Annotated in this window: 60 protein-coding genes and 1 tRNA gene (1 of these 61 cut by a window edge); 31 read left to right on the top strand and 30 right to left on the bottom strand. The window is 65.6% G+C overall.

Translation table 11 applies throughout. The annotated features are described in order from the left end of the window. The 5 genes in view from egtD to gluQRS are tightly spaced (at most 9 nt apart) and all read right to left on the bottom strand, a layout consistent with a single transcriptional unit that may run on beyond the window. A protein-coding gene (gene egtD, locus MF607_RS07045) for an L-histidine N(alpha)-methyltransferase (protein WP_242116880.1) crosses the window boundary here: on the bottom strand, positions 1-455 show its start. The gene continues 520 nt to the left of window position 1, outside the view; 455 of the gene's 975 nt are visible here — the first part of the coding sequence; the start codon lies at positions 453-455; its stop codon lies off the left edge, out of view. Further along, positions 455-1,711 carry an ergothioneine biosynthesis protein EgtB gene (egtB, locus tag MF607_RS07040; RefSeq protein WP_242116875.1) on the bottom strand — a complete coding sequence of 419 codons (1,257 nt, stop codon included), beginning with the start codon at positions 1,709-1,711 and terminating at the stop codon, positions 455-457. The genes egtD and egtB overlap by 1 nt, the downstream gene beginning before the upstream one ends. Positions 1,712-1,720: 9 nt before the next feature. Then, positions 1,721-2,284 carry a cob(I)yrinic acid a,c-diamide adenosyltransferase gene (locus MF607_RS07035; RefSeq protein ID WP_242116873.1) on the bottom strand — a complete coding sequence of 188 codons (564 nt, stop codon included), beginning with the start codon at positions 2,282-2,284 and terminating at the stop codon, positions 1,721-1,723. 4 nt (positions 2,285-2,288) lie between these two features. Further along, positions 2,289-2,516, bottom strand: coding sequence for a twin transmembrane helix small protein (locus tag MF607_RS07030; protein WP_242116870.1), 228 nt, complete (start codon positions 2,514-2,516; stop codon positions 2,289-2,291). A gap of 9 nt (positions 2,517-2,525) precedes the next feature. Beyond that, positions 2,526-3,425: a tRNA glutamyl-Q(34) synthetase GluQRS gene (gene gluQRS / locus MF607_RS07025; RefSeq protein ID WP_242116868.1), complete on the bottom strand. Its 900-nt coding sequence runs from the start codon at positions 3,423-3,425 to the stop codon at positions 2,526-2,528. A 56-nt stretch (positions 3,426-3,481) separates the two neighbouring features. On the opposite strand from gluQRS, the gene MF607_RS07020 reads away from it, so the two are divergent. Together MF607_RS07020 and MF607_RS07015 are read left to right on the top strand one after the other, a co-directional pair. Continuing rightward, positions 3,482-4,048 carry an HNH endonuclease gene (locus MF607_RS07020; protein WP_242116865.1) on the top strand — a complete coding sequence of 189 codons (567 nt, stop codon included), beginning with the start codon at positions 3,482-3,484 and terminating at the stop codon, positions 4,046-4,048. A gap of 10 nt (positions 4,049-4,058) precedes the next feature. Continuing rightward, the gene (locus MF607_RS07015) at positions 4,059-4,862 is read left to right on the top strand and encodes a class I SAM-dependent methyltransferase (RefSeq protein ID WP_242116863.1); all 804 of its coding nucleotides are present in this window, start codon (positions 4,059-4,061) and stop codon (positions 4,860-4,862) included. 2 nt (positions 4,863-4,864) lie between these two features. Here MF607_RS07015 and MF607_RS07010 read toward each other — a convergent pair whose 3' ends face one another. Further along, positions 4,865-5,227, bottom strand: coding sequence for a DUF4440 domain-containing protein (locus MF607_RS07010; RefSeq protein ID WP_242116861.1), 363 nt, complete (start codon positions 5,225-5,227; stop codon positions 4,865-4,867). A 291-nt stretch (positions 5,228-5,518) separates the two neighbouring features. Here MF607_RS07010 and MF607_RS07005 point away from each other — a divergent pair, with 291 nt between their 5' ends. The 3 genes from MF607_RS07005 (at position 5,519) to MF607_RS06995 (ending at position 9,916) form a co-directional block, all read left to right on the top strand. Next, positions 5,519-7,531, top strand: a complete 2,013-nt coding sequence (locus tag MF607_RS07005; protein ID WP_242117248.1) for a transglycosylase domain-containing protein — start codon at positions 5,519-5,521, stop codon at positions 7,529-7,531. Between the two features lie 475 nt (positions 7,532-8,006). After that, positions 8,007-9,008: a threonine aldolase family protein gene (locus tag MF607_RS07000; protein ID WP_242116859.1), complete on the top strand. Its 1,002-nt coding sequence runs from the start codon at positions 8,007-8,009 to the stop codon at positions 9,006-9,008. Continuing rightward, positions 9,005-9,916: a DMT family transporter gene (locus MF607_RS06995; RefSeq protein ID WP_242116856.1), complete on the top strand. Its 912-nt coding sequence runs from the start codon at positions 9,005-9,007 to the stop codon at positions 9,914-9,916. The genes MF607_RS07000 and MF607_RS06995 overlap by 4 nt, the downstream gene beginning before the upstream one ends. Here MF607_RS06995 and MF607_RS06990 read toward each other — a convergent pair. The 3 genes from MF607_RS06990 to MF607_RS06980 form a co-directional block, all read right to left on the bottom strand. Beyond that, the gene (locus MF607_RS06990) at positions 9,826-10,656 is read right to left on the bottom strand and encodes a Rossmann-fold NAD(P)-binding domain-containing protein (protein WP_242116855.1); all 831 of its coding nucleotides are present in this window, start codon (positions 10,654-10,656) and stop codon (positions 9,826-9,828) included. The two genes, MF607_RS06995 and MF607_RS06990, sit on opposite strands and share 91 nt — an antisense overlap. Further along, complete coding sequence (locus tag MF607_RS06985) at positions 10,653-12,266, bottom strand: M28 family metallopeptidase (protein ID WP_242116854.1); 1,614 nt, start codon at positions 12,264-12,266, stop codon at positions 10,653-10,655. Before MF607_RS06985 ends, MF607_RS06990 begins: the two co-directional genes overlap by 4 nt. A gap of 141 nt (positions 12,267-12,407) precedes the next feature. Further along, a complete protein-coding gene (locus tag MF607_RS06980) occupies positions 12,408-14,078 on the bottom strand; it encodes a M20/M25/M40 family metallo-hydrolase (RefSeq protein WP_242116853.1) in 1,671 nt (556 codons plus the stop codon). Positions 14,079-14,175: 97 nt separating this feature from the next. Here MF607_RS06980 and pepN point away from each other — a divergent pair, with 97 nt between their 5' ends. The 3 genes from pepN (at position 14,176) to wecC (ending at position 19,234) form a co-directional block, all read left to right on the top strand. Continuing rightward, positions 14,176-16,764 (top strand): aminopeptidase N, encoded by a 2,589-nt coding sequence (gene pepN / locus MF607_RS06975; protein WP_242117246.1) that lies wholly within the window; start codon positions 14,176-14,178, stop codon positions 16,762-16,764. Positions 16,765-16,863: 99 nt separating this feature from the next. Beyond that, the gene (gene wecB, locus MF607_RS06970; protein WP_277925778.1) at positions 16,864-17,988 is read left to right on the top strand and encodes a non-hydrolyzing UDP-N-acetylglucosamine 2-epimerase; all 1,125 of its coding nucleotides are present in this window, start codon (positions 16,864-16,866) and stop codon (positions 17,986-17,988) included. Beyond that, positions 17,981-19,234 (top strand): UDP-N-acetyl-D-mannosamine dehydrogenase, encoded by a 1,254-nt coding sequence (gene wecC / locus MF607_RS06965; protein WP_242116852.1) that lies wholly within the window; start codon positions 17,981-17,983, stop codon positions 19,232-19,234. The genes wecB and wecC overlap by 8 nt, the downstream gene beginning before the upstream one ends. A 222-nt stretch (positions 19,235-19,456) precedes the next feature. Here wecC and MF607_RS06960 read toward each other — a convergent pair whose 3' ends face one another. Genes MF607_RS06960 through MF607_RS06945 form a run of 4 tightly spaced genes read right to left on the bottom strand, consistent with a single transcriptional unit; the run spans position 19,457 to position 21,987 of the window. Next, the gene (locus tag MF607_RS06960; RefSeq protein WP_242116851.1) at positions 19,457-20,455 is read right to left on the bottom strand and encodes a nucleotidyltransferase domain-containing protein; all 999 of its coding nucleotides are present in this window, start codon (positions 20,453-20,455) and stop codon (positions 19,457-19,459) included. Beyond that, entirely contained in the window at positions 20,452-21,315 is an 864-nt protein-coding gene (locus tag MF607_RS06955; protein WP_242116850.1) for an HprK-related kinase A, read from the bottom strand. Before MF607_RS06955 ends, MF607_RS06960 begins: the two co-directional genes overlap by 4 nt. Next, positions 21,305-21,580 (bottom strand): HPr-rel-A system PqqD family peptide chaperone, encoded by a 276-nt coding sequence (locus MF607_RS06950; RefSeq protein ID WP_242116849.1) that lies wholly within the window; start codon positions 21,578-21,580, stop codon positions 21,305-21,307. Before MF607_RS06950 ends, MF607_RS06955 begins: the two co-directional genes overlap by 11 nt. Before the next feature lie 5 nt (positions 21,581-21,585). After that, positions 21,586-21,987 (bottom strand): hypothetical protein, encoded by a 402-nt coding sequence (locus tag MF607_RS06945; protein WP_242116848.1) that lies wholly within the window; start codon positions 21,985-21,987, stop codon positions 21,586-21,588. An 85-nt stretch (positions 21,988-22,072) separates the two neighbouring features. On the opposite strand from MF607_RS06945, the gene MF607_RS06940 reads away from it, so the two are divergent. The 10 genes from MF607_RS06940 to MF607_RS06895 all read left to right on the top strand — a co-directional run bounded on the left by MF607_RS06940 (position 22,073) and on the right by MF607_RS06895 (position 31,657). After that, positions 22,073-23,275 carry an ATP-binding protein gene (locus MF607_RS06940; protein WP_242116847.1) on the top strand — a complete coding sequence of 401 codons (1,203 nt, stop codon included), beginning with the start codon at positions 22,073-22,075 and terminating at the stop codon, positions 23,273-23,275. A gap of 67 nt (positions 23,276-23,342) precedes the next feature. Further along, complete coding sequence (locus MF607_RS06935; protein WP_242116846.1) at positions 23,343-24,374, top strand: substrate-binding domain-containing protein; 1,032 nt, start codon at positions 23,343-23,345, stop codon at positions 24,372-24,374. Further along, on the top strand, positions 24,374-25,756 hold the full coding sequence (gene pstC, locus MF607_RS06930; RefSeq protein WP_242116845.1) for a phosphate ABC transporter permease subunit PstC: 1,383 nt from the start codon (positions 24,374-24,376) through the stop codon (positions 25,754-25,756). Before MF607_RS06935 ends, pstC begins: the two co-directional genes overlap by 1 nt. Before the next feature lie 82 nt (positions 25,757-25,838). After that, positions 25,839-27,050 carry a phosphate ABC transporter permease PstA gene (gene pstA / locus MF607_RS06925; protein ID WP_242117241.1) on the top strand — a complete coding sequence of 404 codons (1,212 nt, stop codon included), beginning with the start codon at positions 25,839-25,841 and terminating at the stop codon, positions 27,048-27,050. Then, a complete protein-coding gene (gene pstB / locus MF607_RS06920) occupies positions 27,050-27,832 on the top strand; it encodes a phosphate ABC transporter ATP-binding protein PstB (protein ID WP_242116844.1) in 783 nt (260 codons plus the stop codon). The genes pstA and pstB overlap by 1 nt, the downstream gene beginning before the upstream one ends. A 10-nt stretch (positions 27,833-27,842) precedes the next feature. Beyond that, positions 27,843-28,544, top strand: coding sequence for a phosphate signaling complex protein PhoU (gene phoU, locus MF607_RS06915; protein ID WP_242116843.1), 702 nt, complete (start codon positions 27,843-27,845; stop codon positions 28,542-28,544). Between the two features lie 2 nt (positions 28,545-28,546). Further along, positions 28,547-29,239, top strand: coding sequence for a phosphate regulon transcriptional regulator PhoB (gene phoB, locus MF607_RS06910; RefSeq protein WP_242116842.1), 693 nt, complete (start codon positions 28,547-28,549; stop codon positions 29,237-29,239). 78 nt (positions 29,240-29,317) lie between these two features. After that, positions 29,318-29,728, top strand: a complete 411-nt coding sequence (locus MF607_RS06905) for a Fe-S oxidoreductase (RefSeq protein ID WP_242116841.1) — start codon at positions 29,318-29,320, stop codon at positions 29,726-29,728. Between the two features lie 173 nt (positions 29,729-29,901). Further along, complete coding sequence (locus tag MF607_RS06900; protein WP_242116840.1) at positions 29,902-30,555, top strand: glutathione S-transferase family protein; 654 nt, start codon at positions 29,902-29,904, stop codon at positions 30,553-30,555. Positions 30,556-30,631: 76 nt separating this feature from the next. Beyond that, positions 30,632-31,657 carry a hypothetical protein gene (locus MF607_RS06895; RefSeq protein WP_242116839.1) on the top strand — a complete coding sequence of 342 codons (1,026 nt, stop codon included), beginning with the start codon at positions 30,632-30,634 and terminating at the stop codon, positions 31,655-31,657. Between the two features lie 50 nt (positions 31,658-31,707). On the opposite strand, the gene MF607_RS06890 is transcribed toward MF607_RS06895, so the two are convergent. Beyond that, positions 31,708-32,049 (bottom strand): DUF2794 domain-containing protein, encoded by a 342-nt coding sequence (locus MF607_RS06890; RefSeq protein ID WP_242116838.1) that lies wholly within the window; start codon positions 32,047-32,049, stop codon positions 31,708-31,710. Next, positions 32,049-32,732 (bottom strand): serine O-acetyltransferase EpsC, encoded by a 684-nt coding sequence (epsC, locus tag MF607_RS06885; protein WP_242116837.1) that lies wholly within the window; start codon positions 32,730-32,732, stop codon positions 32,049-32,051. Before epsC ends, MF607_RS06890 begins: the two co-directional genes overlap by 1 nt. Before the next feature lie 151 nt (positions 32,733-32,883). Here epsC and MF607_RS06880 point away from each other — a divergent pair, with 151 nt between their 5' ends. After that, positions 32,884-33,645: a sulfite exporter TauE/SafE family protein gene (locus MF607_RS06880; RefSeq protein WP_242116836.1), complete on the top strand. Its 762-nt coding sequence runs from the start codon at positions 32,884-32,886 to the stop codon at positions 33,643-33,645. 183 nt (positions 33,646-33,828) lie between these two features. Here MF607_RS06880 and ahpD read toward each other — a convergent pair whose 3' ends face one another. Both ahpD and MF607_RS06870 read right to left on the bottom strand, forming a co-directional pair. Beyond that, on the bottom strand, positions 33,829-34,350 hold the full coding sequence (gene ahpD, locus MF607_RS06875) for an alkylhydroperoxidase, AhpD family (protein WP_055786307.1): 522 nt from the start codon (positions 34,348-34,350) through the stop codon (positions 33,829-33,831). A gap of 131 nt (positions 34,351-34,481) precedes the next feature. Further along, positions 34,482-35,024, bottom strand: coding sequence for a peroxiredoxin (locus tag MF607_RS06870; protein WP_056453534.1), 543 nt, complete (start codon positions 35,022-35,024; stop codon positions 34,482-34,484). Positions 35,025-35,153: 129 nt separating this feature from the next. Between MF607_RS06870 and MF607_RS06865 the strand changes: the two genes are divergently transcribed. Together MF607_RS06865 and MF607_RS06860 are read left to right on the top strand one after the other, a co-directional pair. Beyond that, complete coding sequence (locus MF607_RS06865) at positions 35,154-36,053, top strand: hydrogen peroxide-inducible genes activator (RefSeq protein ID WP_242116835.1); 900 nt, start codon at positions 35,154-35,156, stop codon at positions 36,051-36,053. A gap of 104 nt (positions 36,054-36,157) precedes the next feature. Then, entirely contained in the window at positions 36,158-36,838 is a 681-nt protein-coding gene (locus MF607_RS06860) for a fasciclin domain-containing protein (RefSeq protein WP_242116834.1), read from the top strand. 229 nt (positions 36,839-37,067) lie between these two features. On the opposite strand, the gene MF607_RS06855 is transcribed toward MF607_RS06860, so the two are convergent. The 3 genes from MF607_RS06855 to pgsA are packed head-to-tail and all read right to left on the bottom strand — an operon-like array spanning position 37,068 to position 38,325. Then, positions 37,068-37,505 carry a molybdenum cofactor biosynthesis protein MoaE gene (locus MF607_RS06855; RefSeq protein ID WP_242116833.1) on the bottom strand — a complete coding sequence of 146 codons (438 nt, stop codon included), beginning with the start codon at positions 37,503-37,505 and terminating at the stop codon, positions 37,068-37,070. Continuing rightward, positions 37,502-37,759 carry a molybdopterin converting factor subunit 1 gene (gene moaD / locus MF607_RS06850; RefSeq protein ID WP_242116832.1) on the bottom strand — a complete coding sequence of 86 codons (258 nt, stop codon included), beginning with the start codon at positions 37,757-37,759 and terminating at the stop codon, positions 37,502-37,504. Before moaD ends, MF607_RS06855 begins: the two co-directional genes overlap by 4 nt. Next, positions 37,759-38,325, bottom strand: a complete 567-nt coding sequence (gene pgsA / locus MF607_RS06845; protein WP_242116831.1) for a CDP-diacylglycerol--glycerol-3-phosphate 3-phosphatidyltransferase — start codon at positions 38,323-38,325, stop codon at positions 37,759-37,761. The genes moaD and pgsA overlap by 1 nt, the downstream gene beginning before the upstream one ends. A gap of 121 nt (positions 38,326-38,446) precedes the next feature. On the opposite strand from pgsA, the gene MF607_RS06840 reads away from it, so the two are divergent. Further along, positions 38,447-39,751, top strand: a complete 1,305-nt coding sequence (locus MF607_RS06840; protein WP_242116830.1) for an MFS transporter — start codon at positions 38,447-38,449, stop codon at positions 39,749-39,751. A 9-nt stretch (positions 39,752-39,760) separates the two neighbouring features. Here MF607_RS06840 and MF607_RS06835 read toward each other — a convergent pair whose 3' ends face one another. From MF607_RS06835 to MF607_RS06820, 4 genes are all read right to left on the bottom strand, one after another. Then, entirely contained in the window at positions 39,761-39,919 is a 159-nt protein-coding gene (locus MF607_RS06835) for a hypothetical protein (RefSeq protein ID WP_242116829.1), read from the bottom strand. Between the two features lie 327 nt (positions 39,920-40,246). Further along, complete coding sequence (locus tag MF607_RS06830) at positions 40,247-40,990, bottom strand: Crp/Fnr family transcriptional regulator (protein ID WP_242116828.1); 744 nt, start codon at positions 40,988-40,990, stop codon at positions 40,247-40,249. A gap of 179 nt (positions 40,991-41,169) precedes the next feature. Next, positions 41,170-41,245: transfer RNA gene (locus MF607_RS06825), tRNA-Ala, on the bottom strand. A gap of 121 nt (positions 41,246-41,366) precedes the next feature. Next, positions 41,367-41,684 (bottom strand): FYDLN acid domain-containing protein, encoded by a 318-nt coding sequence (locus tag MF607_RS06820; RefSeq protein ID WP_242116827.1) that lies wholly within the window; start codon positions 41,682-41,684, stop codon positions 41,367-41,369. Between the two features lie 98 nt (positions 41,685-41,782). On the opposite strand from MF607_RS06820, the gene aroA reads away from it, so the two are divergent. Beyond that, a complete protein-coding gene (gene aroA, locus MF607_RS06815; protein WP_242116826.1) occupies positions 41,783-43,114 on the top strand; it encodes a 3-phosphoshikimate 1-carboxyvinyltransferase in 1,332 nt (443 codons plus the stop codon). Further along, the gene (locus MF607_RS06810; protein WP_242116825.1) at positions 43,111-43,734 is read left to right on the top strand and encodes a (d)CMP kinase; all 624 of its coding nucleotides are present in this window, start codon (positions 43,111-43,113) and stop codon (positions 43,732-43,734) included. The genes aroA and MF607_RS06810 overlap by 4 nt, the downstream gene beginning before the upstream one ends. 394 nt (positions 43,735-44,128) lie before the next feature. On the opposite strand, the gene MF607_RS06805 is transcribed toward MF607_RS06810, so the two are convergent. Both MF607_RS06805 and MF607_RS06800 read right to left on the bottom strand, forming a co-directional pair. After that, the gene (locus MF607_RS06805; RefSeq protein ID WP_242116824.1) at positions 44,129-45,082 is read right to left on the bottom strand and encodes a glycoside hydrolase family 130 protein; all 954 of its coding nucleotides are present in this window, start codon (positions 45,080-45,082) and stop codon (positions 44,129-44,131) included. After that, the gene (locus MF607_RS06800; RefSeq protein ID WP_242116823.1) at positions 45,079-45,828 is read right to left on the bottom strand and encodes an SDR family NAD(P)-dependent oxidoreductase; all 750 of its coding nucleotides are present in this window, start codon (positions 45,826-45,828) and stop codon (positions 45,079-45,081) included. The genes MF607_RS06805 and MF607_RS06800 overlap by 4 nt, the downstream gene beginning before the upstream one ends. A gap of 230 nt (positions 45,829-46,058) precedes the next feature. On the opposite strand from MF607_RS06800, the gene nadC reads away from it, so the two are divergent. From nadC to MF607_RS06785, 3 genes are read left to right on the top strand one after another with little or no spacing between them, the layout of a single operon-like run. Then, the gene (gene nadC / locus MF607_RS06795; RefSeq protein ID WP_242116822.1) at positions 46,059-46,901 is read left to right on the top strand and encodes a carboxylating nicotinate-nucleotide diphosphorylase; all 843 of its coding nucleotides are present in this window, start codon (positions 46,059-46,061) and stop codon (positions 46,899-46,901) included. A 30-nt stretch (positions 46,902-46,931) separates the two neighbouring features. Then, the gene (locus MF607_RS06790) at positions 46,932-47,366 is read left to right on the top strand and encodes a hypothetical protein (protein ID WP_242116821.1); all 435 of its coding nucleotides are present in this window, start codon (positions 46,932-46,934) and stop codon (positions 47,364-47,366) included. Continuing rightward, positions 47,363-48,073 (top strand): ribonuclease T2 family protein, encoded by a 711-nt coding sequence (locus MF607_RS06785; RefSeq protein WP_242116820.1) that lies wholly within the window; start codon positions 47,363-47,365, stop codon positions 48,071-48,073. Before MF607_RS06790 ends, MF607_RS06785 begins: the two co-directional genes overlap by 4 nt. A 9-nt stretch (positions 48,074-48,082) precedes the next feature. Here the strand turns inward: MF607_RS06785 and MF607_RS06780 are convergent, their stop codons facing one another. After that, positions 48,083-48,508 (bottom strand): DUF4112 domain-containing protein, encoded by a 426-nt coding sequence (locus MF607_RS06780; protein WP_242116819.1) that lies wholly within the window; start codon positions 48,506-48,508, stop codon positions 48,083-48,085. Between the two features lie 5 nt (positions 48,509-48,513). Beyond that, a complete protein-coding gene (locus tag MF607_RS06775; protein ID WP_242116818.1) occupies positions 48,514-49,905 on the bottom strand; it encodes an ABC transporter substrate-binding protein in 1,392 nt (463 codons plus the stop codon). A gap of 657 nt (positions 49,906-50,562) precedes the next feature. Here MF607_RS06775 and MF607_RS06770 point away from each other — a divergent pair. The 3 genes from MF607_RS06770 (at position 50,563) to MF607_RS06760 (ending at position 53,221) form a co-directional block, all read left to right on the top strand. Beyond that, positions 50,563-51,489, top strand: a complete 927-nt coding sequence (locus tag MF607_RS06770) for a retron St85 family effector protein (RefSeq protein WP_242116817.1) — start codon at positions 50,563-50,565, stop codon at positions 51,487-51,489. Further along, positions 51,486-52,433, top strand: a complete 948-nt coding sequence (locus MF607_RS06765; RefSeq protein ID WP_242116816.1) for a retron St85 family RNA-directed DNA polymerase — start codon at positions 51,486-51,488, stop codon at positions 52,431-52,433. Before MF607_RS06770 ends, MF607_RS06765 begins: the two co-directional genes overlap by 4 nt. Positions 52,434-52,639: 206 nt before the next feature. Then, complete coding sequence (locus tag MF607_RS06760) at positions 52,640-53,221, top strand: recombinase family protein (protein WP_242116815.1); 582 nt, start codon at positions 52,640-52,642, stop codon at positions 53,219-53,221. A gap of 102 nt (positions 53,222-53,323) precedes the next feature. On the opposite strand, the gene MF607_RS06755 is transcribed toward MF607_RS06760, so the two are convergent. After that, positions 53,324-54,382, bottom strand: a complete 1,059-nt coding sequence (locus tag MF607_RS06755; protein ID WP_242116814.1) for a hypothetical protein — start codon at positions 54,380-54,382, stop codon at positions 53,324-53,326. Between the two features lie 39 nt (positions 54,383-54,421). Between MF607_RS06755 and MF607_RS22900 the strand changes: the two genes are divergently transcribed. Then, complete coding sequence (locus MF607_RS22900; RefSeq protein ID WP_347340869.1) at positions 54,422-54,568, top strand: helix-turn-helix domain-containing protein; 147 nt, start codon at positions 54,422-54,424, stop codon at positions 54,566-54,568. Positions 54,569-54,718: 150 nt separating this feature from the next. Here MF607_RS22900 and MF607_RS06750 read toward each other — a convergent pair. Then, positions 54,719-54,811, bottom strand: a 93-nt coding sequence (locus tag MF607_RS06750; protein ID WP_242117239.1) for an integrase catalytic subunit, incomplete at its 5' end; no start/stop codon positions are given.

Below are 54,811 nucleotides of genomic sequence, written 5' to 3'. Positions count from 1 at the left end.
GGCAGGTCCGCGACCTCCTCGGGCAACGGCACCGGATGCATGAAGTCGGCCTCGACCGGCAGTACCGGCAGTCCGGGAAACTGGCCGGCCAGCGCCGCCGACGACGACCGCAGGAAATCTCCCGAGATATCGATCGGAACATAGGCGGCGGGTTCGATGCAGTTGAGCAGGATCGGCGTCTTGACCGACGATCCCGATCCGAATTCGACCACCGCGACGCCATCGCCGACCGCGCCGACCAGTTCGGGACAGATCGTCTTCAGGATCGCCGTTTCCGCGCGCGTCGGATAATATTCGGGCAGCCGGGTAATGTCCTCGAACAGTTCCGACCCCTTGCGGTCATAGAACCAGCGCGCCGGAATCGCCTTTTGCGGCAATGCCAGTCCGGCCAGCACATCGGCGCGGAAAGCGGGATCGGCGCGGGACGCCATCGGTACGTCGTCGCTTCGCAGCATCACAGGTCCTTTGCGAGCCGGACGCCGGTGAATTGCCAGCGCTGGTGGGGATAAAAGAAATTGCGGTAGCAGGCGCGCACATGGCCACGCGGCGTCGCGCAGGAACTCCCACGCAACACGAACTGCCCGCTCATGAACTTGCCATTATATTCGCCGACCGCGCCTTCGACGGTACGGAAGCGCGGATAGGGGCGGTAGGCGCTGCCGGTCCATTGCCACACATCGCCGAAAAAGGCCGGACCGCCGGTCGACGGACGCGGTTCGACGGCATGGGCATGGTCGAGCTGGTTGCCGCCGGCCGGGTCGTGCGACGCAGCGGCCGCCTCCCATTCGAACTCGGTCGGCAGCCGCGCGCCCGCCCAGCTGGCATAGGCATCGGCCTCGAAGAAGCTGACATGGGTGACCGGTGCGGCGGGATCGATCGCACGCCGCCCGTCCAGTCCGAAACGGGTCCACACCTCGCCCTGGCGCTCCCAATAGAGCGGCGCCTCGATCCGGTTGGCCTGCACCCATGCCCAGCCATCGGCCAGCCACAGCCGCGCATCGCAATACCCGCCATCGGCGATGAACGCCGCCCATTCGCCGTTGGTGACGGTGCGGTCGGCGATGGCATGCGGGTGGAGCAGCACGTCGTGGCGCGGCCCCTCGCAGTCGAAGGCAAAGCCGTCGCCGGCATGGCCGACCTGCACGATGCCGCCGCCATGCTCGATCCAGCCGATCGGCGGCGGCACCGCCACCGGACGCTTCGGCTCGGGTGCGAACATCGCCGGTTCGAGTGGATTTTCACTGAAATGGTGGAGGATATCGGTCAGCAGCAATTCCTGATGCTGCTCTTCATGGTTGCAACCCAGCGCCACCAGTTGCCGCACCGCGTCGGACAGGTCGGGCAGCGCCGCCAGCAACGCGGCGTCGACCGCCGCGCGATAGGCGCGCACCTCGTCGAGGCTGGGCCGAGTCACCATGCCGCGCCGCCCGCGTGCATGGCGGCGGCCCTCGGCTTCGTAATAGCTGTTGAACAGGAACGGGAAACGCTCGTCGTGCAGCGTATAACCGGGAACATGATCGCGCAGGACGAAGGTTTCGAAGAACCACGTGGTATGCGCCAGATGCCATTTGGCGGGGGAGGCATCGTCCATCGACTGGACGGTCGCATCGGCGTCCGACAACGGCCCGGCCAGCGCGTCGGTCAGTGCGCGAACCCCGGCATATCGCGTGGTGAGCGCCTGGTCGGGCTGTTTGACCGGTGTCGCTCGCATGGGGTGCTCCTATGCCGGCTGGTGAACCCCGCCTGGCACCCACAAAACGTCTCCGCCGCCACTTTGGTTCACCCATCGGGCGTATACAAAGAGGAGGTCAGACAACCGATTGATATAGGACAATAAATTCTGATTAAGGTCCGCCTCGTACGAAGCATGCACCACCGACCGCTCGGCGCGCCGGACGATCGCCCGCGCCAGATGCAGCGCCGCGCCCGCCGCCGTCCCGCCCGGCAGGATGAAGCTGGTCAGCGGCGACAGATCGGCGTTCATCCGGTCGATCGCTTCCTCCAGTGCGGTCACCTGTGCCGGCACGATCCGCAGCGCGCCCGCGATGCCCGGTGGGGTGGCGAGGTCCGCACCATAGTCGAACAGGTCGTTCTGCACCCGGCGCAGCAACGCCGTATCGGCATCGCCCAGCGCGACGACGGCGACGCCCAGCGCCGAATTGGCCTCGTCGACATCGCCGATCGCCTGCATCACCGCTGCATCCTTGGCGACGCGCGATCCGTCGACCAGCCCGGTGGTGCCCGCGTCGCCGGTCCGCGTGTAGATCTTGTTCAGCTTGACCACTGCGTCAGGTGCGCCCGGCCATGAACAGGATCACGACGACGATCAGAATCGCGATCGCCTGAAACAACACCCGCGCCTGCATCATCCTGTTCGATTTCAGCGCCTGTTCGCTCGGCCCCTCGCCGCGGGCGGCGGCGGTTCCTTCGGCAAGGAAGGAGACGATGCCGCGCACCAGCGCGACGACGACCGCGATCATCGCCGCGATCAGCAACAGGACCAGGAACGTGTTCATGGACGGAAGCTAAGCATTTGCGAGCGCGAATCCAATGGGAAGTCGCCGCGCGCGCAGATCGTCGGCGAATGCCTTCCCCTCCACCCCCGCATCGCGCAATGCCGCCAGCGTCGGCGCGCCGTTGCGCTTGGCGAGTCTTTGCCCGTCCGGCCCCAGCAACAGCGGATGATGCCGCCACACCGGCACCGGCAGGTCGAGCAGCGCCTGCAGCAACCGATGGACATGCGTCGCCGCGAACAGGTCGATGCCGCGCACGACATGGGTCACCCCTTGCGCTGCGTCGTCGACCGTCACCGCCAGATGATAGCTGGTCCCGGCATCCTTGCGCGCCAGCACCACGTCGCCCTGTGCCAGCGGATCGGCGCGGACCCGTCCGGCGAGTTCGTCGACCCAGTCGAGCGGCCCCGTCAGCGTCACCGCCCGCGCCATGTCGATCCGCCACGCATGTGGCTCGCCCAGCCGCGCCGCCGCGACGTCCGCCGGGATCGCACGGCACGTCCCCGGATAGACGACCCCGTCCACCCCATGCGGCGCCGACGCACTCGCCGCCACCTCGCGCGCGATATCGGCGCGGGTACAGAAACACGGATAGACCAGCCCCATCCCCCGCAACCGGTCGAGCGCGGCGCGGTACAGCGCCATCCGCGCCGACTGGAACACCACCTCCCCGTCCCATTGCAGCCCCAGCCACGCCAGATCGGCCAGGATGCCCGCGACATGTTCCGGCCGGCTGCGCCCGCCATCGATATCCTCGATCCTGAGCAGCCACCGCCCGCCCGCCGCCCGCGCACGGTCGTGCGATTCGATCGCCGCCAGCGCATGGCCGGCATGGAGTGCCCCGGTGGGACTGGGGGCAAAGCGGGTGACGACCGTCCTGGTTTGACTTTCGGCCTTGCCCCGTGCTGTCATGTCCGCGTCATCGTTGCCGATCATATCGGCGGCGACGTTTACGCGAGGGGGACTTCATGTACCATCCCGATCGCCTCCGCCATCCCGATGGCTGTCCCGCGCTGGTGCTCAACGCGGACTATACGCCGTTGAGCTATTATCCGCTCAGCGTCTGGCCATGGCAGACTGCGGTAAAGGCCGTGTTTCTCGACCGGGTCGACATCGTCGCCCAATATGACCGCGAAGTGTGCAGCCCGACCGCGCGCATCAAGCTGCCGTCGGTGATCGCGCTCAAGCAATATGTCCGGCCGTCCGAATTTCCGGCCTTCACCCGGTTCAACCTGTTCCTGCGCGACCGGTTCAGCTGCCAATATTGCGGCGCGACGCACGACCTGACCTTCGACCATGTCGTGCCCCGCGCGCAAGGGGGCCGGACGACGTGGGAGAATGTCGCCACCGCCTGCGCGCCGTGCAACCTGCGCAAAGGGGGCCGTACGCCGAAACAGGCGGCGATGCCGCTGCACGTCCAGCCGATCCGCCCGACCAGCTGGCAGTTGCAGGAACAGGGCCGCCGCTTCCCGCCCAACCATCTGCATGAAACGTGGCACGACTGGCTCTATTGGGACGTCGAGCTGGAGGCGTGACGTTTCGACCATGACCGATGCGCGCGTACAGGCATGGCTGGCCGTCCGCGACCCGCTGGAGCGGCAGTTGGCCCCGATCGGTCAGGCAGTGATCGACCGGCTGACGCTGCGACCGGGCGAACATGTCCTCGATCTCGGCTGCGGCATCGCGCGCACGACCGAGACCCTCGCGCGCATCGTGGGTCCGGGCGGTCGTGTCACCGGGGTCGACATCCTGCCCGCCGCGATCGAGGTTCGCGTGCCGGAAACCGCGCATCTCCGACACGTCGATCATGTGATCGGAGATGCCCAGACGCTGGTGTTCGAAGACAGCTATGACGCGGTCTTTTCCCGCTTCGGGGTCATGTTCTTCGCCGATCCCGTCGCGGCGTTCGCCAATATCCGCATGGCGCTGCGCCCCGCTGGCCGGTTCGGCTTCGTCTGCTGGCGCACGCTGGCCGATAATGAGCTGGACTCGTTCCCGCTGCGCGCCGCGGCTCCGTGCCTGCCCGGCGAGCTGGTCGCCGATGCCGAACGCGCCGAACATTTCTCGTTCGCCGACCCAGCCTTCCTGTCCGGCACGCTCGAAGCAGCCGGGTTCGTCAGGGTTACGGTCGCTCCGGTCGACATCGCGACCTGTGCCGGGAGCCTGACCGACACCGTCGACCTGTGCCTGCGCTTCGGTTCGCTCGGCAAGATCGTGCGGGATCACCCCGGCTATCGCGCCGATGCGCAGACGCTGCTCGAAGCCGCGTTCCGTGCGCGGTACGGGTCCGCCGACCCGGTGCTGCGCGCGGCGACGTGGATCGTCCAGGCGACCACGTCGCCGCGCTGACCTCACTCCCCCTTCGACGTCAGCGGCGGGGTCTGCTGATGCTGGACCACCGTCCACACGCCATGTTCGATCCAGCGATAGGTCGAGGTGCAATAGGCCAGATACGCCTCGCCGCCCTTATGCGCCTCCGCCTTGTAGGCGACGACGATCAGCCCTTCCTGCGGCCGCGCGACCTGTCGTTCGGTCAGCGACACCTGTTCCCAGCGCGGCGTGTCCTTGACCGCATCGATCGCCTGTTGCCCGGTGAACACGAACGGCGGCGTCGGCAGCACCATCAGGCATTCGTCGTCGATCGATTCTTCGTAATGCGCCGCGTCGGCGGTCCACAGGCTTTCCTCGAAACTCCAGATGCGATCGTCGTCCACGCCGTTTCTCCTTGCGACTCCGCGACCTAGCGCATGACAGCCCAGCCGGTTCCGGCAACGGTCCACCACGCACCCCCGCGCCGTCGCATCCAGCTTGCCGAAGCTGTATCAGAACGGTAATACACGGCCGGTATCATGGCTTACGATCCCCCGTCCCCGCCCTCCGGCCCGATCGATCCCAGCCGGATCGGGCGCCTGTCGACCCCGTTGACGGGCGAAGCGCTGGAGCGGCGGCGGCGGCTGGCCGCGTTCGACGATGCGCTGGCCGATTACGATCGCAGCTTCCCCGGCATGGGCGACGCGCCGCCGCCACCCCCGCCGCCCGAAGCGCCACAGACCGCGAAGCGCCGCCGCCCGCTGCGCTGGTGGCTGCGCTGGATCATGCGCGGCTTCGGCATCCTCATCATCCTGCTGGTGATCGCCATCGCGTGGCTGGCCTTCACCGCGCCGCTGTCGAAATCGCTCGAACCGCCCGCCCCGCCCTCGATCACCCTGCTCTCGGCCGAAGGGACCCCGATCGCCGAGCGCGGCGCGAATATCGGCAAGCCGGTCGATGCGACCAAACTCCCCGCGCATGTCAGCGAAGCCTTCATGGCGATCGAGGACCGCCGGTTCCGCACCCATTGGGGCATCGATCCCCGCGGCATCCTCCGCGCGATGTGGACCAATACCCAGGCGGGCGGCGTGCGACAGGGGGCGAGCACGATCACGCAGCAACTCGCCAAGAACGCCTTTCTCGATTCGGACCGGACCGCGGCGCGCAAGCTGCGCGAGGTGCTGATCGCCTTCTGGCTGGAGGCATGGCTGACCAAGGACGAGATCCTCTCGCGCTATCTCTCCAACGCCTATTTCGGCGACAATGCCTATGGCCTCGACGCCGCCGCCCGCCATTATTTCAGCCGCGCGCCCAGGGACCTGACCGTCGGACAGGCGGCGATGCTGGCGGGCTTGGTCAAGGCCCCCTCGCGCCTCGCCCCCACCGGCAACCTCAAGGGCGCGCGAGCGCGGCAGGCGGTTGTGGTCGGCGCGATGGAGGATGCCGGCTATCTGACCCCGTCCGAAGCGCGCCGGGTCAAACCCGCCGTGCTGCGCGTCACCGACAACAGCACGCTGCCCTCGGGCACCTATTTCGCCGACTGGGTGCTGCCGCAGGCACGCGACCGGGCGGGCGGCATCGGTGCCGATCGCAAGGTCGCGACCACGCTCGAAGTCCGCATGCAGCGCGCCGCCGAACGCGCCGTCCGCAACGCGGGCCTGCGCCAGACGCAGGTCGCGATCGTCGCCATGCGCCCCGATGGCCGCGTCATCGCCATGGTCGGCGGCAAGGATTACCGCAACAGCCCGTTCAACCGCGCGGTACAGGCGCGGCGGCAACCCGGATCGACCTTCAAGCTGTTCGTCTATCTCGCCGCCATGCGCTCGGGGCTCACGCCGCAGAGCCAGGTGCTCGACGAACCGGTCACGATCGGCGACTGGAGTCCCAAGAACAGCGACGGCCGCTATCTCGGCAGCATTACCCTCGAACGCGCCTTCCAACGCTCCAGCAACGTCGCCGCCGCGCGGCTGACCAAGGAAGTGGGCGTGCGCAACGTCATCCGCGCCGCCCGCGACCTCGGCATCTCGACGCCGATCGCCAACGAAGCCTCGATCGCGCTCGGCACCTCGACCGTGTCGCTCCTGGAACTGACCAGCGCCTATGCCGCGATCGCGGCGGGTGAGGCACCGGTCATCCCGCGTGGACTTGCCGAAAAGGACGAACCGACGTGGCTCGACCGGCTGCGCTCGACCCGCAAGACGCTGTCGCGCGAGGAGCTGGACGGGATGCGCACGCTGCTCGCCGCGTCGATCCGACAGGGTACCGGCATCGCCGCCAATTTGCCGGTCGAGGCGTTCGGCAAGACCGGCACGACGCAGGACAATCGCGACGCGCTGTTCGTCGGCTATGCCGGCGGCATCGTCGCGGGCGTGTGGCTCGGCAATGACGACAACAGCACCAATCCGGGGTTGGCCGGCGGCGGCCTGCCCGCGCGTATCTGGCGCGACTTCATGCGACAGGCGCTGAACCTGCGCGATCCGGTGCCGGTCGCGGCGCCCGAACCCGAACCGATCGACAATGCGATCGACGCGGTACAGGACCTGATCGGCAACCCGTTCGACGCGCCACCGACGATCCAGGGTCCGGGCTTCGACGTCTCGGTCGACCCCGACGGGCAGGTCCGCTTCAACCCCAACGACCGCCGCCGCCGCGAGGAGGAACCGGTACCGCAGGAAGAACGACGCCCGCCGGACGAGGACGAGCAATAGGGGTTTCAGGTCCGCGCAACCTCCGCACCCTATGAAACTGATCCAGAGTACCACCTCCGCGAGACCTTACCAAAACCCCGACACCGCATCCCCGCGAAGGCGGGGACCCAGGGCCACGCGCACAAACCGTTGTTTTGCTTGCCCCTGGGCCTCCGCCTTCGCGAGACCTTTGCGAAAGTCAGGCCCCAGTCCCAGCTCTCTCGTACCCCGGCGAAGGCCGGGGTCCAGTTGGGAAGGTTCTTCCGAAAGGTACGGACGTCCCCCAACTGGGCCCCGGCCTTCGCCGGGGTACGGAAAAGGTAGCTCCGCAAAGGTCTCGCTTTCACGCGGGTTACGCACGGATTGGGGGATCGGTGATGCGTCGATCCAAATTTTCGACGTCTCAGCCCCTACCTCACACGACGGTTCCGATTGCGGGTACATGGTCCAACCTTCCCCGGTTGACCCCCGCCCCCCGCACGCCCAAGGCATCCCCATGCGCTTCTTCTCCGACAATGCCGCCCCCGCCTGCCCCGCCGTGCTCGACGCGATCGTCGCCGCCAACGGACAGGACACCGCCTATGACGGCGACGGCTTGAGCAAGCGGCTCGACGCCCGCTTCGGCGAACTGTTCGGCTGCGAGGTCGCGGTGCTGTGGGTGCCGTCGGGCACCGCCGCCAACTGCATCGCGCTGGCCGCGATGTGCCCGCCGCATGGCGGCATCGTCTGCCACCACGACGCCCATATCCAGAATGACGAAGGCGGCGCGCCCGAATTCTACACCCATGGCGCCAAGCTGATGCTGCTCGACGGCGACGGCGCGAAGCTCGCGCCCGACGCCATCGAAGCCTATCTGGCGACGATCCGCGACGACGTGCATCAGGTCCAGCCGCACGCCATCTCGATCACCCAGGCGACCGAGGCCGGCCGGGTCTACACCCCCGACGAAGTCGCCGCGATCGGTGCCGTCGCCCGTGCGCGCGGTCTCGGGCTGCACATGGACGGCGCGCGCTTCGCCAATGCCGTTGCGCATCTCGGCTGTACCCCGGCGGAGGTCACGTGGCAGGCCGGGGTCGACGCGCTGTCGTTCGGTTTCATCAAGAATGGCGGCATGTCGGCCGAGGCTTTGGTCTTCTTCCGCCCCGAACTGGCGAAGGTCGCCCGCTACCGCCGCAAGCGCGCCGGGCTGCTCGCGTCGAAAGGTCGCTTCCTCGCCGCGCAGTTGCTGGCGATGCTCGACGACGATGTCTGGCTCGCCAACGCCCGCGCCGCCAATGCCGGGGCGGCGATGTTGGCACAAGCGGCGGGCGACCGGCTGGTTCATGCGGTCGAGGCCAACGAGGTCTTCCTCCGCCTGACGGCGCAAGAAGCCGCCGGCCTGCGCGCACAGGGGTTCGATTTCTACGATTGGGGCGTCGGACAGGCGCGGCTGGTCGTTGCCTGGGATCAGGATGCGGCGACCGTCCGTCCGCTGGCGGAGGCGATCGCCGCGCTATGACCGACACCCCCCGTTCGGCGACGCCGGCGGTACTGATCCCGTTCGGCATCGTCACCCTGATCTGGGGGTCGACCTGGATCGTGATCCGCGATCAACTGGGCGTGGTGCCGGCGTCGTGGTCGGTGACCTATCGCTTCCTGATCGCCGGGATTGTCATGCTGCTCTGGGCATGGCAGCGCGGCGACCGCATTGCCGTCGACCGGCGGGGGCTCCTGTTCGCCACCGGCCTCGGCCTCGCCCAATTCTGCCTAAACTTCAACTTCGTCTACCGCTCCGAGCAATATGTCACCTCGGGGCTGGTCGCGCTGATGTACGCGCTGTTGATCGTGCCCAATTCGATCCTCGCGCGCATCTTCCTCGGGCAGCGCATGGGGCGGCAATTGCTGGTCGGATCGGCGATCGCTTTGGCTGGCGTCGCACTGCTGTTCGTCCACGAAGCGCGCGAACATTCCGAAAACGGCGCGGCGGTGCTGATCGGTCTCGGCATCGCGCTGGCCGGCGTCTTTTCCGCCTCGGTCGCCAACGTCATGCAGGCGACACCGACCGCCAAGGCCTATCCGATGGTGCCGCTGCTCGGCATCGCGATGCTGATCGGTGCGGCAATGGACGCCAGCTACGCCACGCTGACGGTCGGGCCGCCGGTGTTCGACTGGCGCTGGGCCTATGTTGGCGGGCTGCTCTATCTCGGCATCGTCGCCTCGGCGGTCGCCTTCACCCTGTATTTCGGGCTGATCCGCACGATCGGCCCGGCCAAGGCGGCCTATAACGGCGTCGTCGTGCCGGTCATCGCGATGCTGTTGTCAACTTTGTTCGAAAACTATCGCTGGTCGCCGCTCGCCGGGGCCGGGGCGGCACTGGCACTGGCCGGGCTGGTGGTGGCGCTCAGGGCGCGCAGGCCGAACCGGTAATCGGGGTAATCGGGCGTCCAGCCCAGCACCCGCTTCGCCTTGCCGTTCGCCACCCGCCGGTTCTCGCCATAAAAGGCGCGCGCCATCGGGCTCAGCGTCTCCAGCGCAACGAACGGTGGCGGCTCCACCCCCAACAACCGCGCCGCATATTCGACGACCTCATTCTGCGAGGCCGGCAGATCATCGGATAAATTATACGAACCTGCTGGTGCGGACAGCCCGTACGTGACACCTTTGGCAACATCCGCGACATGCACCCGGCTGAACACCTGTCCGGGGCAATCGACCCGGTGCGCCTCCCCCGCCGCTACCCGCTCCAGCGGCGACCGTCCCGGCCCGTAGATGCCCGGCAACCGGAACACCCGTGCCCCAAGGTCCAGCCACGCCCGATCGGCCGCATTGCGGTTCGCCCGCCGCCCGGCGATCGGGGTGCGCTCATCGACCCAGCCGCCCTCGGCATCGCCATAGACGCCGGTCGACGATAGATAGGCCAGCGTCGGTCCCGTCAGCAATTCCCGGTAGTTGGCGAGCACCGGATCACCCTCGCCATCGGGCGGCACGCTCGACAGGATGGCGGTCGCTTGGGCCGCCTCGAACCGCACCCGGTCGGCATCGGCGAACGCAATACTGCCATCGCGCCCGTCGCGCGTCGTACCTACGACCCGCCACCCCTGCGTCTCCAGCCGCGCCGCGATCGCTCGCGACGTGTACCCCAGCCCAAAGATCAGCAGCCGGCTCACTTCGCCCCGTAACCGTCGTACAACACGCCGAAATAATCGCGCTTGTTCCACCGCGGCCGTTCGTCGGCATTGGCGAGGTCGAGCGCGATGTCGTGGTTGATCGCCACGAACACCCGCCCCGCCGCCCAGTCGAATGTCTGGTGCATGTCGTCGCCCGGCTGATGGTACCGGTTCGCCAGGAAATCGGCGACCGCCGCCTTGCCCGGCCCCGCCCAGCCGGTGTCGAGCGACACCGACGGCACGCCTGCCTTGACGAAGCTGTAATGGTCCGACCGGACGAAGATCGCCTCTTCCGGCTCGGGATCGGGGCTGAGCGCGATGCCGCGCTTGCCCGCCGCCCGCGCCACGGCTTGCGCGACGGTCGAATGGTCGGCACCGATCGCGACCATGTCCTGAAAGCGGTAGGACAGGATCGGCATGTCGAGATTGACGTCGGCGACGATGGAACCCTTGGGCACGGTCGGGTTCATCGCGAAATATTCGCTGCCGATCAGCCCTTTCTCCTCCGCCGTCACGCTGACGAAGATCAGGCTGCGGCGGGGTTTGCGCGGATCGGCGGCGAATTGCTTCGCGACCTCGATCATCGCCGCCGTGCCGACGCCATTGTCCATCGCGCCGTTGTTGATGACGTCGGCGCCCTTGGGCAGCGTCGGATCGGTCGATACTCCGATATGGTCGAGATGCGCCGACAGCGCGACATATTGGTCGCGCAAGGCCGGATCGCTACCGGGCAGGATGCCGACGACATTGGCGCTGTCGAACCGGCGGGTCGTCGACCGCTGACGCGTCGTCACCCGCACGCCGGTCGCCCCGCGCGGCACCGGCGTGCCCGCCGCTTCCGCCTTCAGCACCGCAGGCCAGTCGATCGCCGATCCGGTGAACAGCTTGGCCGCGCCCGACGCGCTCAGCCAGCCGATCGCCGGCGCGGCGGCCCCGGCGACCTGCGCGCGACCGTCCTTGCCGACCCACGTCATGCGCGAACTGCGGTAGATCGACATGAGATAGCTGAATGGATAGCGTTTCGACTGTTCGTCGGTCTCGATCTGGAGCACGCCGATCGCGCCATGCGCCGCCGCATTGGCGCGCTTGGTGTCGCCGCTGGCGAGGTGCGCGCGGATCTCACTCGGCAATTTGGCGGGCGCGCCATAGAGATAGGCGACGATCTTTCCCCGCACGTCCAGCCCGGCATAATCGTCGATGCCGTTCGCCGCATCGGTCACCCCCTGCCCGACGAACACCACCTCGCCCGACCGCCGCAGATCGGGTTCGAGGAAGCTGGTCGAGGTCAGATAATCGGACCCGAAGGTCAGTGCCGGCCGCCCCGCCGCCGTCAGCCTGCCCTTCCCCGCCGGCACCGCCGAGATCAGCGACACGCGTTGCAGATAGCTGCCGTCATCGCCGCCCGGCTTCAAACCCGCGGCGCGCATCTGATCGGCGACATAGGCGGCGGCCCGGTCATATTCGGAGGTGCCGGGTTCGCGTCCCTTCATGTCGTCGGCGGCGAGGAACGCGACATGCGCCCGCATCGCCGCCTCCTCCGGGGTCAGCGGCGCGGTCTGGGCAAGCGCGCCGGTCGATGCCAGCAACAGCGCAAGCGGGAAAAGGCGCATGAGAGTCCTTTTTCAAACGCAATGATACCCGTCATTCCAGCGAAGGCTGGAATCTCCCGGTGGCGAAGCGCGACCTTCCCCACCGGAAGGCCCCAGCCTGCGCTGGGGCGACGTCGTTGGGGAAGGGACGCCCCCCTACCGCTACTTCGCGCCGTAGCCGTTATACAGCGTCCCGAAGAAATCGCCCTTGTTCCACGCCGGCCGTGCGGGCGCGTCGGCGATTTCGCGGGCGATCTGATAATTGACGTTGATGAAGCGTTCGCCCGATTCCCAGTCGATCGGCGGACCCTGCACCACTTCGTCGGACGGCTTGTGATAGTTGTTGGCGAAGAACGCATCGACCGCCGCCTTGCCCGGTCCCGACGTGCCCGGCCACAGGAAGACCGAGGGCACGCCCTGCTGGACGAAGCGATAGTGGTCGGAGCGCACGAACAGCGCCATTTCGGGCATCGGATCGGGCGAGAAGCTCACCCCCGCCGTCGCCGCCGCGCGCTTGACGATATCGCCGAGGCTCGACCGGACCGCGCCGAAGGCGATGACGTCGGTGAATTTGTAGGTGATGATCGGCATGTCGAGATTGACGTCGGCAACGATCCGCGCCTTGTCGATCGTCGGGTTGTTCGCGAAATAGTCGGAGCCGACCAGCCCCTTTTCCTCGGCAGTAACCGCGAGGAACAGGATCGAGCGCCTGGGCGCCTTGCCCGCAGTCTTGAAGCGCTTGGCCTCCTCGATCAGCGAGGCGATGCCCACCGCATTGTCCATCGCGCCGTTATAGATGGTGTCGCCCTTGGCATTGGGCGTGCCGACGCCGACATGGTCGAGATGCGCCGACAGCACCACCGTTTCCGGCGCGACCGACGGGTCGCTGCCCGGCAGGATACCCGCGACGTTGTAGCTCGGCAGGGGCTTGGTCGAGGTCTTGATCGACACGGTCATGGTCGGCTTGAGCGCGACGGCGCGGAACTTGGCCTTGCCCGACAGCGCCGCTGCCGCCTTGGCCCAGCTCGTTCCCGATCCCGCGAACAGCTTTTCCGCACCCGCTGTGCCGATGGTGGCGATGGTCGGTACGCCGCCGCCCATCACATGGCCGGCGCCATCGGCTTCGGCCCAGCTGACGCTCGGGCTGTCATAGCTCGCCGCGCCGCGCGACAGCGGCGAACGCTGTGCCGCTTCGGGCGTCTGGAGCGCAACCACCGCGACCGCGCCCTTGGCCTTGGCGATCGCCGCCTTGGTCGCGATGCCGCCGAAATGCGCCGCTTCCTCGCTGTCGAGACCCTCCGGCGCCCCGCGCACCACCGCCACGATCTTGCCGCGCACATCGACGCCGGCATAATCGTCGCGGCCCGGGCGGACGATGCCGTATCCGACATAGACGACCTTGCCCTCGGTCATCGATTCCGGCGCCTGCGGATTGATGCCGGGCAGATAATCCTCGCCAAAGGTCAGCGGCTGGCCGTTCAGGCTCACCTGCCCCTTGTCGGCGGCGTTCATGCGGATCAGCGGCACCTTCTGCAGATAGCTGCCGTCGTCGCCCGCCGGGCGCAGCCCCGCCGCATAGAATTGCGATGCGATATAATTGGCGGCGATATCATATTCGGGCGATCCGGCATCGCGCCCGCGCATCGCGTCGCTGGCAAGGAACATGACATGCGCCTTCATCGCCGCCTGTGCCGCGGGCAGTTCCGCATTCACCTGCGCATTGCGGGCGGTCAGTTCGGCGGCGGTGGGGGCGGGAGCCGGGGTCTGCGGCGCGTTCTGCGCGATTCCGGCGGTGCTGATGAGAAGACCGAGCAACAAGGCTGGACGGAACATTGGAATCCTTCGACAAGCGAACATAGATACAGGCGTAGCCAATGGCGTGGCCCCACGCAACGACGGCACGAACGCGATTGGAACGGGTGAGAAGATGATGGTCGATGCGACGCGTACCCCGACGGTTCCACCGATAATCCGTCGCAGCGACTATCGCCCGCCCGCATGGCATGTGCCCGATATCGCGCTGGAATTCGACCTCGACCCGCGCGGTACGCGGGTGCGTGCGACGCTGTCGGTCGAACGCCATGGCGAGGGGCCGCTGCGCCTCGACGGCGACGGACTGACCCCGCTGTCGGTCTCGGTCGACGGAAGCCCACGCAACGACTGGCGGCTGGAGGACGGCGCGCTGATCCTCGACCTGCCCGGCGACGCCCACGAAATCACGACCGAGGTCGAGATCGAGCCGCAGGCCAATACCCAGTTGATGGGCCTGTACGCATCGGGCGGCAATCTCTGCACCCAGTGCGAGGCCGAAGGGTTCCGCCGGATCACTTTCTTCCCCGACCGACCCGATATCCTCAGCCGCTACCGGGTGAAGATGACGGCGGACAAGGCGCGTTTTCCGGTGCTACTCGCCAATGGCGATCCGGTGGCGTCGGGCGATCTGGATGACGGGCGCCACTGGGCCGAATGGCACGACCCCTTCCCCAAGCCCTGCTATCTGTTCGCGCTGGTCGCGGGCGACCTCGTCGCCAATCGCGCGCAGTTCGTCACCGCCTCGGGGCGCGAGGTCGAACTCGGCATCTGGGTCCGCGAACCCGATCTGGCCAAGACCGACCATGCGATGCGCGCCCTGAAAACGTCGATGGCGTGGGACGAGCGCGTCTATGGCCGCGAATATGATCTCGACGTGTTCAACATCGTCGCGGTCGACGATTTCAATTTCGGGGCGATGGAAAACAAGGGGCTGAACATCTTCAACAGCCGCTACATCCTCGCCGACCCCGACACCGCGACCGATTACGACTATGACGGCATCGCCGCCGTCGTCGCCCACGAATATTTCCACAACTGGTCGGGCAACCGCGTCACCTGCCGCGACTGGTTCCAGCTATCGCTGAAGGAAGGCTTCACCGTCCTGCGCGACCAGCAATTCTCGGCGGACCAAGGGTCGGCGGCGGTCAAGCGGATCGAGGATGTCCGCAGCCTGCGCGCATCGCAATTCCCCGAGGATGCCGGCCCGCTCGCCCACCCGATCCGCCCCGATTCCTATCAGGAGATCAGCAACTTCTACACCGCCACCATCTATAACAAGGGGGCGGAGGTCGTGCGCATGATCGCGACGATCCTTGGCGAGACCGCGTTCCGGGCCGGTACCGACCTGTATTTCAGCCGCCATGACGGGACGGCGGCGACCTGCGAAGATTTCGTGGTGGCGATGGAGGATGCCTCGGGCGTCGACCTGTCACGCTTCCGCCGCTGGTACGAACAGGCCGGCACCCCGCGCGTCACCGCGACGCTGGCGCACGAAGCCGGCGGCGGTCGCGCGACGCTGTCGCTAACGCAGAGCATACCGCCGACCCCGGGACAGGCGACCAAGCTGCCGATGGTCCTGCCGCTCAAGGTCCGCCTGTTCGGCGCGGAGACCAGCCGGCCGCTCAGCGAGGAACAATTGTTCCTGCTCGACGAGGAACAGGGATCGATCACCTTCGAAACCGTCACCGAACGCCCGGTCCTGTCGATCAATCGCGGCTTTTCGGCACCGGTGATCGTCGAGACCGATCGCGGATCCGCCGACCTCGCCTTCTTGAGCGCGCAGGACGACGATCCCTTCGCCCGGTACGAAGCGATGCAGCAGCTGATGCTCGACACGCTCGTCGCTTCGGTCGCCAGCGGGCATGGCGACCATGCGGCGGTAATCGAGGCGGTCGGCAACACGCTGGCCGACGACCGGCTCGACCGTGCATTCATCGCCGAAGCAGTATTGCTCCCTTCCGACAGCTTCATCGGCGACCAGATGGGCGTGGTCGATCCGGATGCGATCTTCACCGCGCGCGAGGCGCTGCGCGCCGATATCGGCCGGGCGTTGCTGGTCGAATGGCGCGCCGCCTATGCCGGCACCGAGGCCGACGCGTTCGAATATAGCCCCGATGCCAAGGGCAAGCGGCGGCTGCGCACCGTGGCGCTGGGCTATATCGCGGCATCGGGTGCGACCGATGCCGACGATATCGCCTTTGCCCAGTTCCGGCAGGCCGACAACATGACCGACCGGCAGGGCGCATTGATGACGCTGGTCAATTCGGATTCGGACAGCCGCATCGCCGCGCTCGACATCTTCTACAACCGGTATCGCGACAATGCGCTGGTGCTCGACAAATGGTTCACGACCCAGGCGCTGTCGACGCGCGCCGATGCGTTCGAACAGGTCGCCGAGCTCGCCGGCCACCGCGACTTCACGCTGACCAACCCCAATCGCGCCCGCGCGCTGATCGGGGCGTTCAGCATGAACCAGAAGGCGTTTCATCGTGCCGATGGCGCCGGCTACCGGTTCCTTGCCGACCAGTTGATCGCGCTCGACCGGATCAATCCACAGACCGCCGCGAAGATGCTGCCGCCGCTCGGCCGCTGGCGGCGGTTCGACCACGCGCGCGGGGGCCTGATGCGCGCGGAGCTGGAGCGGATCCTGTCGGTGCCGGGCCTGTCGAAGGATATGCTGGAACAGGTAGGTAAATCGCTGAACTGATCCGGCATCCGCGGAGCAGGTCTTGGCCGCACCAAATATTAAACTCCCGCGGCTAGAGCGGACCGCGTGGGCGGCCAATCCCGGTCGCGGGGATCGTCGATGAGCAAGCGGGTGCAACGGGTGTTGGTCGTGTTCGGCACGCGCCCCGAAGCGATCAAGCTGTTCCCGCTGATCCATGCGCTGCGCGCGCATCCCGGCTTCGACTGTCGCGTCGTGGTCACCGCGCAGCATCGCGAGATGCTCGACCAGGTGCTCGCCTTTGCCGGCATCGTGCCCGATATCGACCTGAACATCATGACCGCCGGCCAGTCCTTGGACGGCCTGACCGCACGACTGCTCGACGCGCTGGGACCGGTGTTCGACGCCGAGACGCCCGACCGGGTGATCGTGCAGGGCGATACCGCGACCGCGATGGTCGCCGCGCTTGCCGCTTACTATCGCAAGATACCGGTCGCGCATGTCGAGGCGGGCCTGCGCAGCCACGATATCTATCATCCCTGGCCCGAAGAGGTGAATCGCAAGATCGTCGGCAGCATCGCCGACCTGCATTTCGCCCCGACCCGAACCGCCGCCGACGCGCTGCTGGCGGAAAATGTGCCGCCGTCGCGGGTGCAGGTCACCGGCAATACCGTGATCGACGCGCTGCACCTCGCGCGCGAACGGATCGCCGCCGATCCGCGGCATGGCGCCGGGCTGGACGCCATTGCCGAACGGTTCGCGGGCAAGCGCATCCTGCTGGTCACCACCCATCGCCGCGAGAATTTCGGTGACGGCGTGGCAAGCATCGCCCGCGCCATCGCCCGCATCGCCGGGCGCGACGATGTCGGCGTGGTCTTTCCGGTCCACCCCAATCCGCAGGTGCGCGGGGTGATGGCGGCGATGCTCGGCGACCACCCGCGCGTCGCGCTGATCGATCCGCTGGACTATCCACATTTCGTCCGCCTGCTCGACCTGTGCTACCTCGTGCTCACCGATTCGGGCGGGGTGCAGGAGGAAGCGCCGGGCCTCGGCAAGCCGGTGCTGGTCCTGCGCGAGACGACCGAACGTCCCGAAGGGGTCGCCGCCGGCACCGCCCGACTGATCGGATCGGACGAGGAGCGCATCGTTGCCGAGGTGACGCGGCTGCTCGACGATGCGCAAGCCCATGCCGCCATGGCGCGGGCGCATAATCCCTTCGGAGACGGCCATGCGTCCGCACGCATCGTGGAGACACTATATGCTTGAACAGCGGATCACCGCCGCCACCAGCTATGACGTGTGCGTCGTGGGCCTTGGCTATATCGGCCTGCCGACCGCCGCCGTCGTCGCCCGGTCGGGTGCGCGCGTCATCGGCATCGACGTCAGCCAGCGCGTGGTCGACACCGTCGCGCGCGGCGACATCCATATTGAGGAGGCCGATCTCGACACGCTGGTGCGCGACGTCGTGCTGCTCGGGCGGCTGACCACCGCCACGACGCCCGCCCCGGCCGACGTGTTCGTGATCGCCGTGCCGACGCCCTTCGGTCCCGGTCATGCGCCCGACCTGTCCTATGTGCTCGACGCCACGCGTGGGATCGCGCCGGTGCTGGCGCCGGGCAATACCGTGATCCTCGAATCAACGTCGCCGGTCGGCACCACCGAACAGATCCGCGACCTGCTCGCCGAACTGCGCCCCGACCTGTCGCTGCCCGGCCTGTCGGATACGCCCGATATCGCCGTCGCCTATTGCCCCGAGCGGGTGCTGCCGGGGCGGATCATCCTCGAACTCGTGTCGAACGAGCGCTCGATCGGCGGCATCACGCCGGCATGTGCGGAGGCGGCGTGCGATTTCTATCGCCGTTTCGTGGAGGGGGCCTGCACCGTCACCACCGCGCGCACGGCGGAAATGGTCAAGCTGGTCGAAAATACCAGCCGCGACGTCGCCATCGCCTTTGCCAACGAACTGTCGATCGTGTGCGACCGGATGGACCTGAACGTCTGGGACGTGATCGAGCTGGCCAACCGCCATCCGCGCGTCAACATCCTGAAGCCCGGCCCCGGCGTCGGCGGGCACTGTATTGCGGTCGACCCGTGGTTCATCGTCGATGCCGCGCCCGAACAGACACCGCTGATCCGCACCGCGCGCGAGGTGAATGACGGCAAGGTTGACCATGTCGTCGCGCGCGCTTCGGCAATGCTCGATGCCGCGCCGGACGCGCGCGCGGCGCTGCTGGGATTGGCGTTCAAGGCCGATATCGACGACCTGCGCGAAAGCCCGGCGGTCAAGGTCGCCGCCGCGCTGATCGCGCGATACGGCGACCGGATCGACCTGGTCGAACCGTTCGTCGACAGCCTGCCAAAGGCGCTCGCGGGCGGGCGGCTGGTGTCGCTGGAGGACGGGCTGGCGAACGCGATCCAGGTCGTGCTGGTCGATCATAGCGTTTTCAAGCGGGTGCCGGCCGAGGCCCGGGCAGGCAAGCAGATTTATGATACACGCGGGATGTGGCGTTGAATTTCGTTCACGCGAGGCGCGAAGAATAATTTGCGCGCAAAGGCGCAAAGGACGCTGAGGGGTTGTGGAGCGGGCCAGTTCAGCCTGTCTGGCGCAGCCTTTTCTTTCCCGGCCCCTGATGACGAAGAGCTGCTTTCGCAGCGAACGCTACCTCTCAGCGTCCTTTGCGCCTTTGCGCGAAAATAAAACCTTCTTCTTTCCAACGCCTTCGCGTGAACCAACCTACGTCTTCCGAAACTTCGTCCACAAATGCCGCGCCAGCATCGCCGGCGGCATCCGCAGCAAGTGCGAGCGGACATAGAAGCCGAACTCGGTCCCCTTGTGCCGCAACCGCCCCCAACCGTCGCGCGCCAGCAGCCGCCGCGCGAACAGCGCATCCGACGCGACCGGCGCGAACCCGTCGACCGGCGTCCCAAAGACCCGCTTCGCCAGCCGCAGCGCCCGCGCCGTCGCCGGGACCAGATCATGCCGCCCGGCGCGCGCCATCAGCCGCTCGACAAGACCGGCATCGTCGAACTCGCGCACCAGCCGGTCGATATCCCACAGGTTGCGTAAGCCCCCCTGCAAATCGCCATCGGCGAACAGATGCGCGGCAGCATGGATCACCATGTCCTCACTCGACAAGACCGACAGCCCGTTGCCGAGCGGCACCGCATCGGCGATCAGCGCCGCCGCATCGGGGGTCGGCCGCGCGGTCGGGGGCAGGATCGTGTGGTGGACGTCGATCATCCGATCGCGTTCACGGTGGATCAGCGGCGGCAGTTCGTGCATCCAACGGCGATAATAGGCGTCGTCATAGGGATCGGGCTTCACCCATTCCCACCCCGCCGCCAGCAGCACCGCCTCGACCGCATCGAGGCTTTCGCGCGGCACGAGAATGTCGAGGTCGCCGATCGACCGCCCCCGCCCCGCATCCAGCCCGGCGGCGACGAACGCCGTTCCCTTCAACAGCACCACCGGCACGCCGAGCGGTGCGAGCGCGCGGCGCGCCATCTCCGCCTCCCACAGCGCCGCCACCCGCCCCTGTTCGGCCGACACCCGCGCATCGGCCATGATCCGCGCAGCCGCCGGCGGAATCGGCAACCCGTCCAACCGCACCGCCATCGATCCGATCAATTGTTCTGCCCGCGCCGCAGCGATCAACGCATTCCATGCGTCCGACGTCAGCACCGTCGCCCGCGCCGGATCGGTCAGCACCGCTGCGACCAACGCCCCGCTCATGCGAGTTCACGCCACAGCCGCTCGACCAGCGCGATGCCGCTATCGGTATCGGCATAGTCGATCGCCCGCACCGGCACGTCCTGCACCAGCCGCCGGAGCGTCGCGAAGCCGCGCTCGCCCAGCGCGACATAATTGGTCGATGCCTGGGTCAGCCGCACGAACGTCTCCGCCGCGCCGACCGCCCGCACCGCCTCCGCCGGTCCGAAGGTCGGGAACAGCAGCAACGCCGGCACCGCCGGTCGATCCATCGCCGCGATCGCGGTCGCATCGGGGACCAGATGCCGGATATCCCCCTTCGGCGTTCCCGCCAGCAACGGCCCGAACCGCGCTTGCCCTGCGGCGCATTGCAGCACCGCAACGCTTTGGTTCTTCAGGCTGATGAGCCGCGGAAACGCATGGACCAGCCCGGTCGCCGGATCGACCAGCGCGAATTCATCGCCCATCAGCCGCCAGCCGCGCGTCATCAACAATGCCGCCAGCGTCGACTTGCCCGCCCCCGACACCCCGCTCAGCAACAATCCCCGTCCATCGCGCTCGACGACGGAGGCGTGGAGCAACAGATACCGCCGCTGCGCCAGCGCCATCTGCAAATTCATCCCCATTTCCGCCGCCAGCAGCCCCTGTGCCAACGGCAGGGGCAGCGCATCGGGCAGCATATAGTCGCCGCCGATCGTCACCGCCGGCCGGACGAAACGCCGCCACGGCCGCGCCGCGAACAGGCGGACGTTGAAATCGACGATCCCGTCCTCCGGCAGCGGATAGTCACGATACAGATCGCCCAGCGCCCCGATCGGCGCACGCCAGTCGCTGCCGATGCGGAACCCGACCGGGCCGATCCGCAGCATCCGGCTAAATCGCATCGCGCGTCACCAGCCCGATCGCCGCCAGTTCGTCGAGCCGCGCGGTCAGCGCCGCTACATCGCCGTCGGGCAGGTCATAGCGTTCGCCCAGTGCCGCCAGCAATTCCCCGGGCGTCAGCGGGTCGACCAACAGCGCCAGCATCTCGGGCACCGGCGGCGCGACCACATGCGTCTGTCCCGATGCACGGTGATAGATCGCAGTCAGCGGATCGAGCGACAAGATCAGGACATGCCCCGGCGGCGGCGCGCGATAGCGTGCGCCCATGCGCGTCAGCCGCGCGGCATCTGCAACGATGCGAAGCAGGTGAAGCCGCTGGTCCCGTTCTGCAACCGCTGGACATATTTCATATAGGCGCGGGTCGTGTCGCCATCGGCACCGGGCAGGTTGGCGCCGTTCATCGCACGCTTCACCTCTTCGCCGGTGAACGGCCGGTTGGCGCCCGGAAAGGCGCCCGGCGTGCCCGGCGCGACGACGCTGCCATCGGCATCGATCATCTGCCCGCGCCTGGCATTGTCGGGGACCGGGATTTCGCAGGTCATCACCGACGCCTGCGTCTGGGCCAGTGCCGGCCGGATCGAAACGACCGCCGACGCCCCCGCCGCGCCGATCAGCAGCGTGCGCCGCGTCGTTGCGGCACCGGGCGTGGCGGGGGAGTGCGGATCGTCGGCCATCGGCGCATCTTCCTGAAGCTGCGCGATTACGCAATCGTAAAGACGGCCACTGGCCTAAGCCGACACTTGCGCCTAATCGGGGCCGATGGACGAATTCGGCCCCCGCCTGCCCCTCGCCCTCGCCGTCGCGGTCGGCGTCGCCTTGCTGGCCTTTCTGCTGGGAGCCGGCATCAATGCCAGCGCAGTGGTGCTGGTCGGTGCGGTCGCGGCGGTACTGGTCGCCGGGCTGCACGGCCCCGATCGCAGCAGCGGCGAATCGCCCGATACCGCGCGGCAGCACGGCAGCGCCGCGACCCAGGCGGCGATCGACGCGATCGACGAACCGATCCTCGTCATCGCCGCCGGCCATGTCGATGCCGCCAATCCGGCGGCGCGCGCGCTGCTCGGCCAGCATATCGTCGGCGGCGACGTCCGCCTCGCCATCCGCCATCCCGCCGCCGCCGAACGGCTGTTCGGCAATAGCGACGACCCGGAGCCGGTCGGGCTGGTCGGGCTGGGTTCGCGCGACCAGAGCTGGGAAATGCGGGTGCGTCCACTCGGCGGCGAACGGCGGCTCGTCCATCTGGGCGACCGGACCGGCAACCGCGCGACCGAGCGGATGCGCGTCGATTTCGTCGCCAATGCCAGTCACGAACTGCGCACCCCGCTCGCCTCGCTGCTCGGCTTCATCGAAACGCTGCGCGACGAAGCGGGCGAGGATCCGGGCGTGCGAGAACGTTTCCTGAAGGTCATGAACGACGAAGCGCGGCGGATGCAGCGGCTGATCGACGACCTGATTTCCCTGAGCCGGATCGAGGCGGAGAAATACCGGCCGCCAGACCAGTCGGTCGACCTGTCGGCGATGCTGCGCGCCGTCCGCGACGAATTGAGCGCGACCAATCCGGCGCGCGGCGCCGACCTGTCGCTGCTGGTCGAACCGGCGGTGACGGTGATCGGCGACCGGGCGCAATTGTCGCAGCTGCTGCACAATGTCATCGGTAACGCCATGAAATATGGTCGTGCCGGTACGCCGGTCGAAATCCGGCTGACGCCCCGCGATACCATGGCCGAACTGGTCGTTCGCGATCATGGCGAGGGGGTGGCGATCGATCATCTGCCGCGTCTGACCGAGCGCTTTTATCGTGTCGATTCAGGACGCAGCCGGGCGCTGGGCGGCACCGGCCTCGGCCTTGCCATCGTCAAGCATATCGTCGAACGCCATCGCGGGCGGCTGGATATCGGCAGCGTCGTCGGCGACGGCACGACGGTCAGCGTGTTGCTGCCGCTGCACGCTGTCATGAAGCCGTAACGCCATGGTAACAGAGCACGGCGGAGCGTCGCGAATGACCGTATACGCATCTGGAAACCGGAACCGCATGACCCGTCGGATCGCGTCCGCCCTGACCCTCGTGCTCGCGCTGTCGGCGTGCGAGCCGCAGACGTCGCGCGACCATATCCGCGTCGTCGGGTCGTCGACCGTCTATCCCTTCACCACCGCCGTCGCCGAGATGCTGGTGAACGCCAATCCCGATCTGCGCGCGCCGCTGGTCGAATCGACCGGCACCGGTGCCGGCGCGGCGCTGTTCTGTGCCGGCGTGGGACCGCAGCATCCCGACATCCTCGACGCATCGCGCCGATTGAAGAAGTCGGAATATGCCACCTGCCAGTCGCACGGCGTGAAGGATATCATGGAGGTGCAGGTCGGCGTCGACGGCGTGGCACTGGCCGAATCGAACAACGGCCCCAAGCTGCAATTGAGCAAGCGCGACGTCTATATGGCGCTGTCGGCCAATCCGCTGGGCAAACCCAACAGCGCGCGGATGTGGAACCAGATCAACCCGACGCTGCCCGCGATCCCCATCCAGTTCTTCGGCCCGCCCGCGACCAGCGGTACCCGCGACGCGCTGGTCGAACTCATCATGGTCCCGGCCTGCGAAGCCGCCTTTCCGCAGGCAAAGGCGCTGAAGGACAGCGACAAGGATCGCTACGAGGATATCTGCACCCGCATTCGCGAGGATGCCGGCTATGTCGACAAGGGGGAGAACGACAATCTGATCGTCCAGAACCTGTCGACCAACCCCAATGCCATCGGCATCTTCGGCTATTCCTATCTCGAGGAGAACAAGTCGCGGCTGCACGGCGTGCCGATCGACGGCATTGCGCCGAGCTATGACAGCATTGCCGACGGCACCTATCCCGGCGCACGCCCGCTGTTCATCTATGTGAAGAAGGCGCACATCAAACCCGTGCCCGGCATGAACGACTTCCTCGCCATGTATGCAAAGTCATGGGACCCGGGCGGCCCGCTGACCCGCCGAGGCATGATCGCGGCACCGGCGGCGGTCCGTGCCGAATCGGCGGCGGAGATCGCCAGCCAGACCGCGATGAACCCGGCGGAGTTGCACTGATGCACGGCGTCACGCTGATCCTGCTGGTGCTCGGCTTTGGCGGCATCGGCTGGATGGTCGCGCGCGCCCGCGCCGCGCGCTTCGCCAAGCCGGCGACCGCTGCCGACCGTCCCAATTCGCTGCCCGGCCAGCATGGCTGGCACATGGCGATCTGGATTGCCGCGCCCGCACTCCTGTTCCTCGGCATCTGGAGCGCGGTGTCGCCGGCGCTGGTGCGCGACGCGGTGCTGTCGACGCCCGCCGCCGCCGGCCTGCCCGGCCCCGGCTTCGAACGCTCGGCGATATTGGCGGAGGCGCGTTCGCTGGCGCTCGGCAATGCCTATGGCGCGTTCAATCAACAGGCGGAGGTGCTGGCCCCGGCCTATGCCGCCGCGCAGAGCCGCTATGACTGGATCGGCACGACGCTCGCCATCCTGCTCGCCTTTGCCGGCGGTGCCTTCGCCTTCACCCGCATCCGCCCCGATTATCGTGCGCGCACGCAGGTCGAACGCGCGGTGATGCTGGCGCTGCTGGTCGCGTCGCTGATCGCGATCCTGACCACGCTCGGCATCTTCCTGTCGCTGGTCATCGAAAGCTGGCGCTTCTTCCGCATCGTGCCGGTCACCGATTTCCTGTTCGGCACCAACTGGAGCCCGCAGGTCATCCGCTCGAACGATCCGGGCGCGACGCTGGGCGCGGTGCCGCTATTTTGGGGCACCTTCTTCATCGGCGCGGTGATCGCGATGATCGTCGCCATCCCGTTCGGGCTGATGAGCGCGGTCTATCTGACGCAATATGCCAAGCCCGGCGTGCGCAAATGGATGAAGCCGATCCTCGAGATCCTCGCCGGCGTGCCGACCGTCGTCTATGGCTATTTCGCGGCGCTGACCGTCGGTCCTGCGATCCGCGACGTCGCGGTGATGCTCGGCATGCCCTTCGCCAGTTCGGAAAGCGCGCTCGCCGCGGGCCTCGTGATGGGGGTGATGATCATCCCGTTCGTATCATCGATGGCCGACGATTCGATCGCGGCGGTGCCGCAGTCGATGCGCGACGGCAGCCTCGCCATGGGCGCCACCACCAGCGAGACGATCGGCAAGGTACTGCTCCCCGCCGCCCTGCCCGGCGTCGTCGCGGGGGTGCTGCTGGCCGTCAGCCGGGCCATCGGCGAGACGATGATCGTCGTCATGGCGGCATCGGGCGCGGCGTCGATCACGCTCAATCCGTTCGAAAGCGCGACCACCGTTACCAAGCAAATCGTCGACCTGCTGACCGGCGAAGCGGAATTCGACAGCCCGAAGACGCTCGCCGCCTTCGCGCTCGGCCTCACGCTGTTCGCGATCACCTTCCTTCTCAACGTCGTCGCGCTGCGCGTCGTGAAACGCTACCGGGAAGCCTATGAATAGCCCCAGCCTCGTCGCCGGATCGCCCGCCGTCGAGCGCGCCGCGACCCCCGAGCGCGTACCGACCGACTGGAAGACGGGGGCGATGCAGAAGCGCATCCGCCGCCGCTATGCCGCCGAACGCCGCTTCCGTTTCTTCGGCCTCGCCGCCGTAGTCCTCTCGGCCGGCTTCCTCGCCTTCCTGCTCGTCACGATGTTGATCAGCGGGATCGGCGGATTCCAGCGGACGATGGTCACGCTGCCGATCGACTTCCCCGCCGCCGGGCTGGAGGTCGACCGCGCGCAGTTGAAGACGCGCGGTGCCGATCTGGCGCTGGCCGGCGCGGGCCTCGAAAATACCGTTAACGGCGCGGCCGCCGCCGCGTTCGGCGAGGACAACCGCGTCGTCTCCGACAGCGCGTGGCTGACGGTGCGCGACGCGATCAAGGCCGACCCGTCGATCCTGTCGCGCAAGGTCGCCATCGCCGTCCCCGCCGCGCCGGGGATCGAGGAGGCCGCCAAGGCCGATGGCGAGGCTGCGGACGAAGCGCTGGTCGCGCGGCTCGAACGCGCAGGCGCGATCTCGACCGGGTTCAACGCCGACTTCTTCAAATCGGCCGATTCAACCGATCCGACCGCGGTCGGCATCTGGGGCGCGCTGAAAGGCTCGCTGATGACGATGCTCGTCACGCTGCTGATCGCGTTCCCGGTGGGCACGCTATCGGCGCTGTATCTTGAGGAATATGCCCCGCGGAACCGCTGGACCGACCTGATCGAAGTGTCGATCAACAACCTCGCCGCCGTGCCCTCGATCATCTTCGGCCTGCTGGGCCTCGCCGTATTCCTCGGCACGCTCAACCTGCCGCGCTCGGCACCGATCGTCGGCGGCCTGACGCTCGCGCTGATGATTATGCCCGTCATCGTCATCGCCGGGCGCAACGCGATCAAGGCGGTGCCGCCCTCGATCCGCGACGCCGCGCTCGGCATCGGCGCGTCGAAGGTGCAGGTTGTGTTCCACCACGTCCTGCCGCTGGCGCTGCCGGGCATCCTCACGGGCACGATCATCGGCATGGCCCGCGCGCTGGGCGAGACCGCGCCGCTGCTGATGATCGGCATGCGCGCCTTCATCAGCCAGCCGCCACAGGGTTTCGCCGATCCCGCGACGGTCCTGCCGGTGCAGATTTTCCTGTGGTCCGATCAGGTCAGCCGCGGCTTCATCGAAAAGACCAGCGCCGCGATCCTCGTGCTGCTGGCGTTCCTCCTCGCGATGAACGCGCTCGCCATCTATCTCCGCAATCGCTTCGAGACCCGCTGGTAATGACCGACACCAATCTCTCCAACGCCGTCCCGAAGCTGTCCGCGCGCGGCGTGGACGTATTCTATGGCCAGAAACAGGCGATCAAGGACGTGTCGATCGACATCGCCATGGAGCATGTCACCGCATTCATCGGCCCGTCGGGCTGCGGCAAGTCGACCTTCCTGCGCACCATGAACCGGATGAACGACACCGTGTCGTCGGCCCGCGTCACCGGCGACATCCGCCTCGATGGCGAGGATATCTACTCCCCCGCCATGGACGTGGTGCAACTGCGCGCCCGCGTCGGCATGGTGTTCCAGAAACCGAACCCCTTCCCCAAATCGATCTACGAGAACGTGGCGTACGGCCCGCGCATCCACGGCCTCGCCGCGTCGAAGGGGGAAATGGACGGCATCGTCGAACGTTCGCTGACCCGTGCCGGGTTGTGGAACGAGGTCAAGGACCGCCTGACCGACAGCGGCACCGCGCTGTCGGGTGGTCAACAGCAACGGCTATGCATTGCACGAGCCATTGCCGTCGACCCCGAAGTCATCCTCATGGACGAACCCTGTTCGGCGCTCGACCCGATCGCGACGGCGAAGATCGAGGAACTGATTCACGAACTGCGCGGCCGCTACGCCATCGCCATCGTGACGCACAACATGCAGCAGGCCGCGCGCGTGTCGCAACGCACCGCTTTCTTCCACCTCGGCACGCTGGTTGAATATGGTCGGACGTCCGACATCTTTACCAACCCCCGGCAAGAGCGCACAAAAGATTACATCACGGGGCGTTATGGTTGAGGGAGACGAGATGGCGACGGGCCACGAACACACCGTCAAGGCATTCGATCGCGATATCGGGCACTTACGCGCGCTGATCTCGCAAATGGGCGGCCTTGCCGAACAGGCGATCAGCGACGCGATGCTGGCGCTGACCCGCAACGATCCGGCGCTCGCCAAGCAGGTCCGCGCGCAGGACAAGGCGATCGACGCGATCGAGGCGGAGGTCGAGAAACTGACCGTCCGCGTCATCGCGCTACGCGCGCCGATGGCCGACGATTTGCGCGAAGTGGTCGCCGCGCTCAAGATCGCCGCCGTCATCGAACGCATCGGCGACTATGCCAAGAACATCGCCAAGCGCGTGACGTCGATCCATGGCGAAACCCATGATCCGCGCATCGAACCCTTGAGCATCCTGCCAGCGATGGCGCAACTCGCCGCCGACATGGTCCATGACGTGCTCGACGCCTTTTCGGCGCGCGATGCGCAGGCGGCGGTCGAGATCTGCAAGCGCGACAATGCGCTCGACGATTATTACAACAGCATCTTCCGCGTGCTGGTGACCTATATGGTCGAAAATCCCAAGACGATCAGCCAAGTCGCGCATCTGCTGTTCGTCGCCAAGAATCTCGAACGCATCGGCGACCATGCGACCAACGTCGCCGAAATGGTCTATTTCGCCGCCACCGGCCAGACGATGGCGGAGCGTGAAACCACGGAATTCGCAGGATAATCATGACCAAGGCACGGATGTTGCTGCTGGAGGACGATGCGGCGCTCGCCGAACTCATCGCCTTTCATTTCCAGCGCGAGGATTTCGAGGTCGTCCGCACGCACGAGGGCGAGGAAGCGCTGCTGCTCGCGCGCGAGGCGACGCCCGACATCGTCCTGCTCGACTGGATGGTCGAGGGGCTGTCGGGGATCGAGGTCTGCCGCCAGCTGCGTCGCCAGGCCGAGACCCAGAATGTGCCGATCATCATGCTGACCGCGCGCGGCGAGGAGGAAGACCGCGTCCGCGGACTCGAAACCGGTGCCGACGATTATGTCACCAAGCCGTTCAGCCCCCGGGAACTGGTCGCCCGGGTCAACGCCGTGCTCCGCCGCGTCCGCCCGGCGCTGGCCGGCGAAGCGCTGACCTATGCCGATATCGAGATGGACACCGTCGGCCACCGCGTGCGGCGCGGCGGCGACGTCGTGCCGCTCGGGCCCACCGAATTCCGTCTTCTCAAGCACTTCCTCGAACATCCCGGCTGGGTATTTTCGCGCGAACGACTGCTCGATGCGGTCTGGGGCCATGATTCGGACATCGAATCGCGGACCGTCGACGTACATATCCGGCGGCTGCGAAAGGCGATCAATGTCGGCGATCGCCCCGATATCATCCGTACCGTCCGTTCGGCGGGCTATGCACTCGACGCGACCGGCTGAAGACTGAACCGGAAACCTTTTCGACTTGGCTCGTTTGGTCCGCAGCCTAAACGAAACAAGTCGAAAAGGAATCTTCCGATGAAGACTGTTGCTTTCATGGCCGCTCTGCTGATCGGTAGTGCCGCCGTCGCCCAGACGACCCCGCCGACCACGCCGCCCGCCGATTCGACGATGCAGCCGGGCACGCCCGCCGCACCGACCCCGCCCGCCGACAACATGACGCCGCCGCCCGCCCCGATGGCGCCGGATGCGAACGCACCGGCCGATCCGAACGCGCCCCCGCCGCCGCCTGCCCCGATGGCGGCCGATCCGAACGCGCCGATGGCCCCGCCCGCCCCGCCGGCACCGATGGCTGGCGCGCCGATGGCAGGTTCACCGCAGATCACCTTCGCACCGCCGCAGGTGACCCCGCCCCCGCCCGCGCCGCAAAGCTATCCGGTCTGCACGCGGACGCTGAAGGACGGCTGCCGCAACCCCGGCGGCAAGTAAGTCCAGCGGCCAACCGGCTTGATCGAGCGCCCTGCTTCACCGGCGGGGCGCTTTTCTTTCGCGCGTAACGCACTTCGACACACGATTCGCCGGAACGCAGGGACGGTGCCCGCCATCTTTCCTGCCGGCCGCGAGAACGCTACGCTTGCGGCCGCCTGAAACGGGGGAACGCAATGCCGACGTCCTTGCGACTATTCTACAGCAACGGGGCATGCTCGCTCGCACCGCATATCGTGCTGGAGGAAACCGGTATCCCCTTCGAACCGGTCCGTGTCGACATGGCGTCGGGGCAGCAACGATCGCCGGAATTCCTGCGCATCAATCCCAAGGGGCGGGTGCCGGCGCTCGCGGTCGACGACTGGGTGCTGACCGAAAACCCGGCGATCCTCCAGTTCATTGCCCGATCGCATCCCGACAGCGGATTATGGCCCGAAACGCTGCCCGATCAGGCACGGGTCGCCGAATGGCTGGCGTGGATCGCGTCGACCGTCCATGTCGCCTACGCCCATGTCCGCCGGGCGGAACGCTATGCCGACAGCGAACCGGCGCTGGCGGAGGTTCGCGCCAAGGGTCTGCAGACCTGCCGCGATCTGTGGCGCGCGATCGATACGCGGCTCGGCGAGGGCCCCTGGGCGATCGGTGAGCGCTATTCGGTCGCCGATGCCTATCTGTTGGTCTTCTGGACCTGGGGACGCGGATCGGTCCTGCAATTCGACATGGCCCGCGACGTCCAGCATTGGACCGCCCATGCACTGCGCATGGCGGAACGTCCCGCCGTCCAGCGGGCGTTCCGGCGCGAAGGACTGACGCTGCCCGGCGTCCACTAACCGGCCCACCCGCCTTTGTGTATTGCAACGGCAATACACTAGTGCTATACTCGACCAATACAGGGAGGTTATTGGCATGTATAGCGAGAGCGATCTGAACGGGGCGGTCGAGGCCGGGGTCCTGTCCCCCGATGCCGCCGAAGCCCTTCGCGCCCATATCGCGCGGCAACGCGCGACGCCGGTGGTGGACGAGGAACATTTCCGTCTGCTGACCGGCTTCAACGACATCTTCGTCTCGGTCGCGCTCGCCCTGCTGCTGGTGTCGCTCGCCTGGATCGGGGGCACCATCCTGACGCCGCTGGGCGGGCTTGGCGTTGCGGGCGCCGCGTGGTTCCTCGCCGAATATTTCACGGCGCGTCGTCGCATGGCGCTGCCCAGCATCCTCCTGCTGCTCGCGTTCGTCGGCGGCGTCGCCGCGACGCTCTTCGGCATCGTCGTCGAACTCGATCCGCAGAACGTGCCCGATCGTACCACGGCAATGATCTTCGCCGGCATCGGCCTCGTGGCGGCGGGTGCGGCATGGGCGCATTGGCGGCGCTTCATGGTGCCGATTACCGTCGCCGCGGGGGCGGCGGCGCTGGTCGCGACCGTCGCGTCGCTGATCGTCGCGGCGTTCCCCGTGCTCAAGGACAATTTCTACCCGATCACCCTGCTCGGCGGGATCGGCGTGTTCGTCGCGGCGATGCGCTGGGACATGAGCGACCGCGATCGCCGCACCCGGCGCAGCGACGTCGCCTTCTGGCTGCACCTCGTCGCCGCGCCGCTGATCGCGCATTCGCTGTTCCAGCTGCTCGGCGTGTTCGGTCCCAGCGTCACCCTGCCGATGGCGGCGGTGGTGATCGCGCTCTACATCCTGTTCGGGCTCGTCGCGCTGGCCGTCGACCGCCGCGCGCTGCTGGTCTCCAGCCTCGCCTATGTCCTCTACGCGCTCTACGCCCTGTTCGAGAAAGCGGGCGCGGTCGAACTGTCGGCGGCGTTCACCGCCTTCGTCATCGGATCGGCGCTGCTGACCCTGTCGGTATTCTGGCAACCGATGCGCCGTACGGTGGTTGGAGTGCTCGGCGGCCTGGGCCAACGCCTGCCGCCGGTGGCGATGGCCTGAACCATTCCTTGAGCAGCGACCTCACGGCCCCGGGCGACCGGGGCCGTTTTTTATTCCTCGACCAGCTTCATCAGCCGCCGTTCGACCGGGGCCAGCACCGGGCCGAGTTCATGCCCGCGCTTCACCACCGCGCCGGCTTCGCCGACCAATGCCCACATGCCCTGTTTGTTGCGTAGAGACGGCCGCTTCTCGATCCGGAATTCGGGCCGTTCGGTCGCGCGGCGGAACGCGCTGAACACCGCCGCGTCGCGCCCCAGATCGATCGCATAGTCGCGCCAGTGCCCCGCCGCGACCATTCGCCCGTACAGGTCGAGGATGCGGGTCAGTTCGGCGCGGTCGAAGCCGACCTGTCCGGGCTGGCGTGGGGCGGGAAAGGGTGTGACGACTCCCATCAGGCCCGGTCGCGATGGTCCTGTTGCTCGGCCAGCACCTCGTCCAGCCGCTTGCGAAGCGTCTCCAGCTCGCACCGCAGCAGTTCGATACGCTGCGTCTGCGGGTCGAACGTGTCGCGGCAGGGCGTGCCATAGGGGACGAAGCGCGGATCGCCCGCCTGCCCGCCCTCGACCACGGTCGGACGCGCCGGGATGCCGACGACCGTGGTGCCCTCGGGCACGTCCTTCGTCACCACCGCATTGGCACCGACGCGCGCACGCCGTCCGATGGTGATCGGTCCCAGCACCTGCGCACCCGACCCGATGATCGCGCCGTCGCTGATCGTCGGGTGGCGCTTGCCGGCGATGCCGTTGTCGGGACTGGTCCCGCCCAGCGTGACATTCTGGTAGATGGTGACGCCGTCGCCGATCTCCGCCGTTTCGCCGATCACGACGAAGCCGTGGTCGATGAAGAAATGCCGCCCGATCGTCGCACCCGGATGGATGTCGATCGCGGTCATGAAGCGCGAAAGATGGTTGACGACCCGGGCCGCGAAAAACCATTCGCCGCGGAACAGCCGGTGTGCGACCTTGTGCAGCGCGACCGCCCAGACCCCGGGATAGGTCAGGATTTCCGCGCGCGACCGCGGCGCGGGGTCGCGCGCCTTGATCGAATCCAGATAGCGCACGAGCCGCGCGAACATGGGCAATCCCCTTAACCGATGCCTGCATGTAGGCACCTTGCCGCCCGCCGCCAAGCCATGCTGTAGGCGTAACAAAGCCCATGTATCTTGTAGGCATTGTCGTTTGCCGTCATCACTGTCCGCCGCTTGAGCCGATATCGAAGGAAATTGGATGTTCGAGAATATCGACTGGGCGCGTCTGGCCGAATTCATTGCCGCCGGATTCGCTGCCCAGATCGTCGATGGCGCGCTCGGCATGGCGTTCGGAGTGATTTCGTCAACGCTGCTGGTCAGCGTATTGGGCGTGCCGCCCGCGACCGCCTCGGCCAGTGTCCATGTCGTGGAATGTTTCACGACGGGCGTGTCGGGGATCAGCCATGCGCTGCACAAGAATGTGAACTGGAAACTGTTCGGGCGGCTGGTACTGCCCGGCATCGCCGGCGGGGTGACCGGCGCCTATCTGCTGTCGTCGCTCGATGCGTCGGTCACGCGGCCGTTCGTGATGACCTATCTGGCCGGGATCGGCATCTATCTGTTGTGGCGCGGCCTGCGGAAGCCGCCCGAACCGAAGGAGCCGAAGATCATCGCCCCGCTGGGGCTGGTCGGCGGGTTTCTGGACGCGGCGGGGGGTGGCGGCTGGGGGCCGGTCGTGACCTCCAACCTGCTGGTGCAGGGCGCCACGCCGCGCACGACGATCGGCACGGTCAACACCGCCGAGTTTTTCCTGACGGTCAGCATCTCACTGACCTTCCTGCTCAACCTCGGGCTGGAGGCGTTCACGACCGCCGTGGTCGGGCTGCTGATCGGCGGCATCGCCGCCGCGCCGTTCGGGGCGATGTTCGCCAAGCACATCCCGGCGCGCACCCTGCTGATCCTGGTCGGCATCGTGCTGACGGTCACCAGCCTGTACAGCGTGTACCGGTCGCTGTCGTAGGAACGTCGGAAGATTGGTTCACGCGAAGGCGCGAAGACGCGGAGGAGGCTCGCCCGAGGAAACCGATCGCACAGCGATCCGTCCTTTCGTGCGCTGAGCCAGCCATGACTCTCCCGCTGACGCGGGACGATCGGGGGACGAAGCCCCTTCGCGTCTCCGCGCCTTCGCGTGAACCAAATCTTGTTACGCCACCGCCGCGTGCACGGTCGCGACCGCCGCCAGCACCGCGCCGATCCGCACCGCGCCCTGGATCACCTCGGCCTTTACGCCATGCTTCTTCAGCACGTCCTCATGCGCGTCGATGCACATGCCGCAGCCGTTCATCGCCGAGACGGCAAGGCTGAACAGTTCGAAATCGACCTTCTCGATCCCCGGCGCGGCGATGACGTTCATCCGCAGCTTGGCCGGCAGATTGCCATATTCCTTGTTCTTGGCGAGGTGGACGAACCGGTAATAGACGTTGTTCATCGCCATCACCGCCGCCGCCGCGCGCGCCGCATTGGCGGCTTCGGGCGACAGCTTGTCGGCGACTTCGGCCTCGGCCGCCTCGACCAGCGGCTTGTGGCCGGTGGCGTGCGCGCAGGCCAGCATCGTCCCGAACTTCTTCTGCGGATCGAGGACCGTCTCGTTCAGCAGCGAGCCGACGTTCAGGCGGATATCCTTGGCGAAATCGGGCAGCGCGCCCGCAAATTCCTTGAGCGACATGGGTTCTTACCTTCGATGAAAACACGTCACCCCAGCGTAGGCTGGGGTCTCCCAGTTACGGAGAGACCCCAGCCTGCGCTGGGGTGACGCATGGGATCATGTGGGCGGGACCGCGGCCCCGCCCGGATGGATTACGCCGCGACCTGCAGGACGTCGTCGCCCTTGTTCCAGTTGCACGGGCACAGTTCGTCGGTCTGCAGTGCGTCGAGCACCCGCAGCGTTTCCTGCGGGTTGCGACCGACGTTCAGGCCGTTGACCTGCACCGCCTGGATGACATTGTCCGGATCGATGATGAAGGTTGCGCGGAACGCGACATGTTCGTTCTTGTCGAGGATGCCGAGCTTGCTGGCCAGCACCGCGCCATTGTCGGCGATCCACGGGAAATCGGCGGCGGCCAGATCCGGGTCCGACTTGCGCCACGCCAGGTGGACGTGCGCGGTGTCGGTCGACGCGCCGATCAGCACGGCGTCGCGATCGGCGAAATCGTCCTTCAGTTCGCTATAGCCGACGATCTCGGTCGGGCAGACGAAGGTGAAGTCCTTCGGCCAGTAGAACAGCACCTTCCACTTGCCCGGGAACGCGTCGTGGCTCAGCGTTTCGCCGGCGGGCAGCGCGCTGGTGCCCTGCTGGACGGGAACGGTGAATTCGGGGAGCTTGTCGCCAACGGTCAGCATGAGATGCCCTTTCTTTTTGGTGCGTTGCCGCACCGTGAATTGCTGCACCGCGATATAGGGTACGAACTGGACCGATCCAATCGGAATTCCCCTTGGGAATGATCGGTGCAATCGATAAGTAGCGCAGCCATGTCGGTGTACCTGCCAACGCTCAAGCAACTTCAATATCTTGTCGCGCTTCGCGACGCGGGCCATTTTGGCCGCGCTGCCGAGGCGTCGTTCGTGACGCAATCGACGCTGTCCGCCGGCATCCGCGAACTCGAAACATTGATCGGGGTCGTGCTGGTCGAACGCACCCGCCGAGTCGTCCGCTTCACCCCGCTTGGCGAAAGCATCGTGACCAAGGCGCGCAAGGTGCTGCGCGAAGCCGAGGAACTGACCGACATGGCACGCGCCGCCGGACGGCCGCTGTCGGGGGAGATGCGGATGAGCGTCATCCCGACCATCGCCCCGTTCCTGCTGCCGCGCCTGCTGCCCCGCCTGCGCCGAGACTATCCCGACCTGAAGCTGTTTCTGCGCGAGGAGCCGAGCGCGGCGGCATGCGAGGGGCTGCACCATGGCCGAACCGACTGCGTGCTGCTGGCGCTTCCCTATGGCTGTGGCGAGGTCGAGGTCGCGCCGCTGTTCGAGGACCGCCTGCTGCTCGCCGTGCCCGGCAACGACAGCGGCGACACCGCCCCGCTGGTTGCCGACGATATCGATCCCGAACGGTTGCTGCTGCTGGAGGACGGGCATTGTCTGAAGGACCATGCCCTGCGCGCCTGTGAGCAACCCGAATTGCGCGGACAGGCGATGATGATGGGCACGTCGCTGCACACCATCGTGCAGATGGTCGATAACGGCCTCGGCACCACCATGTTGCCGCAAATGGCGATCGATGCCGGCATTCTCGACAATACCGGTGTCACCGCCCGCCCGATCGAATCGCAAAATGCCCAGCGCCGGATCGCGCTGGTGTGGCGCCGTGCCTCGCCGCGCGAACGCGATTTCCGCCTGCTGGCCGAGGTACTGGCGGCCGAGCGCGGCTGATCCAAATCAGTCCGGCGGGAACCGTTTTCGCGGCTGAACCGTATTTCCTGGGTCGGTGTGCGACGCACCGCATATCCAATTTTCGCAACCACCGGAGAAAACCGATGATTCGCGCCACGCTTTCCACCGCCGCGCTCGCCCTGTCGCTGGTCGGTACCGCCTATGCCCAGACCCCGCCGGCGCAACCGGCCCCGACCGCCACGACCGGCGCTCGGACCGGCACGACCGCGACCGTGACCACCCCGGTCGGCACGGTCCAGACCGGCGTACAGGCCAATACCAACGCCACCGCCACCGCGCCGGTGATGGTCGGCGGCGCGCCGATGCTGCCGACCGCGACGATCGTCGCCAATGCGTCGAAAGCGAGCAACCTGACCACGCTGGTCAAGGCGGTACAGGCCGCCGACCTGACCGCGACGCTGTCGGGGCCGGGTCCGTTCACGGTCTTCGCACCCACCAACGAAGCATTCGGCCGCCTCGCCCCCGGCACGCTCGACACGCTGCTCAAGCCCGAGCAGAAGCCGTCGCTGACCAAGGTGCTGACCTATCACGTCGTTCCCGGCAAGCTCGACTCCGCCGCGCTCAAGGCGCAGGTCGAGGCCGGCGGCGGTACCGCGACGCTGACCACGGTCGAAGGCCAGCCGATCAAGGCGACGCTGGAAAACGGCGCGCTGGTGTTGACCGATGTCGGCGGCGGCAAGAGCTATGTCACGCAATATGACGTCGAACAGTCGAACGGCGTGGTCCATGTCGTCAACGGCGTGCTGGCGCCGAAGCTCGGCTGATCCGTTTTCGAGGAACGAACGAGTCGGACGGGAGCGATCCCGTCCGGCTTCTGCTTGAGACCTGATCCAACGCTTTACCGTTCGGTTCGAGCAGCTTCGAGCGAAGCCGAGAAGCGCCCGTCGAGAACGCCCCACCCCGAACGCGACGCTACAGACCACTCCGGCGGATCCCCGTTCGTGCCAACGGGAGGCCGCCTCCGTCGACGCCCTTATCGAGGCGCTGCCGCTTTCACCCCCACCGCGCCGCCGCCGCGTCGTCGCTCTCGCGCGCCTCGACCCAGCGGGCATCGCCGCCGCGCCGCTCGCGCTTCCAGAACGGCGCCCCGGTCTTCAACCGGTCGATCAGAAACGCACAGGCCTCCAGCGCCGCTCCGCGATGCCGCGCGGTCGTGGCGACGAACACCACCCGGTCGCCCGGCACCATCGGCCCGACCCGGTGAACGACCGCCGCCTTCGCCAATGTCCAGCGCGCAACGGCCTCCGCGCACAGTGCCTCCAGCGCGCGCTCGGTCGCACCGGGATAATGTTCGAGTGCCAGTTCGGTCACGCCGTCGTCGCCGCGCACCAGCCCGGTGAAGGTCGCCACCGCGCCGGCATCCTCCGCCTCGGCCAGCGCGAACTCCGCCGCAAGGTCGATCGGCGTCTCCTGTACGACGACGCGGATCATCCGCCGGTCACCGGCGGGAAGATCGCGATCTCGCGCGCGCCGGCAATCGCGGTGTCGAGCGGCACGAACGCCTGATCGACAGCCGCGCGCAGCCGTTCGCGATGTTCGAACGCCGTCGCATAGCCACCGCCGCGCAGGGCGAGCCAGTCGACCAGTCCGGCGACCGTCGTGACGTCGGCAGGCGGATCGACCCGCTCGCTGCCCTGCCCGATCGCTTCGCGCACCCATGCGAAATAGAGGATCTCGATCGCCATCAACTGTCCATATGCTTCAAACCGACCCGCAGATAATCCCATCCGGTGATCGCGGTCAGCACCGCCGCCCCCCACAGGCAAATCAGGCCGGTGATGTGGACGAAGGGATAGGCCGGAACCGCGCCGGCAAGGATCAGCGCGCCGAACGCGACCAGTTGCAGCGTCGTCTTCCACTTGGCGAGCTTCGACACCGGCAGCGACACCTGAATACCGGCGAGGAACTCGCGCAGCCCCGACACCGCGATCTCGCGCAGCAGGATGACGAGTGCGGCGATCAGGTGGATACCGGTGATGATCGCCACGTCGTGCCGGGTGCCGACCAGCATCAGGATGACGGCGGCGACCATGATCTTGTCGGCGATCGGGTCGAGGAACACGCCCAGCTTCGACACCGTCCCCTGCGCACGTGCCAGATAACCATCGAAATAATCGGTGATTCCCATCAGGCAGTAGAGGGCGAAGGCGATCGCATAGCCCGCCTCCCACATCGGCCACCACAGGAACGCGACCAGCAGCGGCACCGCCAGAATACGCGACAAGGTCAGAATATTGGGAAGCGTCAACACGGGCGCGGTCTAGCACCGCCGCGCCCCCCGGCGAAAGCGGCAATCGGCGATTGAAGCGGGCGGCTTGGCTCGGCTACACCCCCGCAACACCCTGCGGGGACATAATTAGGTCGTTGTTCGAATGATAAATGCGCTGGGGTTGCTCAAGCAGCGCCGTTTCCTGCCGCTGTTCGTCACCCAGTTCCTGGGCGCGTTCAACGACAATCTGTTCAAGCACGCGATGGTGCTGTTCGCGACCTACCAGCTGTTCAAGGACCCGGCGAGCGAACAGAATTTCAACGCGTTGGCCACCGGCCTTGCCATCCTGCCCTTCGTGCTGCTCTCGGCGCTGTCGGGACAACTTGCGGACACGCATGACAAGGCGCGGATCATCCGCATCGTCAAGACCGCCGAGATCGGCATCATGCTGTACGGCGCGGCGGGGATGCTGATCGCGCGCACCGGCTATGTCACGACCGGGGTGGTGATGATGCTCAGCGCGGTCGTGATGCTCGGCGTCCATTCGACCTTTTTCGGGCCGATCAAATACGCGATCCTGCCGCAGCATCTGGAGGATCATCAGGTACTGGGCGGCACCGGCCTGATCGAGGCGGCAACCTATCTATCGGTGCTGACCGGCACGATCGTCGCGGGGTGGATCAGCGTGGAATGGGCCGCCGGGCTGGTGGTGGTGGTCGCGCTGATCGGCTGGGTCACCGGCCGGTTCGTGCCGCCCGCCCCGCGCAGCGGCCCCGAACTGACCATCAACTTCAATCCGCTGACGTCGTCATGGCACCTGATCGCGGCGACGATGCATATCCGCCGCCTGTTCCTCGCCATCCTGTCGATCAGCTTCTTCTGGACGATCGGGTCGGTGCTGATCGTGATCTTCCCGGTGCTGGTGAAGAACATCCTGACCGCCGACCAGCAGGTCGCGTCGCTGACCATCGCGATCTTCTCGATCGGGGTCGCGATCGGATCGGTCATCATCAATGCGCTGTTGAAAGGACAGATTTCCGCGCGCTATTCGCCCGCGTCGGTGATCGCGATGGCGGTGTGCGTCCTCGCCTTCGCGTTCGAGGCGCGCAACTGGGTGCCGGCGCCCGGCGACGGCCTGTACGGCGTCATCGATTTCGTGACCCATCCGCAATCGCTGCTGCTGCTCGCCACGCTGGCGCTGATCGCGATCTTCGGCGGCATGTTCGTCGTGCCGCTCTATGCTTTCCTGACCACCACCGTGACCAAGGACCAGACCGCGCGGACGGTGGCGGCGAACAATGTCGTCAACTGCGCGTCGATGACGGTCGGCGCGATCAGCGTGATCCTGCTGACCAAGGCCGGGCTCGGCCCCACCGACATGCTGTTGATCGTCGCCGGCATGTGCCTGATCTCGGCCTGGCTCGCGGCCCGCTTGAACAAGGCCTGCCGCGACGGCTGCCCGGCCTAGCCGGTAAGGTTACAGCAAGAACGTATAGAAGCAGACGAAAAACGCCGTGAAGCTGACCGCGAACAGCTTCAGGTCGCTGTCGTCGCTCGACACCGGTACGCTCGCCATCCTCGGCAGGCTGGCGCGAAAGGGATGACGGCGTGGGGCGACGGGCTGCGGTTTCATCATCACCGCTCTTAACGATTCGTTTACGATTTCGCCCAACGTTGAACGCGCCCCGCCCGTCCGAAACCGGGACGCCCGGTACAGCTGGCGTCCGATCCGGCAGCCGGATCAGGGCGGCACCGGCCCGCTTCCACGAAAGTGGATTAGAGCGGTTTCCGATCAGGTTGGATCACCGGCACGGAGGTGATTTTGGTTCGGGGCGAGGGAGCGATGCCGAAGCATCGTGACCGACGAAGCAACGCTGCCCCGAGCCGAAATCACCCCGCCGCGTCAGCGGTCGCCCGTAGGGCGATGACGGTGGTTCAAGCTGGTCGGAAACCGCTCTAAACTCTACACCGCCACCGGCACTGTCCGGTCGAGATGCAGATAGCCCGGGGTGAACGACGCCAACTGACACAGCCGGTCGAGGTCGAGGATCGTCAGCGTCCGCCCCGCCCATTCGATCAGCCGTTCGCGACGCAGCTCCTGCACCATCCGGTTGACGTGCACCGGCGTCAGCCCGGTCGCCTCGGCCAGATCGGCCTGGGTCAGCGGGAATTCGCAGGTCGGCCCCAAACAGCGTCCGACCAGCCGCAACCGGAAATATACTTCGCAGAACAGCAAGGCGATCCGTTCGCGCGCCGATCGCAGCCCCAGGCTGGCGATCCATTCGCGATGCGTGCCGAACGCGACATGATCGTTCCACCACAGCGCCTGCGCGATGCCGACCTGCGCCTCGGCCAGCGCCGACAGCGCATCGGGCGAGACCTCCGCCACCGTCATCGCCGTGATCGCGCCGACCGCATGGTCCATCCGCGCCACGACCTGCGGGTTCGTGTCGAACAGGTCGCCCGGCAGCAGCAGCGACAGCAACTGCCGACGTCCGTCGGGCATTTGTCGATACCGGCAGCCCCAGCCGTCGAGCACGAAATGCACGAATCGCGGCGCCTCGCCTTCCGACACGATGTCGCGGCGCGGCGCGATGCTGCGCTGACGCTGATCGAGCAATTCGTCGATCAGGACGCGGTCGGCGTCGCGTAGCCCGGAATATGCGAACAGTCGCGAACGATATCGCAGCGCTTGGTCCCCCGTCATAGGGGATTGCCGCTAGCGGCTGTTTCCGCTCCGTTCGCTATACTGGTTTAATTGCGCGCGTTTCTCGCACATTTTGCCGGGCATTGGCGGCAACGCCGGCGATACGCAGCACAGCGCCTCCGACACCCGGCAAGCACGGCAACAAAAAACCCCGCATCGCTGCGGGGTTCTTGGGAAAATGGTGGAGCCGAGGGGGATCGAACCCCTGACCTCTGCAATGCCATTGCAGCGCTCTCCCAGCTGAGCTACGGCCCCGTCCATTTTTGCGCAGGGCCGCTGCTGGTCGGCGGCCTCGCTTCCCCTTGCGGGGAGGAGCGCCCTCTATGCGGAGGGCGCCGGTTTGGCAAGCGCCTTTTGCGCCCGCCGCCCCAAAAAATCAGCGCTCGGCGTCGCTGTCCTCGTCGGACGTGTCGACGCCCAGATCGTCGTCGCCGCCCAGATCGACATCGTCGTCGGCCGACGGCTCGTCGTCGCCCTCGATGTCCAGATCGTCGCCCAGATCGGCGTCCTTGGCGCCTTCCTTCTCGACCTTCACCTGTTCGAACGGCAGCGGCTGCTTCGACTTCAGGATCGGTTCGGGCGTCCAGTGGACGCCGCAATTGATGCACGTGACCGGGTCTTCGTTACCCAGATCGTAGAAGCGCGTCGCGCATTTCGGACAGGTACGCTTCGTACCCCATTCCGGCTTCACCATGTGTAGCCAAACCTTTCGGTGTCGTGGAAGAACAGGGCATATGCCCCGGATGGGCCGCGCCTTGCCATAGCGGGCACGCGCTGTCAAAGCCGCCGGTCATGCACCACGCCCAGCCCACCCCCCTGTCCGTCGCCGCCAGCGGTCCGCTGACCGGCACCGCCCCCGTTCCCGGCGACAAGTCGATCAGCCACCGCTCGTTGATGCTCTCGGCGCTCGCCGTCGGCACCAGCCGCGTGACCGGGCTGCTGGAGGGGGAGGATGTGCTCGCCACTGCCGCCGCGATGCGGGCGATGGGGGCGACGATCGTGCGGGGCGACGATGGCATCTGGACCATCGACGGCGTCGGGGTCGGCGGGCTGCTGCAACCCGCCGCCGCGCTCGACATGGGCAATTCGGGCACCTCGACCCGGTTGCTGATGGGGCTGGTATCGAGCCACGCGATCACCGCGACCTTCACCGGCGACGCCTCTTTGAGCAAGCGGCCGATGGGCCGGGTCATCGAACCACTCAGCCAGATGGGCGCGGACATCACCGCCAGCCCCGGCGGCCGCCTGCCCCTCATGCTGCGCGGGATCGTGCCGGCGGTGCCGATCGATTATACGCTGCCGGTCGCCTCGGCACAGGTGAAGTCGGCGATCCTGCTCGCCGGCCTGAACACGCCGGGTATCACCCGCGTCGTCGAACCGGTGCCGACCCGCGACCATAGCGAGCGGATGCTGACCGGCTTCGGCGCGAAGCTGACCGTCGAGCAGACATCGGCCGGCCGCGTCATCGAACTGCATGGCGAAGCGGAATTGCAGCCACAGACGATCACCGTCCCCGGCGACCCGTCCTCCGCCGCCTTCCCGGTCGTCGCCGCGTTGCTGGTGCCGGGCAGCCATGTCACCGTCACCAATGTCGGGCTGAACCCGACCCGCGCCGCGCTGTTCGACGTGCTGCGCGCGATGGGCGGCGACATCGCCTTCGAAAACCGCCGCGAGGTCGGTGGCGAGCCGGTCGCCGATCTGGTCGTGCGCGCCTCGACGCTGACCGGGATCGAGGTCGATCCGGCGGTCGCCCCGTCGATGATCGACGAATTCCCGATCCTGTTCGTCGCCGCCGCGCTCGCCAGGGGGCGCACGGTGACCCGCGGGCTGGAGGAACTGCGCGTCAAGGAAAGCGACCGCATCACGACGATGGCCGAAGGGCTGCGTGCGATCGGCGCACGGGTCGAGGAGACCGAGGACGGCCTGATCATCGACGGCACCGGTGGCGAGCCGCTGCCCGGCGGCGGCACCGTCGAGGCGAAACTCGACCACCGCATCGCGATGAGCTTCGTCGTCGCCGGCCTCGTCAGCCGCGCGCCCGTCACCATCGACGACATGGCACCCGTGGCGACCAGCTTCCCGACCTTCACCACGCTGCTGCGTGGCCTCGGCGCGCCGCTGTGATCATCGCGGTCGACGGCCCGGCGGCGTCGGGCAAGGGCACCATCGCGCGGGCGCTGGCGAAGCATTTCGGCCTGCCGCATCTCGACACCGGGCTGCTCTACCGCGCGGTCGCGACGCTGGTGCTACGCGAGGGGCTCGATCCGGAACGCGAGGCCGATAGCGTCGCCGCCTGCGACTTTCCCGACACGTTACTTTCCGATCCCTGGCTGCGCACCGACGAAGCCGGCCAGACCGCCTCGATCGTCTCCGCCCATCCGCTGGTTCGCTCGGCGCTGCTGCGTCGCCAGCGCAAATTCGCGCAGCAGCCGGGCGGCGCGGTGCTCGACGGCCGCGACATCGGCACCGTCATCGCCCCCGACGCCGACGCGAAACTGTTCGTCAAGGCGACCCCCGCGATCCGCGCGCGCAGGCGGCATGCCGAACTGGCCAAATCCGGCTCGACCGTCACCTACGACCGCGTGCTGGCCGACATCCGCGCCCGCGACGAACGCGATTCGTCACGCTCCACCGCACCCTTGGTCATGGCCGCCGACGCCGCACCGCTCGACACCAGCTTCCTGTCGATCGAGGCATCGGTGCAGCGCGCGATCGCGATCGTCGAGGGGCAGCGCAAGGGATAGGGTGGCGGGGTGGATCTCACCATCACCGTTCGCCCTGAGTAGCCATTGAGCTTGTCGAAAGGGCGTATCGAAGGGCCGTCTGGGGCAGGTGCTTCGATACAGGTCTTCGACTTCGCTCAGCCGCTACTCAGCACGAACGGGTGCAGGACACCCTGCCCTTACCCTTACACCCCAAACCTCAACCGTTCGGTTCGAGCAGCTTCGAGCTTGTCGAGAAGAGGGTTGGGTGAACCATGTCCCGCATGGTTCAGGATTGTCCGGGGGACAATCCGACCCGGCCCTCGTCGAGAACGGCCCGCGTGAGGCACCCCCTTCTCGACTACGGTTCTCGACAAGCTCGAACCTCCGCTCGAAGCGAACGGTTGGGGGTATGAAGAGGTAACCGGAAAGCCCCTCAACTCCGCCGGATCAACGCCCGCGCCAGTTTCCGATCCTCCAGCGAATAATACAACCAGATCGCGCCCCGCTCCACCACCACCGACGCCGCGAACGCGATATCCGTCGCACTCCGGTCGTCGACCGGCGGCGGGGTGATAAGTGGCTCGATCCCGCGCGCCACCACCCCGTGATAGTCGGCATCGAACGCCACCCAGCCGATCCGCCACCGCGCATCGCGGGTCGCGCCGTTATAGAACATCACCGGCATCGCCGGATCGTCGGTCAGCAACGGCCCCGTTGACAGATGCCAGTCGTCCCAGCTGTCGACGCGCGGCATGAACGGCGTCGGCTGTTCCTCCCACGGTCCCGCCACATCGGCACCGATCGCCATGCCGATCCGCGACGCTTCGTCGGCGGCATATTCGTAGAATAGCCGCCAGCGCCCGTCGGGCGTCCGGTCGATCGTCGCCTCCTTGGTATTACCCTCCGACTTGGACGACGCCAGCGCCACGCCGCTCTTGGTCAGCCGGTCGAGCGACGGCCCCGTCGCATAGGACAGTTCGCCATGGGCATGGTCGCCCAATACCCCCGAATAATAGACGATATAGCCATCGTCGCGGCGCACCACCGTCGGGTCCTCTACGCCGCCCGCGTCATGATCGTCCGGCCCCGGCACGATCGACGGCTCGGACAGCATCGTAAAGTGGCGTCCGTCCTCGCTCCATCCGGCCCAGATCACGCCGGTATCGGTCATCGGCTCGCCCGCACGGGTCACGGCGCGGACCATCATCCCGAACCGCCCATCGCGTTCCTGCCAGACATAGGGGCTCATCAGGTCGCGCGTCATCAGCGCGGGCGGACCGTCGAGCGTCACCTCCTCGATCCGGCGGACGTTGAAATCGAGCTCGACCTCGTTGTCGGCGACCACGTCCTTGCGGTGCGGATCGTCGATGTTGACACCCGCGCTCATGCGCCGATCGCCTGCATCAGCGACAGCCCGCCATCGATGACGATCCGTGCGCCGGTGATGTAGCGCGCGCGGTCGCTGGCGAGGAATACCGCCAGATCGGCGACCTCCTCCGGCCGCCCCGCCCGTTGCATCGGGATATTATGTTCGAGGGTCGCGCGATAGGTCGGATCGGCCTGTGCCCGCGCGTTCATCGGCGTCAGGATCATGCCCGGCTCGATCGCATTGACCCGGATGCCGCGCGCCGCCTCCTCGATCGCCAATGTTTCCACCAGGTTGGTCAGCCCGCCCTTCGCCGCGCAATAATCCGCGCCGCCCGCGCGCACCGCATAGGCATGGATCGACGAAATGTGCAGGATCGCCGCATCTCCGACCTTCTCGCCGCGTCCGGTCAGGAACCGGCGCGAGGTCAGGAACGCGCCGGTCAGGTCGGTGTCGATCAGCCGCCTCCACTGGTCGAGCGCCATGTCGCGCACCGTGACGCCGGTCATGTTCAGCCCGGCCGAATTCACCAGCACGTCCGCCGGTCCCCATCGGCCCTCGACCTGCGCGAACGCGGCGTCGACCGACGCCTCGCCGTCAACATCGGCCTGGATGATGACCGCTTCGCCGCCGCCCTCCTGCACCGCCGCCGCGCTTTTTTCCGCCCCGTCTTTGTCCGAATGATACAGCACCGCCACCCGGTCGCCCTCGCGTCCGAATGCCGCCGCGCACGCCGCGCCGATCCCCGATTCCGCGCCCGTCGCCACTACCGTCCGTCCGCCCACGTCATCCTCCGATTTCGTTCGGATGGGGAAACGATCGGCGGTGCGCTTGGCTTCATGAACTTTCCTACACCTTCGGATGACGTCATGCTGGTGAGCGGCGTCGTGCATGTCGCCATCCCGGACGCCCTCCCGCAACGTCCGCTACGTGTAACCTTCACCAACTTCGGCCCGCGTCCTATAGCCGCTCCACTTCCTCCTTGTCGGACAATGCCATGCTCCCCGGTTTCGACCTCTCCGCCTTCGTCGCCGCCACCCTGTCCGAGGATATGGGCGAGGCGGGCGACATCACCGCCGCCGCCGTCATCCCCGCCGACGCGGTCTTCACCGGCGTGATGGACAGCCGCGACGCGATCACCGTCGCCGGTCTCGACATCGCCGCCGCCTTCTTCCGCCACCTCGACCCGCAAGTGGTTCTGGAACCGCTGGTTTCCGACGGGGATCGGGTCGCGCCCGGCACCGCGCTGCTGCGCCTGCGCGGCAATGCCCGCGCGCTGCTGACCGCCGAACGCTCGGCGCTAAACACCGTCCAGCACCTCTCGGGCATCGCCACCCTCACCGCCCGCTATGTAGCGGAAATCGCCGGTACGGGTGCGACCCTGCTCGACACGCGCAAGACGATTCCGGGCCTGCGCGTCCTTGAAAAATATGCGACCCGCATGGGCGGCGCGACCAATCACCGCATGGGCCTGTGGGACGCGGCGATGATCAAGGACAATCACGTCGCCGTCGCCGGATCGGTCGGCGAAGCCACCGCCCGCGCGAGGGCAGAGGGCATCGACCGCATCATCGTCGAGGTCGATTCGCTCGATCAGATCGAACCGGCGCTCACCGCCGGCGCGACCCACCTGCTGCTCGACAACATGACCCCGCCGACCCTGCGCGAAGCCGTCGCGACGATCGCCGGTCGCGTCCCTGCCGAGGCATCGGGCGGCGTAAATCTCGATACGATCCGGGCAATTGCCGAAAGCGGCGTGACCTATATCAGCGTCGGCCGCCTGACCCAGTCGGCCCCGGCCGCCGATATCGGGCTGGATTTCACCCTCGACGCCGCATAACCACGGCCCAGCGCTGCAACGGGGAACGCCATGCGTCCAGTCTCGATCATCCGGTTCGACCGGCTCTACCTCGCCTCGATCGTCGTCGGGCTGGTCGGCAATATCATCGAATGGCCGGTGACCATCGCCCGGCTGACCGAGAATCCCGAAACGGCGGCGCTGGGATCGGGCGCCGCGATCGCGGCGGGCGGCATGATCGCGACCGGCGTGCTGATCGCGCTGCTGCTCTGGTTCTTCGCCGCAAAACGCGCCAGCAACGTCGCGCGCTGGATCGTGACCGTCTTCACGGTCTTCGCCCTCGGCAGCCTGTTCATCGGGCTGGCAGGCAGTGCGGTGATCGTCGATGCCGGCGGCATCCTGCGTATCCTCGCCGTCGCGCTACAGACCGCAGCGACCTTCTTCCTGTTCCGCCCCGACGCCGCCGCATGGTTCGCGCCGTTCGACACCGTGGAGGACGACGCATGAAGCGGATCGCCCTGACCATCGCTGCGCTTCTGCTGCCTGCCGCCGTACAGGCACAGACGCTGCAATGCGCGGTCCCGGCGCAAATCGAACGTCCACGCCCCGACCTGCCCAGCCCATCGCAGCCGCGCCGCATCCTCCCGATCGGCAGCTACACGCTCGCCATTACGTGGAGCCCCGAATATTGCCGGACGCGCGCCGACGACCAGCGTAACGCCTTCCAGTGCGGCGGCGGCAACCGGTTCGGCTTCACGCTGCACGGCCTGTGGCCCGATGGCGAAGGCAAGGACTGGCCGCAATATTGCACCTCGACGCCGATCCTGCCCGAAGCAGTGATTGCGAAGAATCTGTGCGTCACCCCGTCGGCGCAGCTGCTCCAGCATGAATATGCCAAGCATGGCACCTGCATGGGCGTATCGCCTGCCGCCTATTTCGACGAATCGCGCAGCCTGTTCCTGAAGCTGCGCTTTCCGAACATGATGGCGTTGTCGCGTCGCCCTAATCTGACCGCCGGACAGCTCGCCGCGGCCATTGCCCGCGTCAATCCGGGGATCACGTCGCAATCGATGCGGATCACCACCAACAAGCGCGGCTGGCTCGACGAGGTGTGGCTGTGCCTCGACAAACGCCGCCGCTACGCCGCTTGTCCGGCGCATCAGGGCGGAGTGACGCCGGGCACCCGAATCAAGATCTGGCGCAACGGACGGTAGGCGGCGTAATCAGCCCTCGACCGTTGCCGTCGCCGGATGGTGGCGGTCGAGATGCTTGCGGATGATCCGCAGGTTGCGGGTGTTCGACCGGAAGAAGAAGTCGGGCACCGCGCCGACAATCGGGATTAACCCCAACGCCCAGTCAGTGCCGACATTGCCCGCCATCCGCGCCATCTGCCACCGCGACATGCCGAGGTTGCGCGCTTCCCACAGCATATAGCTGCCCATCGCCGCGCCGATGAAGCTTCCGACTACCGGAATTAAATTGAGCAGGAAGTCGAGGCCCACCGGATGGTTGGTGCCCGGAATGGTCATCGACCGCTCCATCAGCCGTTCGATCGCCACCACCCGGCGGCGCACCGCGTCGGGATTCTTGTCGAGATGTCCGGCGATCTGTTCGAACAGTTCGGGGGAGATGCGGGTCGGCTTTGCCATGCTTCCTATCTGGTATCGCCGCGCAGATGGTTCAACGGATGCACGCCACGCGGATTGGTCTGGAACCCGCGCAGCCGGGGCGCGACCAGCGACCAGCGCCATGGCCGCGCAACGGGCACGAACGCGATATCCGCCGCCAGCGCCGCATCCGCTGCGGCCAGCCGCTGCGCCCGTTCGGGCAGCGACGTGGCATCGCGCGCCGCGGCGATCAGCGTCATCGCATCCGGTGCGCATCCCCGACAGGCCGTCGCCAGATACCAGCGCGCGCTGTCATAGGGTGCGACCCTGTCGACCAGCACCAGATCGGCGGGCGCATCCAGCCCGACCCGCTGCCCGCGCACCCCGATCCGCGCCAGTGCCGCCGCCGTCCGTCCCCACAGCAGCGTCGCGCCGGGACCATCGGGCAACGCGACGCGCACCGTCACCGGCTGTCCCCATGCGGCGACCTGCGCACGGGCGGTCTGCCAGCGTTGCGCCTCGGTCAGATTGCGCCACGGCGGCAGCGCCGGTGCGCTCGCCGAATCGAACGCTTCGGGCAGGACGGTATCGGCACCGCTCCAGTTCGCGTCGATGGCGGCGGGCAGGTTGGCGGTCTGGATCGCCATGGCCACCGCCGCCCGGTTGAGCGGTGCCGCCAGAAACGCATCGCGCCCAACGATGGCAAAACCGAACAGCCCGCGCGCCGGATCGACGCGGATATCGGCCGGTCGCGGCGCCGCCGCGGCCACGATCGGCCAATCGGCAAACCCGCCCCCCAGCACCAGATCACTGCGCTTCTCCCGAAACCGCGCCACCGCTAATGCCGCCCGCACGCCGTTCAGTCGCACCTCGTCGGCCGGAACCGGTGCCGGCGCGTCGGGATCGACCGGCGCCCGCAGCCTTACGCCATCGCCCGCCAGCCGCCGCATCGGCCCGCTCCCCTGCTGCCCGCGCATCACCGCCAGTTCGGGCTGTGCCAGCAGGGTAAGCAATTCGGTATTGGGCCGTTTCAGCCGGACCTCGATTACCTGCGGCGTCATCGCCACGATCTCGTCGATCGAACGCAGAAACGGGGTCAGCCGGTGTTCCGCATCGACCCGCACCGCCCGGCGCAGGGCGAAGACGACCTGATCGGCGGTCACCGGTCGCCCATCGCTCCACGTCGCATCGCCCAGCCGAAAGATATAGCTGCGCCCGTCATCGACCATGTTCCATCGCTCGGCGATCGCCGGCTCGACCTGTCCGGCGGCATCGAAACGCACCAGTCCCTGCGCCAACGCACTGCGCAGCAGGACACGCTCGGTATTGCCGTTGCCGTCCCGCTCGATCGCATCGACCGCCACCGGCCGCTCGTCCGCACCCCGGTCGCACGCGGCGAGCGTCAGCAGCAGGGCGCAAGGAAACAGCAAGCGGTTCATGCGCCGCCCCATGCCATGAAAGCCGGGGCGGCGGCCAGCCCGTGGTACGGACGGCGGGACTTGAACCCGCACTCCCGATGGGAAGCGGATTTTAAGTCGTAGACCGCAGAGTTGCGAAGAATGCCGGGAAATTGCATATTCATCGTAAATTCAAAGTCTTATGATCTACCCAAGCCCGCCATCATGTGCCGTTAGTTACGCGAAATGGCGGTAGAGTACGAAACCAATTACACCAAAATTACTACCGAAAAGCATCGCTACCGTTGAGCGAGAGGCTCGAAGTCCCGTTCGATGCTATGCGGCAAACCCTCCATTCTTTGGCTTGTGGTTTAGGATTGTTCAAAGGGGATTGACCAAGCCGGGTCGATCGTCAGGCCGCATCAAACCTTGCTAGGGCTTAATGGCGGTCAGCCCATCGAGCGCTAAGCCACCAGAGACGCTTATTCAAAAGCGCGGTTCATTGACAGAAACCCGGAAGAGACTATTTTTAGAGTCGCTTACGCGAACAGACCGTTTTACGGTTGGTCCGGTGTTTCGCTGGATCGTACATTATTGGTCAAATCTGGGTGCCCCAGACGGACGAAGCATTCGTCCGCCTGTGGGCCACTCCGTTCGGTCGAATGCTTCGTCCGTCTGGGGCTTAGGTAAGCAAATCCGGTGCTAACCGTATTCCACGACCATGTGGATGCGGTTAGCGTCCGAGTATATCCCCCAAAGCGATATGTGTTGCTTTGCGGAGGCGTCGTATCGGATGCGTTTGACCCGACGCCCAAATCGTTACGTGACAGCTTTCTGAAAGGTGATGGCGTATCGATGCTTAAAGGCATTGATTTTTTGCAAGTCGAAGAAATACAAGAATTTTTCGACAAAAATTCACCCTACCTTGATCTTGTAAAATTCGAAACTGATTTAGCACAAATCTGTGAATTGGTGATACTTTTCTCTGAAAGCCCTGGAAGTTTTGTAGAACTTGGGTCTTTTGCAGCCGTCGAAGAGATAGCGGAAAAGCTACTTGTCGCCATTCAATCTAAATATCTTACTAAAAATAGCTTCATATCGAAGGGGCCTGTCGCCACACTTCGGCGAGAACATCCGAATTCCGTCTTTTCATTTTCCGATGCCACTATCGGAATGACCAATGGAATGGCTAGCAGTATTAATAGCGCTGCTCTGGTAGCGATCATGAATAACCCAACGACTACGCGACTTGCGGAGGTTGGCAGCAGAACTACATTCGACAAAAATAAATTTAATCATTTGTGCAAATTGTACGTCGGCTTTTTGAGGGAGGCATACTCGCTCAAGGATGACGAAATATGTCTTCTTTTCTCAGAATTCAAAGTAGACGTCGATGAATCACTTCTTGAAAGGATATCTTTTTGTTGCGCGGCTTTGAAATGGTCGGCGGTTACGCAATCTGGATTTGATAGGGTGCACTTCGCCTATCCGAATGAAAATGAGGCGGTTAAATTTATATTTACCGGCGCATTGAAGGATAAAACGCGCAGGCGAGCAGAATTCAGAAAGCACTGGGAAGATAATGACATTGACCGAGTTGCCGCAGTCGATGAGGCATTACGATGACCAGTAAACTTGTCGAGTTTCTCACAAGGGAGTTACGGATCGGTGAGCGCGAACTCGCTGCGTTAATTTCGTCTGCTCCCGATCGATATAAGACATATTTCATTCCCAAAAGATCAGGGGGAAAGCGCGAAATTGCGCACCCCGCCTTTGAACTGAAAATTGCGCAGAGAGCAATGATCAATGGCTTTCTGAAAGACTTGCCAGTCCACCCCTGTGCAACTGCTTACAGAAAAGGGTCTTCTATAAGGCAAAATGCCGAACGGCATTGCCATAACCGCGCAATATTGAAGTACGATTTTAAAGAATTCTTTCCGTCGATAACCGAGCGGGCATGGCTGACGTATTGCGATCGACACTCTGTTCTAGATAGAAGCGACGCGATCTCCGCAGGCCGTATCCTATTTAGGCGACCGAAGGGCGGGCGCATTTTGCGACTTTCTATTGGTGCGCCGTCATCCCCAATTTTGAGCAATATCCTTCTCAATGATTTTGACCGGGAAGTGCACCAACGAGTATCCGCGCACAAAATTACCTATACAAGATACGCCGATGACATGACTTTTTCTGCGGAAAGAACATGGAACCTTCGAGAGGTCGACGGCATACTCCGAAGCGTTATCAGACTTATCGGAACCCCTAGCCTTACGATCAATTCGGCGAAGACTACGCTGGTAACGCCGAAGTTTCATCGACAGGTCACGGGCTTGGTTCTTACCCTAGATGGTCGTGTATCATTAGGCCGGGAACGAAAAAAACTGATCAGAGCGCGGGTACACTATGCCATCAATGGCAAACTAGATCGTCATGCCATGGCCCACCTTGCAGGAACGCTAGCCTTCGCTAAGGACGTTGAGCCGGAGTTCTATACTCGGCTAGAGAGAATTTACGGGCGAGATAACATGGAACTCATCAAACATAGTGTTAGGGGGTACTCTAGGTCATAGTCCATTCTTTATCGAATGTAGAAAGTTTGAACTTAGGGCCTGGCAATGCCGGCTCAACTTCCACAGGCAACGCGTTTGCAGCCCTAAGAACGGAGTAATAAACGGTCGATTCCGATACACTCGCTAGCCCTGTATCGTAAAATAGACTCGACAGCGTTTTGATACGCCGACAGTATCGATACAGAAAATCGATACGGAGTCGGGTGATGGCACGGGTATTCGCTTACGGCAGGGCCAGCACGCTCGACCAGACGACGGACAATCAGGTTCGCGATATCGAAGCGGCGGGGTTCAGTATCGATTCCCGCCGCATCATCACTGAAACGGTGTCTGGTTCTGTCGCCGCCATGGAACGCAAAGGCTTTGCGAAGCTGGTCGATCGGCTGGAAGCGTGGGACGTGCTGGTCGTCACTAAGCTGGATCGCTTAGGCAGAAACGCAACTGACGTTCGCCAAACAGTCGATAGCCTCTGCGCCATCGGCGTTCGGGTTCATTGCCTCGCCCTTGGGGGTGTCGATCTATGCAGCGCGGCTGGTCGCATGACCATGCAAGTTATTGCCGCCGTCGCAGAGTTCGAACGCGACCTTCTTATTGAGCGCACCCAAGCGGGCTTGCAGCGCGCGAAGGCCGAAGGAAAAGCCCTAGGACGGCCTAGGAGCCTTACCGACGCCCAGCACAAGGAAATCCTAGTGCAACGTGCCGAAGGCGTATCCTTGGGCGTCCTAGCGGCCCGGTATGGTGTTACACGCGCGGCGATACAAAGGGTGGAAAAGCGCAACCATGGATGATTGCCGTAACTCCGGCACAGGTAATTACGTCGCAAATCGACTGAAATTTTGTAAAATGAGAAGAACGCCAAGGCTCTGTATGAACGAAGCCTTGGCTACTTATCAGACACTTGGAAAGGCTGGCGGCCTAAGCGTCTTGTCCGGCTCCCAAACTCTTCTGAACATTTCTAAGTAGTACGTACCGCGACACCCGACGGTCCAGCCACCATGGCCCCGTGTATGGGAAATAACGTTGTAACCGTATTCTGCCGAATATGGCCTTACTGAAATGAAGGATTCATAGCATGAGTTGTTGTTGCGCCCGTTATCAAAAACCTTACCGACAGCGTGGGTTGCAGTACTTGCATCAAGCATCCAACCCTCTTTAGCCTGTTCGCTAGTTAGGTTGAAAACCGAAGCTTCTCGTACATTCCCGCGTCGGAAGTATTCGCCGCTTAGCGACTCAACCGGGACTCGTTGCCTGTGTTCGACCAACCTAATTCGCGATGGGAGAAACGCGCTGGCGGAACCTTGGATCGCGTTAACGTCCACCGAGAGCGTGGTCCACGCATCGGGTAAAGTAATGGTCGTCCTGCAAGGGCTTCCTGCTGTTATAATTGCACCCTTCTTCAAACAGTAGGGATTCGTAGTCCGTTTGGGATCAATATTACCTATTATTATTGGCGCAGACAATTTTGCTTTATGCTGCACCCCTTGCGATAGATATTCGACAACGAGACGAACTGTGTTGTACGTAAGCGGATCAAATCTTACACTCACGCCGCCACCGAACTTTTTAATGCATTCGGACCAAGCATCTAAGATTCCCTGGTCTCCTGAATAAAGCATCGTCGACAGTTCATTGATACGTTCTATCTTCTGAAAGTTGGTACGTTCAACGCTTCGACGCATAGCCTCGTATTCGTCTTTACCATAATTTAGTGATCCCATTACGGCCTTTCCAATGGGAACTCCAATGCCTAGACTGGTATCTGTTTTGGAATTTTCGAATGTGCTCTCTAGAAATCTTGAATACAATATTTGCTGGAAATAAGAGTTACTCTTATATTCCTCATAACGAAAAGTTCCGTTTCGTAGTACGTCCTTGCATTGGTCTGGTTCTGCTTTCGCAGTCGCAGCATACAGGCATGCAAGAGTGACGCTGATTGCAAAAAACCTCATATAGCCCCCTGACTATACTGCGTTAATGCAGCGCCATATATTGCCTTATCATCGTCCCGTTGTAAATTCGCGGTCAGTGACCCGGTTGGCATCCACGCGCTTCATGCAGAAGGCGTAGGGCCAACCGAGATCGCCAAACGGCTAGGTGTCGGCCGCGCAAGTGTTTACCGGGCCTTGGCGGCGTAGGGCGGGATCGGGACGAGCACAGGAGGCGACTGATGTGTAACCGCTATGCCCTATCGGTTCCTGCGGCTTCCCTCTTCCCCCGATACAACGCCACTCATCCCGCTAACCTAGTAGCGTGAGCAGCCCCCACCGGGTGGTCCGGGGTGATTGTTAGTGCATTGTTGTGTCCGCCGCCATTGCCGGGCGGAGGTGGAGCGAAGCGGAGCCGGAGACCGGCAATGGCGGTGTCGACGCTTGCGGGGC

The sequence above is a fragment of the Sphingomonas lacusdianchii genome, assembly GCF_022664395.1.
Taxonomy (GTDB): Bacteria; Pseudomonadota; Alphaproteobacteria; order Sphingomonadales; family Sphingomonadaceae; genus Sphingomonas; species Sphingomonas lacusdianchii.
This window is presented reverse-complemented; position numbering and strand designations above follow the sequence as displayed.

What these genes read in the sequence shown, in the direction of transcription:
- pepN (WP_242117246.1), top strand. Translation starts at nt 14,176, where the DNA reads ATGGTCGATGCGACGCGTACCCCGACGGTTCCACCGATAATCCGTCGC.
- MF607_RS06775 (WP_242116818.1), bottom strand. Translation starts at nt 49,905, where the DNA reads ATGAACCGCTTGCTGTTTCCTTGCGCCCTGCTGCTGACGCTCGCCGCG.
- MF607_RS06870 (WP_056453534.1), bottom strand. Translation starts at nt 35,024, where the DNA reads ATGCTGACCGTTGGCGACAAGCTCCCCGAATTCACCGTTCCCGTCCAG.
- MF607_RS06895 (WP_242116839.1), top strand. Translation starts at nt 30,632, where the DNA reads ATGTATAGCGAGAGCGATCTGAACGGGGCGGTCGAGGCCGGGGTCCTG.
- wecC (WP_242116852.1), top strand. Translation starts at nt 17,981, where the DNA reads ATGCTTGAACAGCGGATCACCGCCGCCACCAGCTATGACGTGTGCGTC.
- MF607_RS06980 (WP_242116853.1), bottom strand. Translation starts at nt 14,078, where the DNA reads ATGTTCCGTCCAGCCTTGTTGCTCGGTCTTCTCATCAGCACCGCCGGA.
- MF607_RS06945 (WP_242116848.1), bottom strand. Translation starts at nt 21,987, where the DNA reads ATGGCCGACGATCCGCACTCCCCCGCCACGCCCGGTGCCGCAACGACG.
- MF607_RS06755 (WP_242116814.1), bottom strand. Translation starts at nt 54,382, where the DNA reads ATGAGGTTTTTTGCAATCAGCGTCACTCTTGCATGCCTGTATGCTGCG.
- phoU (WP_242116843.1), top strand. Translation starts at nt 27,843, where the DNA reads ATGGCGACGGGCCACGAACACACCGTCAAGGCATTCGATCGCGATATC.
- MF607_RS06840 (WP_242116830.1), top strand. Translation starts at nt 38,447, where the DNA reads ATGATAAATGCGCTGGGGTTGCTCAAGCAGCGCCGTTTCCTGCCGCTG.
- pstC (WP_242116845.1), top strand. Translation starts at nt 24,374, where the DNA reads ATGCACGGCGTCACGCTGATCCTGCTGGTGCTCGGCTTTGGCGGCATC.
- MF607_RS06855 (WP_242116833.1), bottom strand. Translation starts at nt 37,505, where the DNA reads ATGATCCGCGTCGTCGTACAGGAGACGCCGATCGACCTTGCGGCGGAG.
- MF607_RS06955 (WP_242116850.1), bottom strand. Translation starts at nt 21,315, where the DNA reads ATGCGATTTAGCCGGATGCTGCGGATCGGCCCGGTCGGGTTCCGCATC.
- gluQRS (WP_242116868.1), bottom strand. Translation starts at nt 3,425, where the DNA reads ATGACAGCACGGGGCAAGGCCGAAAGTCAAACCAGGACGGTCGTCACC.
- MF607_RS06830 (WP_242116828.1), bottom strand. Translation starts at nt 40,990, where the DNA reads ATGACGGGGGACCAAGCGCTGCGATATCGTTCGCGACTGTTCGCATAT.
- pstB (WP_242116844.1), top strand. Translation starts at nt 27,050, where the DNA reads ATGACCGACACCAATCTCTCCAACGCCGTCCCGAAGCTGTCCGCGCGC.
- MF607_RS06820 (WP_242116827.1), bottom strand. Translation starts at nt 41,684, where the DNA reads ATGGTGAAGCCGGAATGGGGTACGAAGCGTACCTGTCCGAAATGCGCG.
- MF607_RS06960 (WP_242116851.1), bottom strand. Translation starts at nt 20,455, where the DNA reads ATGAGCGGGGCGTTGGTCGCAGCGGTGCTGACCGATCCGGCGCGGGCG.
- MF607_RS06865 (WP_242116835.1), top strand. Translation starts at nt 35,154, where the DNA reads ATGTCGGTGTACCTGCCAACGCTCAAGCAACTTCAATATCTTGTCGCG.
- MF607_RS06995 (WP_242116856.1), top strand. Translation starts at nt 9,005, where the DNA reads ATGACCGACACCCCCCGTTCGGCGACGCCGGCGGTACTGATCCCGTTC.
- MF607_RS06880 (WP_242116836.1), top strand. Translation starts at nt 32,884, where the DNA reads ATGTTCGAGAATATCGACTGGGCGCGTCTGGCCGAATTCATTGCCGCC.
- MF607_RS06805 (WP_242116824.1), bottom strand. Translation starts at nt 45,082, where the DNA reads ATGAGCGCGGGTGTCAACATCGACGATCCGCACCGCAAGGACGTGGTC.
- MF607_RS06950 (WP_242116849.1), bottom strand. Translation starts at nt 21,580, where the DNA reads ATGGGCGCACGCTATCGCGCGCCGCCGCCGGGGCATGTCCTGATCTTG.
- MF607_RS06860 (WP_242116834.1), top strand. Translation starts at nt 36,158, where the DNA reads ATGATTCGCGCCACGCTTTCCACCGCCGCGCTCGCCCTGTCGCTGGTC.
- MF607_RS06985 (WP_242116854.1), bottom strand. Translation starts at nt 12,266, where the DNA reads ATGCGCCTTTTCCCGCTTGCGCTGTTGCTGGCATCGACCGGCGCGCTT.
- aroA (WP_242116826.1), top strand. Translation starts at nt 41,783, where the DNA reads ATGCACCACGCCCAGCCCACCCCCCTGTCCGTCGCCGCCAGCGGTCCG.
- MF607_RS06890 (WP_242116838.1), bottom strand. Translation starts at nt 32,049, where the DNA reads ATGGGAGTCGTCACACCCTTTCCCGCCCCACGCCAGCCCGGACAGGTC.
- MF607_RS06900 (WP_242116840.1), top strand. Translation starts at nt 29,902, where the DNA reads ATGCCGACGTCCTTGCGACTATTCTACAGCAACGGGGCATGCTCGCTC.
- MF607_RS06905 (WP_242116841.1), top strand. Translation starts at nt 29,318, where the DNA reads ATGAAGACTGTTGCTTTCATGGCCGCTCTGCTGATCGGTAGTGCCGCC.
- MF607_RS06765 (WP_242116816.1), top strand. Translation starts at nt 51,486, where the DNA reads ATGACCAGTAAACTTGTCGAGTTTCTCACAAGGGAGTTACGGATCGGT.
- MF607_RS06935 (WP_242116846.1), top strand. Translation starts at nt 23,343, where the DNA reads ATGACCCGTCGGATCGCGTCCGCCCTGACCCTCGTGCTCGCGCTGTCG.
- MF607_RS06790 (WP_242116821.1), top strand. Translation starts at nt 46,932, where the DNA reads ATGCGTCCAGTCTCGATCATCCGGTTCGACCGGCTCTACCTCGCCTCG.
- nadC (WP_242116822.1), top strand. Translation starts at nt 46,059, where the DNA reads ATGCTCCCCGGTTTCGACCTCTCCGCCTTCGTCGCCGCCACCCTGTCC.
- ahpD (WP_055786307.1), bottom strand. Translation starts at nt 34,350, where the DNA reads ATGTCGCTCAAGGAATTTGCGGGCGCGCTGCCCGATTTCGCCAAGGAT.
- phoB (WP_242116842.1), top strand. Translation starts at nt 28,547, where the DNA reads ATGACCAAGGCACGGATGTTGCTGCTGGAGGACGATGCGGCGCTCGCC.
- MF607_RS07015 (WP_242116863.1), top strand. Translation starts at nt 4,059, where the DNA reads ATGACCGATGCGCGCGTACAGGCATGGCTGGCCGTCCGCGACCCGCTG.
- MF607_RS07020 (WP_242116865.1), top strand. Translation starts at nt 3,482, where the DNA reads ATGTACCATCCCGATCGCCTCCGCCATCCCGATGGCTGTCCCGCGCTG.
- MF607_RS07030 (WP_242116870.1), bottom strand. Translation starts at nt 2,516, where the DNA reads ATGAACACGTTCCTGGTCCTGTTGCTGATCGCGGCGATGATCGCGGTC.
- wecB (WP_277925778.1), top strand. Translation starts at nt 16,864, where the DNA reads ATGAGCAAGCGGGTGCAACGGGTGTTGGTCGTGTTCGGCACGCGCCCC.
- MF607_RS06780 (WP_242116819.1), bottom strand. Translation starts at nt 48,508, where the DNA reads ATGGCAAAGCCGACCCGCATCTCCCCCGAACTGTTCGAACAGATCGCC.
- epsC (WP_242116837.1), bottom strand. Translation starts at nt 32,732, where the DNA reads ATGTTCGCGCGGCTCGTGCGCTATCTGGATTCGATCAAGGCGCGCGAC.
- pstA (WP_242117241.1), top strand. Translation starts at nt 25,839, where the DNA reads ATGCAGAAGCGCATCCGCCGCCGCTATGCCGCCGAACGCCGCTTCCGT.
- MF607_RS07005 (WP_242117248.1), top strand. Translation starts at nt 5,519, where the DNA reads ATGGGCGACGCGCCGCCGCCACCCCCGCCGCCCGAAGCGCCACAGACC.
- MF607_RS06835 (WP_242116829.1), bottom strand. Translation starts at nt 39,919, where the DNA reads ATGATGAAACCGCAGCCCGTCGCCCCACGCCGTCATCCCTTTCGCGCC.
- MF607_RS06785 (WP_242116820.1), top strand. Translation starts at nt 47,363, where the DNA reads ATGAAGCGGATCGCCCTGACCATCGCTGCGCTTCTGCTGCCTGCCGCC.
- egtB (WP_242116875.1), bottom strand. Translation starts at nt 1,711, where the DNA reads ATGCGAGCGACACCGGTCAAACAGCCCGACCAGGCGCTCACCACGCGA.
- MF607_RS06760 (WP_242116815.1), top strand. Translation starts at nt 52,640, where the DNA reads ATGGCACGGGTATTCGCTTACGGCAGGGCCAGCACGCTCGACCAGACG.
- MF607_RS07000 (WP_242116859.1), top strand. Translation starts at nt 8,007, where the DNA reads ATGCGCTTCTTCTCCGACAATGCCGCCCCCGCCTGCCCCGCCGTGCTC.
- MF607_RS06940 (WP_242116847.1), top strand. Translation starts at nt 22,073, where the DNA reads ATGGACGAATTCGGCCCCCGCCTGCCCCTCGCCCTCGCCGTCGCGGTC.
- moaD (WP_242116832.1), bottom strand. Translation starts at nt 37,759, where the DNA reads ATGGCGATCGAGATCCTCTATTTCGCATGGGTGCGCGAAGCGATCGGG.